Genomic DNA, 56,079 nt, shown 5'->3' on the forward strand with positions numbered 1-56,079 from the left:
CGCGCCCGCCGCACCGGCCGGGGCGCCCGCGGCGGGTGCCGGCGTACCCGCCCCGGCCACGCCCGCCGCGCCCGAGGTGGTCGACGCCGGGCGCGGGCTCATCGTCATCCCCTCGCGCGACGTCGCGCTGCTCGGGGGTGCGCCGCTGCCGCTGACCGGCGTCGAGGTCACCATCCTCGCCACGCTGGCCCGCGAGCCCGGCCGGGCGTGGGGCAGGCGCGAGCTCGTGCACGCGGTGTGGACGGAGGAGTTCGGCGAGTCGCACTTCCTGCTCGACGTCCACGTCGGCAACCTGCGCCGCAAGCTGCGCAAGGCGAGCGGTTCCGGCGGCGAGTGGATCCGCAGCGTGGAGGGCCAGGCGTACGCGCTCATCCCGGCCGAGGGGGACCACCCGCGCGCGGACTGACCCGCGGGTAACGTTCGGCCCGGTGCCCCCGCCCCGGGCGGCCCGACCGAGCCGAGAGGTGCGTGGATGCGCGTCGCACTGCTGTCCTACCGCAGCAAGCCGCACTGCGGCGGGCAGGGCGTCTACGTCCGCCACCTCAGCCGCGAGCTCGTCGCGCTGGGCCACCAGGTCGAGGTGTTCTCCGGCCAGCCCTACCCCGAGCTCGACCCCGGGGTGCGGCTCACGCCCGTGCCGAGCCTCGACCTCTACCGCGAGCCCGACCCGTTCCGCACCCCCGGCCTCGGCGAGATCCGCGACCTGACCGACGTGCGCGAGGTGCTGACGATGTGGACGGCGGGGTTCCCCGAGCCCCGCACGTTCGCCGAGCGGGTACGGCGCATCCTGCGCGAGCGCGCGGGCGAGTTCGACGTCGTGCACGACAACCAGGTGCTGGGCTACGGGATCCTCGACCTCGCCGCCGACGGGATGCCGGTCGTCACCACGCTGCACCACCCCATCACCTTCGACCGGCGCATCGACCTGGCCGCCGCCACGACCTGGCGCAAGAGGCTGTCGCTGCGCCGCTGGTACGGCTTCCTGCGGATGCAGGGGCGGGTGGCGCGGAGGGCGACGCTCGTGCTGACGCCCTCGGAGTCCTCCAAGCGCGACATCATCACCGACTTCGGTGTCGACCCCGAGCGCCTGCGCGTCATCCTGCTGGGCGTCGACGACGTCTTCGTGCCGCCCACCGAGCCGCGCGTGCCGGGCCGCATCGTCGCCATGGCCAGCGCCGACGCGCCGCTCAAGGGCATCGGCACGCTGCTCGAGGCCTTCGCGAAGCTGCGCACAGAGCGCGACCTGGAGCTCGTGCTCGTCACGAAGCCGCAGCCGGGCGGGCGCACCGAGCAGCTGGTCGACGAGCTGGGCATCGCCGACGCGGTGACCTTCGTGCACGGCGTCAGCGACGAGGAGCTGGTGCGGGTCATGGGCTCCGCCGAGCTGGCGTGCGTGCCGTCGCTCTACGAGGGCTTCTCGCTGCCGACCGCCGAGCTGATGGCCTGCGCGACGCCGTTGGTGGCCTCGCGGGCCGGCGCGATCCCCGAGGTGACCGGCCCGGACGGGCTGTGCGCCGACCTGGTCGACCCGGGCGACGTCGGGCAGCTCGAGCACGCCATCGCGGCGCTGCTCGACGACCCGGAGCGGCGCGAGCGCATGGGCCGGGCGGGCCGCGAGCGGGTGCTCGCCGAGTTCAGCTGGCGGGCGGTGGCCCGGGCCACCGCGCAGGCGTACGAGGACGTCATCGAGGTGACGCGCGCGCAGGCCGCGTCCCGGCGTCGTGGGAACGAGTGAGGGAGCGGACATGCTGACCGTCGACTTCGACCGGCTGGGCCTCCAGCCCGGCGAGCGGGTGCTGGACATGGGCTGCGGCGCCGGGCGCCACGCCTTCGAGATGTACCGGCGCGGCGCCGACGTCGTGGCGTTCGACCAGGACGCCGACGAGCTCGCCGGTGTGCGGGACCTGTTCGGCGCGATGAAGGAGGCCGGCGAGGTGCCGGCCGGCGCCGAGGCCGACACGAAGGAGGGCGACGCGCTCGCCCTGCCCTTCGGCGACGGCGAGTTCGACCGCGTCGTGGCCGCGGAGGTGCTCGAGCACATCCCCGCCGACATCCAGGCGATCGAGGAGCTGGTGCGCGTCCTGCGTCCCGGCGGCACCCTCGCGGTCTCGGTGCCGCGCTGGTTCCCGGAGGTCGTGAACTGGAAGCTCTCGGAGGAGTACCACGACGTCCCCGGCGGCCACATCCGGATCTACACGGACAAGGAGCTCGCGACCAAGGTGACCAACGCCGGTCTCGAGCTCGTCGGCAAGGACCACGCGCACGGGCTGCACACGCCGTACTGGTGGATCAAGTGCGCCGTCGGCGTGCGCAACGACGACCACCCGCTCGCGAGGGCGTACCACCGGCTGCTGGTGTGGGAGATCATGAAGCAGCCGCTCGCGCTGCGCCTGGCCGGCCGGGTGCTCGACCCGCTGGTGGGCAAGAGCCTGGTGCTCTACTTCCGCAAGCCGGCCTGATGACCCTGGGTCGACCCGCCCCGCTCCTCGAGCCGCGGGCGGGGGTCGTGCCTGCCGTGGCGGGGGTGCTGAGCGCCGAGCAGGTCGCCCGGACCGCGGCGTCGATCGCCGGGATGCAGCACCCCGACGGCGCGATCCCGTGGACGACCGGTGACAAGACCGACGCGTGGAACCACGTGGAGGCCGCGATGGCGCTCCTCGTGGGCGGCGAGGTCGAGGCGGCCGAGCGGGCGTACGCGTGGTGCCGCGAGAACCAGCGCGCCGACGGCAGCTGGCCGGTCAAGGTCGTCGGCGACCGGGTCGAGGACGACGGCGGCGAGACGAACATGTCGGCGTACGTCGCGGTCGGCGTGTGGCACCACTGGCTGGTACGGCGCGAGCGCGGGTTCGTGGACCGCTGCTGGCCGATGGTGCGCGCCGCCCTCGACTTCGTCGTGCGCCTCCAGCTGCCCTCCGGCGGCGTCGCCTGGCTGCAGGAGTGGGTCGACGGCGCCCCGGGGCCCGTGCGCGAGGAGGCCCTGCTGACGGGGTCCGCGAGCACCTACCACTCCCTGCGGGCGGGCCTGGCGCTCGCGGGCCTGGTGGGGGAGCCGCAGCCCGCGTGGGAGCGCGCGGCGGCCCGGCTGCGCCACGCGGTGCGTCGCCACCCCGAGGCGTTCCTCGACAAGGCGACCTTCTCGATGGACTGGTACTACCCCGTGCTCGGCGGCGCGGTCCGCGGCGAGGAGGCGCACGCGCTGCTGGCGCGGCGCTGGGACGACTTCGTCGTGCCGGGCCTCGGGATCCGCTGCGTCGACACCAACCCGTGGGTGACGGGCGCGGAGACCTGCGAGCTGGTCATGGCGCTCGACGCGGTGGGCGACGAGCGCGCCGCAGGGCTGTTCACCGACGTGCAGTTCCTGCGCGACGAGGCGTCGGGGGGCTACTTCACCGGCTACGTGTGGCCCGACGAGGTGCTCTGGCCGCGCGAGCTGACGACCTACACGGCGGCCGCGGTGGTGCTCGCCGCCGACCAGCTGAGCGGCACGACCCCGGGCGCCGACATCATGGTCGGGGTGACCTTCGGGCCCGAGCCGGACGAGGTCGCGGGCGGCTGCGGCTGCTGACCTGGCGCCTTGCGTCGTTCGAACAAATGTTCGATCATCGACGTCATGACCGCCCTCCCCGTCCCCGCTCCCGACGGGGTGGACCTGGGCGTGGTCGCCCAGCTCCGCGACCGGGTGACGGCGATGCAGGGCGGGCCCCCGCGGCTCCCGCTGCCCACCCACCCGGCGCTCGCCGAGCTGCTCCAGCTGCGGGCCGGGGGCGCCTACGGGGTGGACTCGGCGCGGCTCGCGCTCGCCCTCGTCGCGGGGGCCTCGGCCGCCGGTGAGTGGGTCGCCGTCGTCGGCTGGCCCGACCTCGGGGTCGAGGCGGCCCTCGACCTCGGGCTCGACCCGGCGCGCACGGTGCTCGTGCCCGACCCGGGCGACCTGTGGCTCGAGGCCACGGCGGCGCTCGTCGACGTCGTGCGGCTCGTGGTGCTGCGTCCCCGGGGCGTCGTCGACCCGAAGTCGGCGAGCGTCCTGGAGGCCCGGCTGCGCAAGCGCTCCGCGGCGCTCGTGGTGTGGGGCGACTGGCCGCGCTGCGAGGCCCGCCTGAGCGTCGAGCGCGTGCGCTGGACGGGGGCCGAGCGGGGCGAGGGCCGGCTGCGGGAGCGGTGGGTGCGCGTCGCCGTACGACGGGGGGCGGCGCCGCCGCGCCACGCCGACCTCCGCTTCCCGGCCGAGCAGGGCGGGGCCGCCCGCCTGGAACGTGCCGGGGGTGCCGGGCGTGCCGAGGGTGCCGAGGGCGCCGGGCGCGTCGTGGGGAGGGTCGGCTAGTGGCCGGCCGCGTGCTCGTCGTCTGGTGCCCGGACTGGTCGGTGGTCGCGGCGCTCGCGGAGGAGGAGCTCTCCCTCGGCGCGCCGGCGGCGGTGCTGTCGCGCAACGTGGTGGAGGTCTGCAACGGCCCGGCGCGCGACGAGGGCGTGCGGCGGGGGATGCGGCGCCGCGACGCGCAGTCGCGCTGCCCCGAGCTCGTGCTCCTCGACGCGAACCCCGAGCGCGACGCCCGGGCGTTCGAGACCGTGCTCGGGGTCGTCGAGGAGGTGCGCCCCGGGGTCGCGCCGCTGCGGCCCGGGCTGCTGGCCCTGCGGGCGCCGGGGCGGTACGGCGGGGGCGAGCCGCACGCGGCGGCCCTGCTCGCCGAGACCCTCGTGGGCGCCGGGGTGTGGGACGTGCGGATCGGCGTCGCCGACGACCTCTTCACCGCCGAGCAGGCCGCGCGCCGTGCCGGGGTGCAGGAGCACGTCGTCGTCGGCCCGGGGGAGTCGGCCGTGTTCCTGCGGAGCCTGCCGGTCGACGCGCTGCTGGCAGACCCGGCGGCGGAGGAGCTGGTCTCGTTGCTGCGGCGGCTGGGGCTGCGCACCCTCGGTGACCTCGGGGCGCTGCCGGCGGCCGACGTCGGTCGCCGCTTCGGCACCTACGGGGCGGAGGTCCACCGGCGGGTGCGGGGCGAGGGCGAGGTGGCGCTGGCGGCGCGCACGCCGCCGCCCGAGCTGGCCCGCGAGGTGCCCTTCGAGCCGCCGCTGGAGTCGGTGGAGGCGATCTGCTTCAGCGTGCGCACCACCGCGGAGCGGTTCGTGGCCGGTCTCGCGGAGCGCCAGCTCGTCGCCACCGCCGTGCGGGTCGAGGCGTCGTGCGCGGGCGCGCACGGGGAGGACGTCGTGGTCTCCGCGCGCAGCTGGCTGCACCCCCGGCACTTCTCGGCCCGCGACCTGGTGGACCGGGTGCACTGGCAGCTCCAGGGCCAGTCGCAGGGGTCGGTGCGCAGCCGCCGGGCGGCGGGGCCGGTGCTGGAGCCGGTGACACGGGTGCGGTTCGTGCCGGAGACGGCCGAGCCGGCGGCGGCCCACGCGGAGGCGTTGTGGGGCGGAGGGGCGGACGAGCTGGTGGGGAGAGGGATGGCACGGGTGCAGGCGATGCTGGGGTACGACGCGGTGCTGGTGCCGGTCGCGCAGGGGGGCCGGGGGCCGGCGGCGCGCCAGGCCGCGGTGCCGTGGGGGGAGCGGCCCGTCGGGCTGCGGGCCGTCGACCGGCCGTGGCCGGGCCGCATCCCGGGGCCGGCGCCCGCCCGGGTCTTCGCCGAGCCGCTGCCCGGCGAGGTCCACGACGCCTCCGGGGTGCCGGTGCGCGTGGACGATCGCGGCTGGGTGACGGGGGAGCCGACCACGGTGCGGGTGCCCGACGCGGGCTGGCTGCCGGTCGACGCCTGGGCCGGCCCGTGGCCGGTCGACGAGGCGTGGTGGGAGGAGACGGGCTCGCCCGTGCGGCGCGCGGCCCGCTTCCAGGTGGTCGGCGTCGACGGTCGCGCCTGGCTGATGGCGTGCGTCGACGGCGCCTGGTGGGTCGAGGCCGGCTACGACTGAGCGACGCGGGCGCGGGTGGCATGCTCGCCGGGAGGGCCACCGCCGGTGGCGGACGGACGGAGGTCGACCGTGCGGGTCGCGGTGCTCGACGGCTTCGACGCCGTCGTCCTGCTGCAGCAGCGCACCGCGCTGCCACGGGCGGTGGTCGAGCGGCTGGGCACGGTGCGCCTCGTCAGCCAGACGGGCCGGCACACCGACCACCTGGACCTCGACGCCTGCCGGGAGCGGGGGATCGTCGTGTGCGCCGGCGGCGCGGGTGACCCGGCCGCGACGGTCGAGCTGACGTGGGCGCTCGTGCTGGCGGCGAGCCGCCGGGTCCCCGAGGAGGCCGCGCGGCTGCGCTCCGGCGGGTGGCAGGGATCGGTCGGCACCCTGTTGCGGGGCCGCACCCTCGGCGTGCTCGGGCTGGGACGCATCGGCACGCGGGTGGCCGACGTCGGGCGCGCGTTCGGCATGCGGGTCCTCGTCGACGGGCGGGAGGGCTCCCGGGCGCGGGCGCTCGCGGCCGGGCACGAGGTCGCCGCGGACCGGGCCGAGCTGTTCGCGACCAGCGACGTCCTCACGGTGCACCTGCCGCTGGTGCCGGCCACGCGGGGCGTCGTCACCGCCGACCTGCTGGGCCGGATGCGACCCGACGCCCTCTTCGTCAACACGTCGCGGGCGGGGCTCGTCGCGCCGGGGGCGCTCGCCGCGGCCGTCGCCGCCGGACGGCCGGGACGAGCGGCCGTCGACGTGTTCGACGTCGAGCCCGCCGAGGGCGACCCGCTCCTGCGGCTGCCGGGCGTCACCGCCACCCCGCACCTGGGCTACGTCGTCACCGAGGTGCTGGAGAGCCTGTACGGCGCGGCGGTCGAGCAGGTGCTGGCGTTCGCCGCGGGCCGGCCGGTGCGGGTCGTCGTACCCGCCCCGGGGGCCTGGTGGTCCGACGGGCGCAGGCCGGGAGGATGGGGGCGTGCGCACCCTGATCGTCACCGCCCACCCGGACACCGGCTCGCTCACCCACCACGCGGCCCGGCGGCTGCAGGAGGAGCTCGGGGCCGACCGGACGACGCTGGCCCACCTGGCCCAGGAGGGGTTCGACCCGCGGTTCGCGGCGGGCGACCGGCGGGACTACCTCGAGCGGACGCTGACCGACCCCGCCGTCGCGGCGGAACAGGCCAGGATCGACGCGGCCGACCACCTCGTGCTCGTCTTCCCGGTCTACTGGTGGTCGCTGCCGGCGCTGCTCAAGGGCTGGATCGACCGCGTGTTCGTGGGCGGGTGGGCGTTCGGCTTCGACGACGAGGACCGCGTCGTCCCGTGGCTCGACCGGCTCACGCTCCACCTGCTGCCGCTCTCGGGGACCTCCGCGGCGTCCTTCGCCCGCCACGGCTACGACCGGGCGTTCACCACGCAGGTCGAGGAGGGCATCGTCGACTTCTGCGGCATGCGCCGCGGGGCCCGCGCCTTCGTCCACGACTCCGAGTCCACCGACCGGGAGGCCGTCGGCGCCGCCGTCGAGACCGCCGTCGCCTCCGTGGTCGCCGCGATCACCGGCGCCGGCAGGACGACGACGATCGCGGGGTAGCCCGATCCTGCCGGCCCCGCCCGACGTCCGGGGACCGGGGAACGCCGCTCGCACATCGAACAGGTGTTCGATACGGTGGGTGCGTGGGATGGAACAACCCGGCGGTGCCGTGGAGCGAGCTGGAGCGCCGCCTGTCGGGGCGCCCCGGCGCCGACGACGCGCCGGTGTCGCGCCGCAAGCGGGCGCCCGTCGTCATCCCGCCGGCGCCCGGGTCCGCGGGGGGCGTGCCCTACGCGGAGCTGCACTGCCACAGCCACTACAGCTTCCTCGACGGGGCGAGCGCGCCCGACGCGCTGGTCGCCGAGGCGGTGCGCCTCGGGCTGCACGGGCTGGCGCTCACCGACCACGACGGCTTCCACGGCGCGCCGATGCTCGCGGAGGCGGCCCAGGGCCAGCCGCTGCGCACGGTCTACGGCGCCGAGCTCTCCCTCGGCCTGTCCGGCCCGCAGAACGGCGTGCCCGACCCGGAGGGCCACCACCTGCTCGTGCTGGCGCGCGGGGTCGAGGGCTACCACCGGCTCGCGGGCGCGATGACGGAGGCGCACCTGCGCGGTGACGAGAAGGGCCGGCCGGTCCACGACGTCGACGAGCTCGTCGACCGTGGCCGGGGCCACTGGCTGGTGCTGACCGGCTGCCGCAAGGGCGCCGTCCGGGCGGCGCTCGCCCACGGCGGCCCGGCCGCCGCGGCGGCGGCGCTCGACGACCTGGTCGACCGGTTCGGGGCGGAGCACGTCGTCGTGGAGCTCACCCACCACCGCCGCCCGGGCGACACCGAGGCCAACGACGTGCTCGCCGGCATCGCCGCCGACCGCGGGCTGCCGGTGGTCGCGACGGGCAACGTCCACCACGCGACGCCGTCCGAGCACCGGCTGGCCACGGCCATGGCCGCCGTGCGCGCCCGCCGCAGCCTCACGGACATGGACGGGTGGCTGCCGCCCGGCCCGTCGGCGTACCTGCGCAGCGGGGTGGAGATGACCCGCCTCCTGGGCCGGTACGACGGAGCGGTCGCCCGCAGCGTGCAGCTCGCCGACGAGCTGGCCTTCGACCTGCGCAAGGCCTCGCCCGAGCTGCCGACGCGCAACATCCCGCCCGGGCACACGGCGACGAGCTGGCTGCGCGAGCTGGTGCGCCGCGGGTTCGCGGAGCGCTACGCCGGCACCGAGAACGAGGCCGAGGCCGCCCCGCGGATCGAGGCCGAGCTGGCCGTCATCGAGCGCAAGAACTTCGCGGGCTACTTCGTGATCGTGCACGACATCGTCGCCTTCGCCCGCAGCCAGGACATCCTCTGCCAGGGCCGCGGGTCGGCGGCGAGCTCCGCGGTCTGCTACGCCCTGGGCATCACTGCCGTGGACGCCGTCTACTACCGCCTGCCGTTCGAGCGGTTCATCTCCGAGCACCGCGACGAGGAGCCCGACATCGACGTCGACATCGACTCCGACCGGCGCGAGGAGGTGATCCAGTGGGTCTACGACACCTACGGGCGGCGCAACGCCGCCCAGGTCGCCAACGTCATCACCTACCGCCCGCGGATGGCGGTGCGCGACGCCGCGAAGGCGCTCGGCCACTCGACGGGCCAGCAGGACGCGTGGAGCAAGCAGGTCGACGGCTGGGGCCGCGAGATCGACCGCAGCCTCGACATCCCCGGCCCGGTGCTCGACCTCGCCGAGCAGCTGGTCGGGGCGCCGCGGCACCTGGGCATCCACTCGGGCGGCATGGTGCTCACCGAGCGGCCCATCGGGGAGGTCGTGCCCATCGAGCGGGCCCGGATGGACCGGCGCACGGTGCTGCAGTGGGACAAGGACGCCTGCGAGACGATGGGCCTGGTCAAGTTCGACCTGCTGGGCCTCGGCATGCTCGGCGCGCTCGACCACATGATGCGGCTGGTCGAGCAGCACCTCGGGGTGCGCTGGCGGATGGACACGGTGCCGCGCGAGGAGCCGTGCGTCTACGACATGCTCTGCCGCGCCGACTCGATCGGCGTCTTCCAGGTCGAGAGCCGCGCGCAGATCGGCACGCTCCCGCGGCTGCAGCCGCGCTGCTTCTACGACCTGGCCATCGAGATCGCCCTCATCCGCCCCGGACCCATCCAGGGCGGCGCCGTGCACCCCTACGTGCGCCGGGCCACGGGCAAGGAGCCGATCCGCTACGAGCACCCCGACCTCGAGCCCGTGCTCGAGCGCACCCTCGGGGTGCCGCTGTTCCAGGAGCAGCTCATGGCGATGGCGGTCGCGATCGGTGACTGCACCCGCGACGACGCCGACCTGCTGCGCCGCGCCATGGGCTCCAAGCGGGGCGTGGAGCGCATCGAGTCGGTGAAGGAGAAGCTCTTCGCCGGCATGGAGCGCCGCGGCATCACCGGGGAGCGGGCCGAGGGGATCTACCTGCAGATCCTGTCGTTCGCGAACTTCGGGTTCGCCGAGTCCCACGCGCTCAGCTTCGCGCTGCTCGTCTACCACTCGTCGTGGTTCAAGCTGCACTACCCGGCGGCCTTCCTCGCCGGCCTGCTGCGCAACCAGCCGATGGGGTTCTACTCGCCGCAGTCGCTCGTCGGCGACGCCCGGCGCCACGGGGTGCGGGTGCTGCGGCCCGACGTGGCCCGATCCTCGGCCCAGGCCGACCTCGAGCCGCTCGAGGCGGGCACCGCGCCGCCCACCCGGTTCCCCGAGCAGGTCCAGCACCGGTACGACGGGGAGCTCGCCGTCCGCCTCGGGCTCGACGGCGTGCAGGGCATCGGGCTGGACGTGGCCCGGCGCATCGTCGCCGAGCGGGAGCGCGCGCCGTACGCGAGCGTCACCGACCTGTCGCGGCGCGCGGCCCTGACGACGCCGCAGCTCGAGGCGCTCGCCACGGCCGGGGCGCTGGGTTGCTTCGGGCTCGAGCGGCGCGAGGCGCTGTGGAGCGCGGGGTACGCCGAGAGCGCCGAGCACCTGCCCGGCACGACACCGGCTCCCGCGCCGCCGACGCTGCCGGCGATGGCGGAGGTCGAGGAGACGCTGGCGGACCTGTGGGCGACCCGCATCTCCCCGGAGCACCACCCCGTCGAGCACCTGCGGGGGCTGCTGCGGGAGGCGGGGGTGCGCTCGGTGGCCGATCTCGAGCACACGGAGGCCAACCGGCGGGTGCACGTCGCCGGCCTCGTGACCCACCGGCAGCGGCCCGGCACGGCGCAGGGCACGACGTTCCTCAACCTCGAGGACGAGACGGGGATGCTCAACGTCGTCTGCTCGGTGGGGGTGTTCGCCCGCCACCGGCACGTGGCGCGCAACCGGGTGGCCGTCGTGGTCCGGGGGATCCTCGAGCGCAGCGACGGGGTGACGAACCTCGTGGCCGACCGGCTCGAGGCCATCGACACGGTGGTGCCGGGCGCGGGGGAGGTGCTCCAGTCCCGCGCCCGGTCCCGCGACTTCCGCTGAGCCGTCCTGCGGGTGGGACGGTCGCAGCGGACGGGCCTGCTGCCGCCTCAGTCGCTGGTGCGGACGACCATCTTGCCGACGTTGCCGCCCCGCATCATGGTCAGCAGCGCCTCGACCGCGTTCTCGACCCCGTCGACGACGGTCTCGTCGTACGCGATCCGCCCGTCGGCGAACCAGCCGGCCATCCGCTCGCCGAACTCGCCCGCGAGGTCGCGGTGGTCGCCGAGCGTGAAGCCGCGCAGGGTGAGGCCCTGGGTGATGATCCGGAACATGTTGCGCGGGCCCGGCACGGGGGCGTCGGCGTTGTACGCCGCGATCGCGCCGCACAGCGCCATCCGCCCGCCGCGGTTCATGGCGCCCAACGCGGCCTCGAGGTGCTCGCCACCCACGTTGTCGAAGTAGAGGTCGACCCCGTCGGGCGCCGCCTCCGCGAGCTGGTCGCGCACCGGCCCGGCCTTGTAGTCGAAGGCGGCGTCGTAGCCGTACTTGTCGCTCAGCAGGGCGACCTTCTCCGGGGAGCCCGCCGACCCGACGACGCGCCCCGCGCCGAGCAGCCGCGCGATCTGGCCCACGGCGGTGCCCACGGCGCCGGCGGCGCCGGAGACGAAGACGGTGTCGCCCTCGCGCAGCCCGGCGATGCGGGTCAGCCCGACGTACGCCGTCAGCCCCGTCATCCCGAGGATGCCGAGGTGCAGCGAGAGCGGCGCCCCCGGGACCTCCCGCACCGGGCGGAACGCCCGCGCCGGGCCCTGGGCGACGTCGCGCCACCCGAGGTCGTGGAGCACCGGCGTACCGACCGCCAGGGCGTCGTCGCGGGACGCGACCACGCGGCCGACCGCGCCACCCGTCATCGTCTCGCCGAGCGCGAAGGGCGGGATGTAGCTCTTGCCCTCGTTCATGCGCCCGCGCATGTAGGGGTCGACGGAGACGAACGCGTTGGCGACACGCACCTCGCCGGGCTCGAGGTCGGGCAGCTCGACCTCCACCGTGCGGAAGTCGTCGGGCTCCGGCCACCCCGTGGGGCGGCGGACGAGCTGGACCTGGGTGCTGGTGGTGGGGACCACGGTGCTCCTCTCGAGCGGTTCGGGCGCTTGTTGGACCGTTCGATCCAGAATAGGATCGAACGGAGGGACCGCAAGTCGTCGAGGAGGTGCGTCGTGGCCCGGACCCAGGCGTTCGACACCGGGGCCGCCGTGCGCGCCGCCCGCGAGGTGTTCTGGCGCGACGGCTTCGAGAGCGCCGCCCTGCCGGCGCTGGAACGGGCGACCGGCCTGTCGCGCTCCAGCATCTACAACACGTTCGGCAGCAAGCAGGGCCTCTTCGAACGGGCGGTGGCCAGCTACCTCGACGAGGTCGTCCGCCCCCGGCTCGCGCCGCTGCTCGCCGACGAGGTCGACCCCGGCGCGCTCGCGGCGTACCTCACCGGCCTGCGCGCCGTGCTGGCCGACGAGCGCACGACCTCCGCGCGTCACGGGTGCCTGCTCATGAGCGCCGCCGGCGCCCCCATCGGGCGCGACGACGTGGTCCGCGCGGCCGTCGCCGACTACCGCGCCGAGCTGCGCCGGGCGGTCGGCCGGGGCGTCGACGCCCGCGACCCCGCCCCCCTGACCTCGGTCGGCGGTCGGTCGGCGGCCTGGCGCGGCGCCGTCGCCGATGCCGTCAGCGCCCTCGTCCTCGCCGCGCTGGCCCTCGTGCGGATCGACCGGGGCGAGGCGCTGCGCTCCCTCGACGCGGCCCTCGTGCTCGTCGACGGTCCCGTGGGGACCTGACCCGCACACTGGAGCCCATGATCCGCAACGTGGTGCTCGGCGTCCTCAAGCCCGGAGTGACGACCGAGCGCCTCGACGCGGCCCTCGCGGCGGTGCGGGGACTGGCGGTCACCGGGCTCGACGCGCGCGTGGTCGCCGGGCGCGACCTCGGCCTGCGGGAGGGCAACGCGTCGTACGCGATCACCGTCGACGTGGCGAGCGAGGCCGACCTCGTGCGCTTCGACCGCGACCCCGAGCACGACCGCGTCCGGCGCGAGCTCCTCGTGCCCATCTCGCGCAGCATGCAGCAGGTGCAGTTCCGGCTCCCCGGCTGAGGAGCGCCGTTGCGGCCGGTGGCTAGCGTGTCGAGGTGACCGGGACGACGCAGGAGACCGAGGAGACCGCGTCGTACGAGCCGGACCCGCGGCGCTGGCGGATCCTCGGCGTGAGCCTCGTGGTCGGGTTCATGGTGCTGCTCGACGTGACGATCGTGAACGTCGCGATCCCGTCGATGAGCGCCGGCCTCGACACCGGGCCGGGCACCATCCAGTGGGTCGTGTCGGGCTACGCGCTCGCGTTCGGCCTCACCCTCGTCACCGGCGGGCGCCTGGGCGACGCGTTCGGCCGGCGCCGCCTCATGGTGGTCGGCCTGCTGGGCTTCATCGCCTCCAGCGCGGCGGCCGGGCTCGCCCCCGACGCGACGTGGCTGATCGTGGCCCGCCTGGTGCAGGGCGCCTCCGCCGGCCTGCTGACGCCCCAGAACTCCGGGCTCATCCAGACGCTGTTCCGGGGCCACGAGCGCGGCGTCGCGTTCGGCACCTTCGGTCTCGTCGTCTCCGTCTCCTCGGCGCTCGGCCCGGTCCTCGGCGGCCTCCTCATCGCGCTCGCGGGGGAGCAGGACGGGTGGCGCTGGATCTTCCTCGTCAACGTGCCCATCGGGCTGCTGCTCGTCGTGCCGATCCTGCGGATGGTGCCGGGCCGCGACCCGGCCGCCGCGGGGGAGAGCGTGCACCTCGACCTCGTCGGCGCCCTGCTGCTGGGCGCCACCGTCCTGGCCGTCCTCGTCCCCGTGATCAGCCTCGAGGGCGGGGCGCTGCTGCCGCTCGTGCTCCTCGTGCTGGTGCCCGGGCTCGCCGTCGCCTTCGTGCGCTGGGAGCGGCGGGTCGTGGCGCGGGGCGGGGCGCCGCTGCTCGACGTGAGCCTGCTCGTGCGCACGCCCGGCTACGCGAGCGGCGTGACCATCGGGACGCTGTACTTCACCGGCTTCACCGGCGTCTTCCTCGTGCTGAGCGTCTTCCTCCAGGAGGGCCGTGACCTCTCCGCCCTCGAGGCCGGTCTGCTGCTGTGCCCCTTCGCCGTCGGCTCGGCCGTCGCCTCGCCGCTCGCCGGGCGGGTCGTGGACCGCGTCGGGCGGGTGCTGACCGTCGTGGCGCTCGTCGTGCTGATGACGGGCCTCGTCGTGCTCGCGCTCGCCGTACCGCTGCAGGGCGCGCCGCTGTGGCTCGTGCTGTCGGTGCCGCTGCTCGTCGCGGGGGCCGGCGGTGGCGCGGTCGTCTCGCCCAACATGACCCTCTCGCTCGCCGACGTGCCCACCCGCATGGGCGGCGCCGCCGGCGGCGCGCTGCAGACCGGGCAGCGCATCGGCGCGGCCATCGGCGCGGCGGTCGTCATGACGGCCTACCAGCTGGCGGTCGACGCCCTGGGCGACCCCGACGCCGCCCTGCGGTGGGGCATCGGGGTGTCGGTCGTGCTGCTGGCCGCGGCCCTCGCGGCCGCGACGTGGTCGTGGCGGCGCGAGCCGCAGCCGCTCGTCCGCGGCTGACCGCGCCCGGGAGCCTCAGACCGGCGGGGGTACGGCGTCGCGCCTGCCCCACTTGTCGGTCCAGGTCGGCGGCGAGGCGAGCGTGGCGAGCAGCCGGTCGAGGTCGTCGTCGAAGGTCACGATCCCGCCCTGCTCGGGACGCACGAAACCGCGCTCGACCATCCGGTCGCGCATGTCCCGCAGCGGGGCCCAGAAACCGTCGACGTCGAGGAACCCGCTGCGCTTGTGGTGGATGGACAGCTGCGCCCACGTCCACTGCTCCGCGACCTCCTCCAGCGTGCCCGCCCCGCCGGGCAGGGTGAGGAAGGCGTCGGCGCGCTCGGCCATCAGCGCCTTGCGCTCGTGCATCGACTCGACCACCACCAGCTCGGTGCACCCGGTGTGGGTGAGCTCGCGCTCGTCGAGCGCGCGGGGGATCACGCCCACCACCTCGCCGCCGGCCGCGAGCGCAGCGTCGGCGACCGTGCCCATGAGCCCGACGCGGCCCCCGCCGTACACGAGGGTGGTGCCGCGCTCCGCGAGCGTGCGCCCGGCGAGGCGGGCCGCGTCGGCGAAGGCGGGGGAGTCCCCGTAGGACGAGCCGCAGAACACGGCGACGGCCGAGAGCGGGCGGGGTGCGGCGGCAGGCTGGACGGTCACGCGAGGACGGTATCCGCCCGTCCCAGCGGCCCGTCGCAGGGCTCAGCCGCGACTGATGGCGAAGGCGCTGATGAAGCCGAGCACGCACAGCGCGCCGTTGTAGAGGCCGGTCTCCTCGAACGCCTCGGGCACCATCGTGTCGACCACCATGGCGAGGATGGCGCCCGCCGCGAGCGCGGTGATGACGGCGACCGTGCCGCCCGGGGCGCCGGCGAACACGACGTACCCCAGCAGGCCGGCGATCCCGCTGGCGACCGCGATGGCCGACCACACGCCGAAGACGAAGGCGGCGCTGCGCCCGCTGCGCTTCATGCCGGCGGCGCTCGAGAGACCCTCGGGCAGGTTGGAGAGCAGGATGGCGGCGAGCACCGCGAGCCCGACCCCCTCGCCCCCGGTGAGCGACAGGCCGAGGACCGTGGACTCCGGGACACCGTCGAGCAGGGCGCCGATCGCGATGGCGGCGCCGCTGCCGCTCACCTGCCCCTCGCTGGGCTGCTGGTCCCCCGACCGCTTCCGGTGCCGCGCGCCCCGGCGGGCCAGGGCGACGTTGGCCGCGACGTAGGCGCCCGCGCCCACCAGCAGGCCCACGACCGTGGCGCCGAGCCCGCCCGTCCGCTCCGCCTCGTCCACGAGCTCGAACGACAGCGCCGAGACGAGCACGCCGGCGCCGAACGCCATGATCGCAGCGATGACGAGGCGCGGGACGCGCACGAACCAGGCGATCGCGGCGCCCACGACGAGCGCCCCGCCGGACACCAGCCCCCACAGGCCGGCCTGCATCCACTCGGGCACACGCCCATCATGGCCCCGCGCCCCAGGGCCGGGGACACAGGGACACGGGGACACAGGGACACGGGGCACCGCTGTGCGCATGCTGCCCTCCGGCCCCGGGTACCCGGCTCCACGTGGGCGACGACGCGGGACGACTGAAGCGCGCGGGGCTGCGGGTCACGGGCCCGCGGCTCGCGGTGCTCGCCGCCCTCGACCGCGCCACGGACGCCGGGCGTCACCTCGCCGTGGCCGAGCTGGCCGAGGAGGCGCGGGCGCTACGCCCGCGCACGTCGACGCAGACCGTCTACGACTGCGTCGACGCGCTCGCCGGGGGCGGGCTGGTCCGCCGGGTCGAGATCCCCGGCTTCCCGGCGCGCTACGAGGCCCGCGTCGACGACAACCACCACCACCTGGTCTGCCGCTCGTGCGGCCGGACCATCGACGTCGACTGCCCGGTCGGCTCGGCGCCCTGCCTGACGCCGGCCGGTGGTCACGACTTCACGGTGGACGAGGCCGAGATCGTGTTCTGGGGCCGCTGCGGCTCCTGCACGGACGAGGCAGGCGCCGTGGACCACGCCGTACCCGAGGAGAGGACAACGCGATGACCGCACCCGACCGTCACCTGACGACCCGGCAGGGCCACCCGGTCTACGACAACCAGAACACCCGCACGGTGGGCCCCCGCGGCCCGGCGACGCTGGAGAACTACCACTTCCTCGAGAAGGTGAGCCACTTCGACCGCGAGCGCATCCCCGAGCGGGTCGTGCACGCGCGGGGCGCCGTGGCCTACGGCACGTTCGAGGCGACGGGGCAGTGGGGCGACGAGCCCATCGCGACCTACACCCGGGCGAAGCTGTTCGCCGAGGCGGGCAAGAAGACCGACGTGGCCGTGCGGTTCTCGACCGTCATCGGGGGACGCGACTCCTCCGAGGCCGCGCGCGACCCGCGCGGGTTCGCCGTGAAGTTCTACACCGAGGACGGCAACTGGGACCTCGTCGGCAACAACCTGGGCGTCTTCTTCATCCGTGACGCCATCAAGTTCCCGGACGTCATCCACTCGCTGAAGCCGGACCCGGTCACGTTCCGCCAGGAGCCGGCGCGGATCTTCGACTTCATGAGCCAGACGCCCGAGTCGATGCACATGCTCGTCAACCTGTTCAGCCCGCGGGGCATCCCGGCGGACTACCGCCACCAGCAGGGCTTCGGGGTCAACACCTACCGCTGGGTCAACGCCGAGGGCGTGTCCCACCTGGTCAAGTACCACTGGCTGCCGCGTCAGGGTGTGAAGTCGCTGACCGAGGCCGACGCCGCCGCGATCCAGGCAACCGAGCTCGGTCACGCGTCGAAGGACCTGTACGAGGCCATCGAGCGCGGCGAGTTCCCCCAGTGGGACCTCTACGTGCAGCTCATGGAGGACCACGACCACCCGGAGCTGGACTTCGACCCGCTCGACGACACCAAGGTGTGGCCGGAGGAGGTCTTCGAGCCGAGGCTGGTCGGCACGATGACCCTGGACCGCAACGTGGCGGACTTCCACAACGAGAACGAGCAGATCGCCTTCGGCACCGGCGTGCTCGTCGACGGGCTGGAGTTCTCCGACGACAAGATGCTCGTGGGGCGCACGTTCTCCTACAGCGACACGCAGCGCTACCGGGTCGGTCCGAACTACCTGCAGCTGCCCGTGAACCAGGCCAAGAACGCCTCCGTCGCGACGAACCAGCGCGGCGGGCAGATGTCGTACGGCGTGGACCTCGCGGAGGGCCAGAACCCGCACGTCAACTACGAGCCGTCGACGACCGGCGGCGTGCAGGAGGCCCCGCGGCCCGGCCCCGCCGAGGTCGGGCCCGAGCTGGGTGGCCGGCTGACCGGTGCCCGGATCCCGCGGACGAACGACTACGCGCAGGCGGGCGAGCGGTTCCGGCTGCTGGAGGACTGGGAGCGCGACGACCTCGTCGCCAACCTGGTGGCCAACATCGGGGAGGCGACCCGTGAGGTGCAGGAGCGCATGGTCTGGCACTTCTTCCTCTGCGAGGACGAGCTCGGCCAGCGCGTCGGCGAGGGCCTCGGCATGACGGCCGACGACGTCCGCCACCTCGAGCCGCTGGCGACGCAGACGTTGTCCGAGGAGGAGCAGCAGCGCGCCGCGAACCTCGGGAAGAACGGCCCCCGCGACGTCGAGGGCCACACGATGACGCACTGCGTCCCGAACGAGCGGGTGGTCCTCGCGGGCTGAGGGCCCGGACCATCCCTCGGGGTACGGCGACGCCCCGGCCTGCTCGGCAGGCCGGGGCGTCGCTGCGTCGTACGGCGGGTCTCAGCCGGCGGCGGGCGCGAGCTCGTTCGGCGTGACCTCGAGCTCCGTGCTGGCCAGCACCTCGCCGGTCGTGAGGTCGACGGCGTGCACCTCGTTCGTGGCCGGCTCGGTGACGTAGCCGGTGTCACCCGACACGACGATCGCGGGGTGCGGGTCCTGCCAGTCGGCCGGGCCCTCCCAGGCCTCGATCACGGGGAAGGACTCGGTGAGCTCGCCGGTGGCCGGGTCGAGCACGTGGATCGAGCCGTCCGTGGCCAGGACGTAGGCCAGGTCGTCCGGGCCGCGGGCCACGTCGCGGAAGGTGTACTCCACGCCCTCGGGCAGGTCGACCACCTCGAGGGTGCCCGCCTCGGTGTCGATGAGGGTCACGGCACCGAGCAGGTAGCCCTCGGCGTCGGGGTCGGTCTTGTAGTCGCCCACGACGAGCGGGCTGGTCTCGCTCACGTACGCGTTGCCCATGCGGCCGTAGGGCTGGTCCGGCGCGGCCAGCTTCGTGAGCTCGCCGTCGACGTACAGCAGCGCGCCGTCCTCGCAGCCGAAGACCACGGCCTCGCCCTGCGCGGTGCCCTCGCCGTGCACGCCCGGGCACTGGTCGCTCTGCGCGACGACCGCGCCGGAGGCGTCCTTCACCACGACGCCGTTGCGGCCGTCCGCGTTGCCGACGGTCGTGAGGAAGGTGCCGTCCTCGAGCACGACCGAGACGCCGTGGTGGGCCTCGACGCCCTCGACGGTCTCGTGCTCCGGCAGGTCCTCGGTCGCCGCCAGGTCCGCGGTGTCGAAGATGGTGGTGTCGCTGGTGCCGTCGGCGTACAGGATCGTCTTGCCGGCGTGGCGCACGACGTGGCCGGGGGTGTCGGCCGCGAAGAGGCGGTCGGTGAGCTCCGGCTCCTCGGTGGTGCCGGCGCCGGTGTCGAGCACCTGGAAGCCGTCGCTCACCGTGACCATCACGTTCCGGTCGTCACCGGCCTGGTTGAGCCGGGTGAACTCCTCCGAGGGCAGGTCGGCGAGCGTGTCGAGCGAGGTGCCGTCGAGCACGAGGATGCCGCCCTCGTAGGAGACGGCGAGCCGGGGACCGGCCGCCGGTCCGGACGAGGACGAGCCGGCGGCGTCGCTGCCGGAGTCGTCGGCGGCGTCGCCGGAGGAGCAGGCCGCGAGGCTCGCGACCGCGCCGAGGGCGAGGGCCGCCGTGCCGAGGCGGAACGGGCGGGGAGTGCGCATCGTCATCTCTCTCTTTCCAGGGTGGGGGTGGGCGCTCACGCGGAGAGCCCGGTGGCGATGCGCTCGGTGTTGACGCGCATCATGGTGAGGTAGTCGGGGGCGCCGCCGTCGGGCCCGGTGAGCGACTCGGTGAACAGCTCGACGACGTCGACGTGCACGTCGGCCTCGCTGGCGAGGGCCTGCACGAGCCGGTCCGGGGACGACGACTCCGCGAAGATGGTGGGCACGCCGGTCTCCTCCACCGCCTCGACGAGGTCGGCGAGGTCGGAGGCCGAGGGCGCCGCCAGCGTGGTGCCGCCGGGGATGACCGCGCCGACGACCTCGAAGTCGAAGCGGTCCGCGAGGTAGCCGAAGACGTGGTGGTTGGTGACGAGCGCGCGCCGCTCCTCGGGGATGGCCGCGAACGCATCCGTCATCTCGGCGTCGACCTGCTCGACCTCGGTGCGGTAGTCCTCGGCGCGCTCCGCGAGGGCGTCGGGGTCGATACCGTCGAGGTCCGCGAGCACGGGGCCGAGGGCGTCGACGACGTCGAGCACCCGGGCGGGGTCGGTCCAGAAGTGCGAGTCGGGCGTGCCCGCGGCGTCGCCCTCGGCGTACTCGAGCACCTCGACGACGTCCCCCGCCACGAACGTGGGGACGTCCTCGTCGGCGGCCGCGTCGAGGTGCTGCTGCAGCCCCTCCTCGAGACCGAGACCGTTCGACACGACGAGGTCGGCCGAACGGAGGCGGGCCGCCTCCTGCGCCGAGATCTCGAACGAGTGGGGGTCGGCGTCGGGCTTCATGAGGGTCATGACCTCGACCTGGTCACCGACGAGGTTGTCGACGACGTCGCCCAGGATGTTCGTCGAGACCACCACCAGCGGACGGTCGTCGCCCGTGGCCGAGCACGCCGACAGGGCGCCGGCCGCCAGGGCGGTGGTCACGGCGGTCGCCAGGGCCCCGGCCAGGGGCCGGCGGGTGCGGGGTGCGGGGGTACGGCGCACGGTCAGCGTCCCGTCTCGGCGGTGAACGCCGGCTCGGTGGTGGTCTCGAAGGTCCGCGCGACGCGGGCGGCGTCGGCGAAGTCGATCTCGTGCAGGCGCTGCTCGAGGGGGGCGCTGAGATAGGCCCGCTGCTGGTCGGCGACGAGCGTCGGCCGGACGCCCGCGGCGAGGGACGCGGCGGCGAGCGGCTCGGTCGCGGCGAGCACGGCCCCGTCCTCGCCGGACAGCACGAGCACGCGCCCGGTCGCGGTGAGCGCGAGGACGTGCTGGTCCGCGTCGTCGACCGCGCTCACCACCACGAGGGGCTCGGGGGCGGGCAGCAGCGTCCACGCCCGCTCGCGGGTGTCGAGCAGCCAGATGCCCGCCTCGCCCGCGTCGCCCGCCAGGGCCGCCACGGTCGGCCGGCCCTCGCGGTTGGCGAAGGAGGTGGCCGGGGGAGCGGTGGTGCCGGCCGGGTAGGGGATCCGCTCGACGACCAGCTCCTCGTCCTCCACGTGGGCGAGGAGGGCGCCGTCGGCGCAGCCGATGACGGCTCCCACGCGGGTGGTGATCGTGCCGGAGGCACGAACGCACGGCTCCTCGAGACCGGTGGGCTCGCCGTCCGCGCCGCGGGCGACGACGGACGTCGCGACGCCGTCGGTGGCCTCGGTGACGAGCGCGAACGAGCCGACCGGCACGACCAGGCCGGCGTGCGGGTCCACCTCGACGCGGAACTGCTCGGAGATCTCGCCCTCCGACAGCGCCTCGGTGTCGAGGAGCACGGCCTCGCCGGAGTCGGGGAAGAACAGGCCGGTGCCGCCCGTGGTGGACAGGTTGGTCGTCGCCACGGTCGCGTCCCCGTCGCCCTCGACGGTGCCGAGCAGGGCCGGGTCGGCGCGGTAGTAGTGGAAGTGGTCGACGTGGTCCCACGTCCAGACCCCGCTGTCGACGACCTCGACGCCGGCGTCGGTCTGCGCGAAGAGGTAGCGGCCGTCGGTGGTCAGGGCGCTCGGCGCGCCGACGCTGCCCAGGTCGCTGACGCTCTCGTCGAGGAGGTCGAGGTGCGTGACGGCGCCGGCCGGGTCGATCGTGGTGAGGCCGAGCTGCGGCTCGGAGACCTCGGCGGCGCCGGCGACGGCGCCGTGGCCGTCACCGGTCGCGTCACCGGCGGCCGCGTCGGTCGCGTCGGCGCCGGACGACCCGGCCGGGTCGCCGGAGCAGGCGACCAGGGCGAGGCCGAGGACGCCCCCGAGGGCGAGGGAGGAGATGCGTGGACGCACGGGGTCCTTCCGTGGGGTGGGCGCAGCGCCGCGCGCCGGGACGGCGGACGGTGGTGCGTCGGGTGGGTGCGGTGGGTGCCGCGGGTGAGGTGGGCCGGGGTGGATCAGGTGGTCGCGGGTGTGGTCGCGGGTCTGGCGGTGGTGCGGGCGCGGACGGCGTCGAGCGCCGCGCGGGTGGCCCAGGACAGGACGGCGAGCGCGATGGCCGCCGCGGCGACGGAGGCGCCCGCCGCGGTCGCGGCGTGCCACGACACGAGGAGCCCGACGAGCACGGCCACGACGCCGAGCACGGCGGCCAGCGCCATCCGCGTCGGGATCCGGGTGGTCCAGTGCTCGGCCGCCACCGCGGGGGCGAGCAGCAGCCCGACCACGAGGAGCGAGCCGACGGCCTGGTACGACGCGACCACCGCCAGCGTGACGAGGCCGACGAGCGCAGCCTGCGCGAGCCGGGGCCCGAGGCCGAGCACGGCCGCGATCCGCGGGTCGAGGGCCAGTGCGACGAGCGAGCGGTGGGCGACGACCGCGACGACGAGCCCGACCGCCGCGGCGATCGCCAGGAGCACGAGGTCGACGGGCGCGATGGCGAGGATGTCGCCGAAGAGGATCGACGTGGCGTCGGTGGCGAAGCTGCCCGAGTGGGACACGATGATCACGCCGAGCGCCAGCATGGCGACGAACAGCAGGCCGATGCTGGTGTCGTACGACAGCCGGCCGCGGCGCTGCAGGCCCCCGATGCCCAGGCTCATCGCGATCGCGCTGACCGCGCCGCCGGCCATCGCCGGCCACCCGAGCACCGTGGCGAGCGCCACGCCGGGGAGCATGCCGTGCGCCAGCGCCTCCCCGAGGAACGCCATGCCGCGGATGACCACCCAGGTCCCGACGACGCCGCAGAGCACGGCGACGAGCGCACCTCCGAGCAGGGCACGTCGCAGGAAGTCGAGGGCGAAGGGCTCGAGCAGCCCCTCGGTCAGGGTGGTCACGAGGAGGGACCCTAGACCGAGATAGGAATGATTATCAAAAGCGGTAGGGTGTGCGGGTGAGCACGTTCCCCGCCCCCGGCGATCTCGTCCCCCTGGCCGCCCGCCTCCGCGGGGTCCGCGTCGACTTCGGCGCCCACCCCGCCGTGCGCGGCGTCGACCTCGACGTGCCGTCCGCCTGCGTGACGGTGGTGGCCGGCCCCAACGGCGCGGGGAAGTCGACCCTGCTGGAGGTCGTCGCGGGCACCCGCCCCCCGAGCGCGGGCACGCGCTGGGCCGTCGACGCCGTGGCGTTCGTGCCGCAGCGGGCCGCCGTGCCCGACCGGCTGCCCCTCACCGTGCGCGACGTGGTGAGCGTCGGGGCCTGGGGACGCCGCGGTCCGTGGCGGCGGCTCAACGCCGCGGCGCGCGCGGCCGTCGACGAGGCCATGGAGCGGATGGAGGTGGCCGTGCTCGCCCGCCAGCCCTACTCCGCGCTGTCGGGTGGCCAGCGCCAGCGGGCCCTGCTCGCCCAGGGACTCGCCCGCGGGGCCGAGCTGCTCCTCCTCGACGAGCCGACGACCGGCCTCGACGCCGACAGCGGGGACCGGATCCGCGCCATCGTGCGGGCGGAGGCGGAGCGCGGCGCCGCCGTGGTCTGCGTCTCCCACGACCCCGCGGTGCTTGCCGTCGCCGACCGGCTCGTGCGCCTCGTCGACGGGCGCGTGGCGGACGACACCTCGCCGGGTCAGCGCCCGGCCGCCTCCCTCGCGGCGAGGTAGGCCGTCACCTCCTCCGGCGACCACGCGGGGCGGACGTCCGCGGGGTCGTCGCCGACCCACCCCACGCCCGGATCCAGCCGGCGGACGACGCGGGCGGGCACACCGGCGACGACGCAGTGGTCGGGCACCTCGCCCCGTACGACGGAGCCCGCCGCCACCACGACGTTGCGCCCCAGGACGGTGCCGGGCAGCAGGATCGCGTGGTGCCCGACCCAGGTGCCGGAGCCGACCCGCACGGGCTGGTGGCGGCCGAGCTGGCGCCCGACGGGGGTGGCGGGGTCCTGGTAGCCGTGGCTGGCGTCGGAGACGAAGACCCCCTGGCCGAACCAGACGTCGTCGCCGATCTCGATGGACTCGTGGGCGGTCAGGGTGCTCCGCGCGCCGATGACGCAACGCTCGCCGAGGACGAGCCCCCGCTGCGGCAGCGGCCGCCCGTCGCCGTACCCCACCGTGAGGGTGGCCGAGCGGCCGACCAGCGTGTCCGCGCCGACGTGGATCGCCGCGGTGCCGGCCAGCGTGGCGGGCGGGAAGGCGATGCAGCTGCCGGGCCCCATGCTGCCGAAGGAGTCGGCCGCCCGGGTACCGGGGGCCACGGCGCCGTACCACTCGACGGCACGTCGCCCCGCGTGGACGACCGACCCGAGCGCGCGGCGCACCAACGGGGCGTCGCGGAGCCGGCGGGGGGACGGCAGGGTCGGGAGGGCCGGCAGGGACGGGAGGGCGGGCACCCGCGCAGGCTAGCGACTGCGGTGCGACAGTGGCCCGAGGGGCGGGGGGCGCACCAGCCCGCACCAGCCCGCACCAGCAGGGCATCAGACGGAGGAGGAGCGGTGGGCGAGGAGCAGGAGACGGGGGAGCCCCGGCCGGCGGGCGGCGGCGAGTCGCTGCTGACCGTCGTCGTCGCGCTGGTGGCCAACGCCCTCATCGCGGTGGCGAAGTCCGTGGCCGCGGCACTGACGGGCTCGGCGTCGATGGTCGCCGAGGCGGCCCACTCGTGGGCCGACACGGGCAACGAGGTCGCGCTCCTGGTCGCCGAGCGCCGGGGGAGCCGACCGCGCGACGCGGCCCGGCCGCGGGGCTACGGCCGCTCCGCCTACCTGTGGTCCCTCGTCGCGGCGTTCGGGCTGTTCACCGCGGGGTCGGTGGTCTCCCTGTGGCACGGCGGCACGGTGCTGTGGGCCGACCTGCAGGGCGAGGCGGAGAGCGAGGCGCCGGCGTACACGCTGAACTACGTCGTGCTCGCCGTGGCCTTCCTGCTCGAGGGGGCCTCGTTCCTGCAGGCGCTGCGGCAGGTGCGGCGGGAGTCGCGCCGCTGGCACCTGCGCCCGCTCGCGTTCGTCTACCGCACCTCGGACCCGACGCTGCGGGCCGTCTTCCTCGAGGACTCCTCGGCGCTCCTCGGCCTCCTGCTCGCCGGGGCGGGGGTCGCGGCCCACCAGGCCACCGGCGACCCGGTGTGGGACGCGCTGGGCTCGATCGCGGTGGGTCTCCTGCTGGGTGTGGTCGCGCTCTTCCTCATCCGCCGCAACATGGACTACCTGCTCGGCGAGGCGGTCCCGCCGGTGCTGCGCGGGCGGCTGCTGGACCTCGTCGCGGGCCACCGCACCGTCGCGCGGGTCACCTACCTGCACGTGGAGTACGTCGGTCCTCGCCGCGTGTTCCTCGTGGCGGCCGTCGACCTGGTCGGCGACGAGCCAGAGCCGGTCGTCGCCCGACGGCTCCGCGCGCTCGAGGCCGAGCTCGAGCGCGACGCGATGATCGAGGACGCGGTGCTGACCCTGGCCGCGCCCGAGGAGACGTCGCTGTCCCGGGGCTGAGGCCGGCGGGCTCAGGTCACGACGACCACGAGGGCGACGGCCGCGAGCAGCACCACCCCGGCCGCCAGCGCCGGCACCGGGGGCCCGCCGGGCCCGCCGGGCCCGCGGGGTCGGCTGCGGGTACGGCGGCGTCCCAGCAGGACCGTGCCGGCCAGCACCGCCACCGCGCCGGTCGTCGCCGGTCCGGGCTCGAGCCGCACCAGCGCCGCCGCGGTGCCGAGCACCAGGGCCCAGGTGCGGGTCCGCGCGAGCGCCGTCCGCTCGACGGCGAGCCCGGGGTCGCGCTCCGCGCTCACCCGCCGAGCACGAGGCTCGCGGCGGCGCCCACCGCGGCCACCACCAGGTACACGACCAACCACACCGGCGCGGCCCGGGGGAGCGGACGGCCCGACCGCAGGGCGGCCTCCACGGCCCGCCAGTGCACGCAGCCCTGCACGGCGACCGTCGCCGCCACGCCCAGCGTCGCGACGACCAGCACGCGCCCGGCGGTGCCCGGCAGCACCAGCTCGCGGGCGGCCTCGAGGGCGAGCGCAGCGACGACGAGCGCGAGCGCGGTGCGCGTCCAGGCCAGGAACGTGCGCTCGTTGGCCAGCGTGAAGCGCGCGTCGGGCTCCTCGCCCTCGACCAGCGGTCGTCGCCAGGCGGCCCGGGGACCCGGTCTCACGCCTCCGGACCGTCGGGCACGTCGGCGACCCGGCGGGACTCGGCGGCCGCCCAGGTGTAGACGCCCCGGGCCATCAGCGACTCCTCGACCTCGGCGCGTGCCGCGTACACGGCGGCGCGCACGGCGTGCAGGCGGGCGTCCTGGGGATCGGCCTGGACCGCCATCTCGGCGAGGTGGGCGGCGAGGCGGTGGTCGGCCGCGTCCCGGGCCCGCTCGGCGGCGTCGGCGAGCCGCCCGGCGCCGCCGGCGAGGTCCGCGACGGCCCGCGCGAGCTCGGCGTCGGGGGCCGGCTTCAGCCGCGCCGGGTTGCCGTCGTACCACCCGCCGTAGCGGCGCCACAGGTTGCGGACGATGAACTCGGGCTCGTCGTAGCGGGCGCGGAGGTAGGACCGCTGCGCGAGGGCCGCGGGTGGCCGCACCCGCTGCACGACGTCGTCCAGACGCAGCCCCTCGTTCATCATCGTGAGGGTCTGCTCGACGATCGACTCCAGCCACTCCGCGGTCTCGAGCAGCGCCTGCTCGATGCGGTCGGCGCCGAAGATCGGCGCGCCGTGGGAGGGCAGCATGGTCTCCGCCCCCAGCGCCGCCATCCGTCGCAGGGCGTGCGCCCACTCCCGCGGGTAGCGCTGGGCCTTCTGGGGGTTGCCGCAGTTCGGCACCAGCCAGATGAACAGGTCGCCCGGCAGGAGCAGGCGGTGCTCGGGCACGTAGGCGACGGTGGCGTCGTCGGTCTCGCCCTCGGCGTGGAAGAGCTCGAACGTCAGCCCGGCCCGGGTCACCGTCAGGGCGTCGCGGTAGGTCACGTCGGGCAGGCGGTACTGCGTCGGCCAGCGCAGGTCGGGGATCTGGAACTGCCGCTGGTTGACGACCGCGTTGTAGCCGGCGGTCAGCGCGTAGCGGTCGAACCGGTCCCGGACCCGCTCCTGCGCGACGACCTGCGTGCGGGCGCCCGGCTCCGCGTCGAACGGCGCGAGGCCGGCGACGTGGTCGACGTGCCCGTGCGAGTAGAAGGCGGCGGTGAGCGGCGCGGTCGACCAGCGGCGCAGGTGCGCGTGCGAGCGCTCCGCCGTCAGTGCGTTGCCCGTGTCGAACAGCAGCAGCTCGTCGGCGGCCTCGAAGGCGATGACGTTGCCGAAGCCCGGCAGCCAGCCGAGGCCGTCGGCGACGTGCACGACCTCGCCGCCGCCCCGGGCGCTGTGCGCGATGTCGTCGTCGAGCCGACCCGCCCAGACGTCGTCGGCGTACCGGCGCAGGTCCGCGGCGGCGCTCACAGCACCGCTCCGACGAGGTCGCGGACGATGCCGTTGCGCTGGATCTCCGAGGGACCGGTCAGCACGCGGAACATCCGCAGCGCGTGCCACAGGTGCTCGATCTCGGTGCCCTGCACCATCCCGGCCTTGCCCAGCAGCTGCAGGGAGCGGTCGGCGATGGCGAACGCCGTCTCCCCGACGTAGAGCTTGCACATGAAGGACTCCATCCGTGGTCGGGCGCCGGCGTCGAGGTCGGCCAGCGCCGCGTAGGTCATGGAACGGGCGGCGAACAGCTCGGTGGCCATGTCGGCCAGGGTGTGCTGGACGGCCTGCTTCTCCAGCAGCAGCCCACCCGAGACGGGTCGGGCGGCGGCGTGGCGCAGGGCGATCTCGAGCGCCCGGCGGGCGCCACCCAGCGCCGTCGGGCAGTGCAGGAGCCGGTTGGCGGTGATGCGCCCCAGGGCGATGCGCAGGCCCTCGCCCTCGGCGCCGAGGAGGTTGCGGGCGGGGACGAAGCAGTCGTCGAGGACGACGTCGCTCTCCACGTTCTGGCCGGTCAGCGGCAGCCGCCCCGGCACCACCCGCACTCCCGGAGCGTCGAGGTCGACGAGGAACGCGGAGTACGCCTCCTGCTCGCCGGCCATCCGGGCGACGACGACGGCGAAGTCGGCGAAGGTGCCCCCGGTGCTGAACACCTTGCGGCCCGTCAGGCGGTAGCCGCCCGGCGCGGGGGTGGCGGTGGTGGTCATGCGACGCACGTCGGAGCCGGCGTCGTCCTCGGTGATGGAGAAGCAGCACGCCCGGTGCCCGTGGACCACGGGCAGGAGGAACTCCTCCACCTGCTCGGGCGTCGCCACGTCGAAGAGGGAGCCGACCCGCAGCGGTCCGCCCATGTCGCCGAGCACGCTGGTCGCCAGCACCCGGCCCGACGCGCCGATCTCCTCCTTCAGCGCGGCCAGGGCCGTCCAGCTCAACCCCTCGCCACCCAGCTCGGGCGGGAGGTGGATGCCGTAGAAGCCCAGCTCGCGGCTGCGCAGCCACACCTCCTGCAGCGTCGCGCGGTCCAGCGTGCTCGTGTGCTCGAGGCCCAGCTCGCGCTCGTGGTCGGCGAGCTCGCCCTCGAGGTAGTCACGCAGCCGCTCGACGAGCGCCTGCACCGCAGGGTCGTCGTACGTGGGTCGCAGGGAGAACGTCATGGCCCCCGCCCCTCAGCCGACCCGGCGCGCGGCGCCGGCCCAGTCGCGCTCGCGCAGCGCGCGGCGGTCGATCTTGCCCGTGCGGTTGCGCGGGAGGGCGTCGAGCACCTCGACCACGCGCGGGACCTTCACGCGCGAGACCTGGCGGGCGCAGGCCTCGACCAGCTCCTCGGCCGTCACCGCGGCGCCGGGCGCGAGCACCACGCTCGCCTTCACCGTCTCGCCCCAGCGCTCGTCGGGTACGCCGTACACGCAGGCCTCGAGGACCGCGGGGTGGGAGTAGAGGGCGGCCTCCACCTCGGAGCAGTACACGTTGTATCCGCCGCTGACGATCATGTCCTTCACCCGGTCCACGAGGAACAGGTAGCCGTCGGCGCGGAAGCGGCCGAGGTCGCCGGTGTGCACCCAGCCGTCGCGGAAGGTCTCGGCGGACGGTCCCGGCGCGTGGTGGTACTCCCGGACGCAGTCCGGTCCGCGGGCCACCACCTCTCCGACCTCGCCGGGCGGCAGGGGGCGTCCCGCGTCGTCGACGACGCGCACCTCGGTGTCGAAGACGGGCCGGCCGCAGGACAGGAGCAGCTCCGGGTCGTCGGTGATGCCGCGCACGACCTCCTCGGCGGACAGGTAGGTGATGGCGCTGGTCGTCTCGCCCTGGCCGTAGCCCTGGTTGACGACCGGGCCGAACAGCTCGACGGCCTGGCGCAGACGGGTGGGGGAGACGGGGGCGCCGCCGATCGTGACCGAGCGCAGGCTCGACAGGTCGCGCGTGGGGGCGCTCGGGCTGGCCAGCACCAGGTTGAGCATCGCGGGCACGAGGAAGGTCGAGGTGACGCGCTCGCGCTCGAGCGTCGCCAGGTAGTCCTCGACGTCGAACGCGGGCAGCACCACCACCGTCGATCCGCGGAAGAAGCAGGCCAGGATGCCCATGCCGCTGGCGTGCGTGATGGGGCCCGGGGCCAGGTACACCTCGTTCGCCGAGCGGTCCCCGTTCATCACCACCTTGCGCAGGTTGGCGAGGCGGTTGCCGACCGTCTGCACGGCGGCCTTCAGCGTCCCGGTCGAGCCGGAGGTGAAGTTGAGGACCGCCGGGTCGTCGAGGGAGCGGTCGACGGCCACCGCCGCGGGGTCGCCGGCGGCGACGAGGGCGTCGTACGACGTGGGGCGGGGCCCGCTCGCGGCGCCGCCCGTGGTGTTGCCCGCGGCGTCCAGCGTCACCACGAGCAGCGGCGGGGTCGCCGCGGCAGCGACGTCGAGGACGGTGTCGAGGTGGGTGCGGTCGGCCAGGACGACGCGGGCGTCGGCGTCGAGGAGCACGTGCCGGACCTCGGCCGGGGCGAGCCGGGTGCTGACCGGCACGCGCAGGTGCCCGGCCTTCGCCATCGCCATCTCGGCCACGACGAGCTCCCCGCGGTTGCCGGCGACGGTCGCCACGGCGGTGCCCGGGCCGTGGCCGGCGGCCAGCAGGGCCGAGGCCAGCCGGTTCGACTCCTCCTCGAGCTGGGCGTAGGTCCACCGCCGCTCCCCGCACACCAGGGCGGTGGCGTCGGGGCGGTGGGTGGCGGTGCGGGTCAGGTAGTGACCGAGGTTCACGGGTGCTCCTTGTGACGACGTTCCGACCAGTTATAGACACGCTGTCCAGGAAAGTCCAGGGCCATCAGTGCTAGAACCTCGTCCATGGCCACCGAGGACCGCCGCAGTCGTCGCACCCGTTCCGCGCTCCGCCGCGCCCTGGTGGACCTCGTCCTCGAACGGGGGTACGCCGCCGTCACCGTCGAGCAGGTCGTCGAGCGTGCCGACGTGGGCCGCGCGACCTTCTACACGCACTTCAGCGACAAGCAGTCGTTGTACGACGACCTGGTCGCCGCCCTGCTCGCGGACCTCGCCGCCCGGCTCGAGCCGGGGGACACGGCCGGGCCCGGGTTCACCGGCCGGCCGGTGCACGCGCTCTTCGAGCACGCCGAGGCGGAGGAGGCGACGTACCGCATGGTGCTGCGGGGCGACGGCGACGGCCGGGCCCTGCGCTCGCTGACCGACGCCCTGGCCGGCGCCGCCCTGCGCGTCTTCGAGGACCGCGTGGCCGACCAGGGGCTGGCGCCGCGCGTCGACCTCCGGGTGCTGGCCCGGGCGTGGGTCGGCGAACAGCTCGCCGTGCTGACCTGGTGGCTGGCCGAGGCCGGGCGTCCCCTGCCCCGCGCCGACGTCGTCGGCATGCTCGCCGATCTCGCCCGGCACGGCCGGTGGTGGGCGACGGGGTTCGGCGACGACGCGCCCGACGCGCCCGCTGGGACGGATTCGTCGGCGCCTCTTGTGTGACGGGGGCCACGCGGCTTAGTTTCTGGACACGGCAGCCAGAACTGGCCGTCCTGTCCCGCTTAGGAGAACCCCGTGCTCCCTCATCGCCGCGAGCTCCAGACCTACCCGACCGGCGCCCGACGGCGGCGGCTGCTCGCCGTCGTCATCCTCGCCCTCTTCATCTCGGCCTACGAGGGTCAGCTGGCGCCCGTGCTGCCGCTGCTGCTCGACGACCTGGGCATGTCCCTGCGCCTCTACGGGCTCCTCACCGCGGCCTCGCTGCTGTTCGGCGCCTTCGCCGGGTTCGTCGGCGGCTCGCTGGCCGACCGGTTCGGGCGGGTGCGGCTGCTCGTGCCGTTCATGTTCCTGTCGGGCCTGGCCTGCCTGTTCATGGCGACGTCGCAGAGCATCACGCAGTTCGCCCTCGCCCGGATCCTGCTGGCGTTCGTCGAGGGCGTGGCCGTGGCGGGGACCGCGCCGCTGGTCCGCGACTTCACCCCCCGGCTGGGCCGCGCACAGGCCTACGCGTTCTGGTCGTGGGGGCCGGTCGGCGCCAACTTCTTCGCGGCCGGGGTCGCCGCCGCCACCCTCGACCTGCTCGGCGGCACCTGGCAGTCGCAGCTGTACCTCATGGCCGCCGTCTCGCTCGCCGGCTCGGTCGTCATCGCCCTGACCCTGCAGGACCTGGCCCCGCACCTGCGCCGCGAGGTGCGGTTCTCCGACGACAGCGCCCGGGCGGCGCGGGCCCCGCTGGCCCGACCCGGCGCCCGGCACCTCGTGGGCCACGCCGTGGTCTGGCAGCACGTGATCGCGATGTCGTCGCTCTTCGTGCTGCTCGGCACCATGAACGCCTACGGGCAGGTGCTGGTCGTGGACACGTTCGGCGTCAGCGTCCGCACGGCCTCCGTGGTCGTCGTGTTCTTCTGGGCGGCGAACCTCGTGACGAGCCTGGCGGTCGCCCGGTGGTCCGACACGGTGCAGCGGCGCTCCCCGTTCCTCCTCGGCGGCGGCGTCGGCATCCTCCTCGCCCTCTCCGCGCTGCTGGTCCTCATGGGCCGTGGCGACGCGGCGTCGCCGGGCGCCGTCGTCGCCGTGCTGGTCGTGCTCGGCGCGGCCATGGGTGGGGTGTTCGGCCCGTGGATGGCGAGCTTCTCGGCCCACGCCGAGGAGATCCACCCCGATCTCCAGGGGAGTGCGTTCGGCCTGCAGCACCTGGTGAGCCGGCTGCTCGTGCTGGCCTCGGTGGTGCTGGCGCCGCGGGTGGCCGAGGCCGCGGGGTGGCGCACCTGGCTCCTGGTGGCGCTCGTGCTCGCCGGGGTGTTCACCGTGCTCGCCGGCTGGCTGCACCGCGCGGAGCGGCGGCTGCTGCGCCGACCGACGCAGGCGGCCGGCGCCGACGTGATCGCGCGGACCGGTGGGGCGGGCGCCACGGCCGCCGGCTGACCCGCCGGCTGACCCGCTGGTCGTCCGCGGTCCTCAGAGGTGGTCGGGGACGATCAGCGCGTCCGGGTCCTGCCGCACCGGCATCGCCTCGACCGCGATCCGGAGCAGTGCGGCGGCACCCGCCACGGTCCTGCGCCAGCGGCGGGAGCCGTCGTCCGTGCCCTCGGGCGAGCGGGAGCGCAGCACACCGGCGACGGCGGCCTCGTACTCCTCGTCGGTGAAGGCGGGGGTGGCGCCGACCGTCGGACGCTCGGGCAGGTCGGTGAGGGCGGGGAGGACGAGCTCCCCGGCGGCCGCGAGGTGCGGGTAGCGCGCACCGCGGGACAGCTCGTCCCACGACGCCGCCCCGGCCCGGCTGCGCACCAGGCGCGGCAGCGCCGCGAAGGACCGGACGGCCACCGCCTCGACCGCGACCGTCATCTCCCGTTCGGTGAACTTCACGGATCTCCCTCCTCGTGCCGCGCGCCGTCCGGACCCGCGCGCCGTGGGGGCCACCGTACGGCGCGGCTCGACACCCGACGGGCCGGGTACCGGCGCGACATGACCACCACCGGACACGACGGCGCCGTACCCGACCCCGACCACGACCAGGACGCCGAGCCCTCGACCCCGACGGGGGAGGAGCCCGACACCGACCAGCTCGAGCCGGGCTCCGAGCCGGCCAGCCATCCCGACCCCGAGCCGGGGAACGCCTGACGATGACGGCGCCCGAGCGCGGGCGGGTGCGCGTCGGCATCTCGGGCTGGCGCTACCCGCGCTGGCGCGGCGACTTCTACCCGAAGGGCCTCGCGCAGCGCCGCGAGCTGGAGTACGTCGGGCAGCGGATGTCGACGGTCGAGCTGAACGGCTCGTTCTACTCGCTGCAGCGGCCCAGCAGCTACCAGCGGTGGCGCACCGAGGTGCCGCCGGACCTGGTGTTCGCGGTGAAGGGGTCGCGCTACATCACGCACATGCTGCGGCTGACCGACGTGTCGCAGGCGCTCGCGAACTTCTTCGCGTCGGGCGTGCTGGCGCTCGACGACCAGCTCGGTCCGGTGCTGTGGCAGCTGCCCGAGCGCCACGAGTTCGAGCCCGCGGCCCTCGAGACGTTCCTGCGCCAGCTGCCGCGCAGCACGGGGGAGGCGCTCGACCTGGCCCGGAACCACGACGCCCGGCTCGACGACCGCACGTGGCTGGAGATCGACGAGGACCGCCCGCTGCGCCACGCCTTCGAGCCCCGGGCGCGCAGCTTCACGGACCCGGCCGCGGCGGACCTGCTGCGCCGGTACGACGTCGCCCTCACCGTCGCCGACAACGCCGGGCTGTGGCCCGGCTTCGGCGAGGTCACGGCGGAGCGGATCGTCTACGTGCGCCTCCACGGCGCGCACGACCTCTACGCCAGCGGCTACACCCCCGACGAGCTCGACGGCTGGGCCGCGCGCATCGACGGGTGGGCCACCGGCGCCGCGACCCCGGACGGCCGCCCGCGCGACGTCTACGTCTACTTCGACAACGACGCCCGCGGCTTCGCCCCGCACGACGCCATCGCCCTCGCCGGGCGCGTCGGCGACGTGTGGGAGCCGGCGGGCGCCGCCGGGTCGTCGCCTGCGGCGAGCGCCGAGACGTCGAGTCGTCGCTGACCGCACGCGCGGGGGCGTCGAGTCGTCGCGAGCCGCACGCACGGGGGCGCCGAGTCGTCGTGAGCTGCGCGATGCGCGACCGGTACGGCGGCGCGCGGGCCCGCCGTACTGCTGCGGCGTCTGGTGCGGTGCTGGTGTCCGGTGCGGTGCTGCGGTGTCTGGTGCGGTGGTCGGCGGCGTGTGGAGTAGCCCGGACACCGCGTTGCACCGCCCCGCGCCATCTCCGCCCCACCCGATTCGAACCGCGCGGAGGTGCTGCGGTAGTGTTCCGACCGCCTCGCCCGGTGATCCCGGGCGGGCTTCGGGCTGTGGCGCAGCTTGGTAGCGCACTTGACTGGGGGTCAAGGGGTCGCAGGTTCAAATCCTGTCAGCCCGACCGGAGAAGCAGCAGGTCAGAGGCCGTTCCCGCAAGACGCGGGGACGGCCTCTGCTGCGTCCCGGGCCTGCCGGACCTCGTGCCCGCCGGACCGGAGCCCGTTGCGCCTCACGCCCCGAGCCACCACCCGAGCGCGGCGAGACCCACGCCGGCGACGAGCATGCCCGGGCCGTGGACGGCGGCGTACCCCCAGCGACGCTCCTCGACCAGGCGCACCACCTCGACGGCCGCGGTGCTGAACGTGGTGTAGCCGCCGAGCAGCCCCGTGCCCAGCACCGCGACGAGGTCGCCCCCGCCCGACCCGTCCCCGAGCGACCCGCGACCGGCCAGCCCGACGACGAGGCCCAGCGCGAACGCGCCCGTCAGGTTCACCACGAGCGTGCCGAGCGGGCGCGCTCCGCCGGTGCGGCGCCGTACCGCGTCGTCCACCAGGAAGCGCAGCGCGGCGCCCACCCCGCCGGCCACCGCCACGAGGACGAACAGGGCGGGACTCATGCGAGGCCTCGGCGGGCCGCATGCGCCCGCCGGCCACCCAGGAGCAGACCGACCGCGGCCGCCACGAGCCCGAGGAGCAGGCTGCCGACCGCGTACGCCGCCCCGGTGGCCGACCGGTCGCCCAGCAGGCCGGCGGTGTCGACCGCGAGCGCGCTGTACGTCGTGAACCCGCCCAGCACCCCGGTGCCGAGCAGCAGGCGCGCGCGACGCCGGCCCCCGGTGTCCGGGCGCCCGCCGAGCACCCCCAGCAACAACCCCAGGAGCAGCGCCCCGCCGACGTTCACGACGCCCACGGTCCACGGCACCGCGCCCTCCGCCGTCGGCACCAGCAGCACGGCGGCCGCCCGCGCCGCCGTACCGAGCGTGCCGCCCACGGCCACGACGAGAACGTCCGCCGGACGGGGGCGGGCGGGGGGCGCGGTGGTGGGTACGGACACGGGCGCGGGCACGGGGAGACCGTAGGTCAGGCCGGGTGCCCGGTCCCGCTAGGCTCCCGACCGTGCGCTCGGGCGCAGCTGGGGGAAGTCGTTGTCGGATCGACCTCGAAGGCGGTAGGCGCAGTGAGCGACGAGGGCGGACGCCCCAGGCGGAAGTACGTGTCCCCGGTCCGCGAGGCCGCGCTGGCGGCCACGCACCGACGCATCGTCGACGCGGCCGCGGAGCTGTTCGGCCGCGACGGCTACCGGGCGACGACGCTGGCGGCCATCGCCGGCGCGGCCGGCGTCTCGGTGCCCCGCGTCAACCTCTCCGGCTCCAAGCCCGCCCTGCTCGTCGAGGCCTACGAGCTGCGGGCCGGTGGCTCGTCCGAGCTGCGCCCCATCAGCCGGGAGCCGGAGATGGCGGCCATCATGGCGCTGCCCACCGAGGAGGCGTTCGCCGCGTACGCCGCGTGGCTGCCGCGCACGCACGCCCGCTCGGCGGGCCTGTGGTTCGCGCTGCGCGAGGCCGCCTCGACCGACCCCGAGGCGCGCACGGCCTTCGAGGAGACCGAGGCGCGCAACCTGACCTCGTGCCGCGACGCGGTCGCCTTCGCCCGGTCCCGCGACCTGCTGACCGGCGACACCCCTGACGAGGACCGGGCGCGGATCTGGAACCTGCTGACCCGGGCCGACACCTTCCAGCTGCTCGTCGGCGACGCCGGCTGGTCGCACGAGCGCTTCGCCGCCTGGGTGCTGCGGGCGCTGCGGGCCCAGGTGTTCGACCTGGCCGACGCCGACGGGGCCACGCCGCCCCACTCCTAGGTTAGGGTCCCCTTAGTCCGGGCGGTGGTACGCCGGACGCGCGGTCCGGCGTCCCCGGCCCGCGCCCGAGGGGACGAGGAGCACATGGCCAGGACGAACGCGCAGGCGACCCGCACGAAGCCCGCCGACACCGAGCTGATCCTGCTGGAGGTGCTGCGCAGCGAGCGCGTCACGCCACACATGACGCGCGTGACCCTCGGGGGCCGCGACGCCGCGCGGTTCGTGCCGCGGGGCTTCGACCAGTGGTTCCGGCTCTTCATCCCGGTGGGGGAGGCGTCGGTGCGGCGCATGCCGAGCAAGCTGACGACGGTGAGCTACCTGCGCCTGCTCGCGGTCTCCCGCACCGAGCGCCCGGTGCTGCGCAACTACACCGTGCGCGCCCACCGCGCCGACGGCCCGCACGGGCCCGAGCTCGACGTCGACCTCGTCGTGCACGGCTCGGCGGAGGACGGCACGTCCGGGCCCGCCGCCACGTGGGCGCAGACCTGCGCGGTCGGCGACGTGGTCGGCATCATCGACGAGGGCTGCCTCTACGCCGCGCCCGACGACACCGACCAGGTACTGCTCGTGGCCGACGAGTCGGGCCTGCCCGCAGTGGCGGGCGTGCTCGCGTCCCTGCCGCGCGACGCCCGCGGCAGCGCGCTCGTGGAGGTCCCGAGCGCCGAGGACGCCCAGGAGGTCGACGCCCCCGACGGGGTCGAGGTGCGGTACGTCGTGCGCACCGACCCGCACGCCGTCCCCGGCCGGGCCGTGCTGGCCGCCGCCCGCGAGGTCGCGGTGACGGGCGCGGCGCCGTACGCCTGGGTCGCGGGCGAGCAGGGCCTCGTCAGCGAGCTGCGCCGCCACTGGGTGCAGGTCGGCGTCGACAAGAGCCGCATCTGCTTCACCGGCTACTGGAAGGTCGGCAAGGCCCACTGAGCCCGCGGATCGCCTGGCTGGCAGTCAGGTAGTCAGGCGGTCAGGCCGGCCAGTCCGCCGGGAACTCGTCGGCCGCCTTGTCGTGGGCCTTGGCCAGCCGCTTGCGGGCCTTGGTGCCGAGCCGGTCGCCGAACACGACGCCGCGGGTGTGGTCGGTCTCGTGCTGGAAGCAGCGGGCGAGCAGCCCGTCCCCGGTGAGCCGGACGGGGGAGCCGTCGAGCCCCTGGCCCTCCACGGTCGCCTCGTCCGGTCGCGCGCACTCGACGAACGCGCCGGGGTAGCTCAGGCAGCCCTCCTCCGCCTCGTCCAGGCGGCGGCCGGTGCCCTCCGGGGTGGTGACGACCGGGTTGCACACCACGCCCGCGACCCGGCGCCCCTCGGCGTCCGGGCAGTCGAAGACGAAGACGGCCCGGTCGACCCCGATCTGGCAGGCGGCGAGCCCGACGCCGTCCGCGGCGTACATCGTCGCCACCATGTCGGCCACCAGTGCCCGCAGCTCGTCGTCGAACGCGGTGACCGCGGCCTGCGGCGCGTGCATCACCGGCGTGCCCCAGCGCGTGATCGGCCGGACGGTCCCCCCGGTCGGCAGCGGACCGTACGGCGTCAGGTCGGGCCCGTCGTCGGCTGCGGCGTGGTCGCTCATGGGGGCGATCGTAGGAGGGGTGGCGCACGGGCCGTGCGGGGTGTCGGGAGAACGGGTCGGCCGAACCTGTGGCGCACTGTGTAACTCCCCGTTACATTAGGCCCTATGTCCCTCCCCAACAGCCTCAGGCCGGGCGGCAGGAACGGGCTCGCCCGCAAGGAGTCCCGCGACCCGATCGGGTACGCCGTCGCCGCCCTCAACGTCGTCGCCCAGAGCGACCTCATCGACCGACTCGGGCTGCGCAAGCGCGCCGAGCAGGCCGTCTTCACCTCGACGCGCGGCGGGTTCAGCGCCCTGGGGGCGGCCAGCCGCACGTTCGCCCGACGGGGGAAGAAGGGGGAGCCGGGAGTGCGCGTGCCCGCCGCCACCCCGAAGGGCCTCTTCGACCTCACCCCGACCGAGGACGAGCAGATGCTCGTCGACGTCGTGGGGGAGTTCGCGACCGAGGTCGTCCGCCCGGCGGCCGCCGAGGCCGACGAGGCGTGCCGGGCCCCCGAGGCGCTGCTGAAGGGCAGCCTCGAGATCGGCCTGCCGATCCTCGGCGTGCCCGAGCAGCTCGGCGGTATCTCCGAGGAGCGCTCCGCCATGGCCGCCACGCTGGTGGCCGAGGCGTTGGCGAAGGGCGACATGGGCCTCGCGGTCGCCGCGCTCGCGCCCGGCGCGGTCGCCACCGCGCTCTCGCTGTGGGGCACCGACGCGCAGCAGGCGACGTACCTGCCCGCCTTCACCGGTGACGACGTGCCCGCCGCGGCGCTCGCCCTGGCCGAGCCGGCCGTGCTCTTCGACGTGCTGCGCCCCTCGACCACCGCGGTGCGCGACGGCGACGGGTTCGTGCTGACGGGCACGAAGTCGGCCGTGCCCCGCGGCGACGACGCCGAGCTCTTCGTGATCGGTGCCGCGCTCGACGGGAAGCCCGCGCTGTTCCTCGTGGAGTCGAGCACCACCGGCCTCCGTGTCGAGGCGGACCCCTCGATGGGCGTGCGGGCGGCGACCCTCTCGCAGCTCCACCTCGACGAGGTCCGCGTGCCGGCCGACGCGCTGCTCGGCGCCGCGGACGGTACGACGTACACCGAGGCCGTGCGGCTGTCCCGGCTCGCCTGGTGCGCGCTCGCGATCGGTACGGCCCAGGCGGTGCTCGACTACGTGACGCCGTACGTGAAGGAGCGGGAGGCGTTCGGCGAGCCGATCGCCCACCGGCAGTCGGTGGCCTTCATGGTCGCCAACATCGCCATCGAGCTGCAGTCGATGCGCCTCGTGACCTACAAGGCGGCCTCGCGAGCGGCGCAGGGCGAGGACTTCACCCGCGAGGTCGCGCTGGCCCGCAACCTGTGCGCTGCGAAGGGCATGCAGATCGGCCTCGACGGCGTGCAGCTGCTCGGCGGCCACGGCTTCGTCAAGGAGCACCCGGTGGAGCGGTGGTACCGCGACCTGCGGGCGCTCGGCGTCATGGAGGGAGGGGTCCTGGTCTGAGTCGTCCCGTCCCGACGGAACCGCCCCCCCAGGAGAGAAGCCATGATCAACCTCGAGACCCCCAAGAAGCACCGCGCCCTCATCGACCAGGCCCACCAGGTCGCGATGAACATGTTGCGCCCCATCTCCCGCAAGTACGACCGCGCCGAGCACTCCTACCCCAAGGAGCTCGACATGCTGGCCGCGATGATCGACGGGCTGTCCGAGTCCGGCGCCTCCGAGGGCGCGGGCGCCACCGGCGTGCGCCGCGACGAGAAGAAGGACGACGGCAGCGTCAAGAACGGCTCCAACCTCGCCTCCGTCATGTCCGTGGCCGAGATGTGCTGGGGCGACGTCGGCCTCCTGCTGTCGATGCCGCGCCAGGGCCTGGGCAACTCGGCCATCGCGTCGGTCGCGAACGACGAGCAGCTCGAGCGCTTCAAGGGCACGTGGGCCGCCATGGCGATCACCGAGCCGGGCGTCGGCTCCGACTCGGCGAACATCACGACCACCGCCACCCTCGACGGCGACCACTACGTCATCAACGGCGAGAAGATCTACGTCACCTCGGGGGAGCGCGCCGACTCGGTCGTCGTGTGGGCCACGCTCGACCGGTCGCTGGGCCGCGCCGCCATCAAGTCGTTCGTCGTCGAGAAGGGCACGCCCGGCATGCGGGTGGAGCGGCTCGAGCACAAGCTCGGCATCCGTGCCTCCGACACGGCGGTCATCATCTTCGAGGACTGCCGCGTGCCCGCCGAGAACCTCCTCGGCTCGCCCGAGGTGGACGTCAAGCAGGGCTTCGCCGGCGCGATGGCGACCTTCGACAACACCCGGCCGCTCGTCGCCGCCATGGCCGTGGGCTGCGCCCGCGCGTCGCTCGACCTCACCCGCGACCTGCTCGCGCAGGCCGGCGTGGAGGTCGACTACGACCGCCCCGGCGTCCTGCAGTCCGCGGCCGCGGCCCGTTTCCTGCAGCTGGAGGCGGACTGGGAGGCGGCCCAGCTGCTGACCATGCAGGCCGCGTGGATGGCCGACAACCGCAAGCCCAACTCGCTCGAGGCGTCGATGGCGAAGGCCAAGGCCGGACGCGTGGGCTCCGACGTGACGCTCGGCTGCGTCGAGCTGTGCGGCACGCTCGGCTACAGCGAGAACGAGCTGCTCGAGAAGTGGGCGCGGGACTCGAAGATCCTCGACATCTTCGAGGGCACCCAGCAGATCCAGCAGCTCATCGTGGCCCGGCGCCTGCTGGGGCTCACCAGCACGCAGCTGCGCTGAGGACGGCGCCGCCGTCGCGTGGGACGGCCCCCGGCACCGAGTGGTGCCGGGGGCCGTGCTGCGTCGGGAGGGGTACGGCGGTGCGTCAGGCGACCGCGCGGAAGGGGTCGTGCTCGGCGAGGATGCGCTCGATGCGGGCCTGGTCGATGCGGCTGACGACCGACGAGCTCTCCTGGGCGTCGCGCACGCACTTGGCGAGCGTGAACGACGACGTGACGAGGAAGAGGCTGCCGAGCGCCAGGAAGGCGCGGATCCAGGGGTCGACGGGCACGTAGATGATCGCGACGATCATCGTGGTCAGCGCGACGGCGAAGGCGATACCGGCCTGCGCGTAGAAGGCGCTCGTGTTCTTGGCGGGCTGCTCGGGCAAGGAGGAGGTCATGCGGAACAGCCTCGTGGGGGGCGGGGGACCGGCGCACCCGTCGCCGTACTCAGGTGGGCCTGAGTCGATGGGCGCGCCGGCGCTGGTCGCGCGCCTCCGGGCCGCCGGCTGCGTGTACCCCGAGGACGAGGCGGCCGCGCTCCTGGCGGCCGCCGCCGGGCCCGGTCGTGGGGCGCCGTGGCTGGAGCACGTGGTGGCGCGCCGGGTCGCCGGTGCGCCGCTGGAGCACCTGCTCGAGGAGGTCGAGCTGGCGGGGGAGCGGATGGCCGTCGCCGCCGGGGTGTTCGTCCCCCGGGCGCGCACCCGGGTGCTCGTCGACGTCGCCCGTGCTCGGCTGCCGCTCGGCGGCGTGCTGCTCGAGCTGTGCTGCGGCGCGGCGCCCGTCGCCACCCTCGTCGGTCGCGCCCGCCCCGACGTCACCGTGCTCGCCGCCGACGTCGACACGGCGGCCGTCGCAGTCGCGCGCCGCAACCTCGCGGGGATCGTCGGTCTCGCCGGCCCCGCCGAGGCCCACGCCGGGGACCTGTACGACGCGCTGCCGCCCCGCTGGCGCGGCCGGGTCGACGTGCTGGTGGCGAACGCGCCGTACGTGCCGAGCGCGGCCGTGGCGACGATGCCGCGGGAGGCCCGCGAGCACGAGCCCCGCGTCGCCCTCGACGGCGGGCCGGACGGCACAGCGGTGCAGCAGCGCGTGGTCGCGGGGGCCGCGGCGTGGCTGCGCCCGGGCGGGTTCCTGGCGGTCGAGACGTCCCGGGCCGGAGTGCCCGCGCTCGCCGCCCGCTTCCGCGCGCACGGCCTCGTGCCCGAGGTCCACGTCGACGACGACGTGGACGGGACCGCCGTCGTGGGGCGCCTCGCCGGGGCCCGCGCCGGTCAGTACGGTGACGGGGCGTCGTCCGACCCCGCACCACCCGGGCGGGGACGTGACCACGGTGGACCCGAGCGCAGGGGAGGACACGCATGACGACGGACCGGGAGGGCTCGGGGCGCTACGTCGGCGCGATCGACCAGGGCACGACCAGCACGCGCTTCATGATCTTCGACCACGACGGCGTCGAGGTCGCGCGCCACCAGCTCGAGCACCAGCAGCTGCTGCCGCGTGCCGGCTGGGTCGAGCACAACCCCGTCGAGATCTGGGAGCGGACCAGCGCGGTCGTGCAGACCGCGCTCGGCAAGGCCCGGCTGTGCGCCGACGACCTCGTCGCCCTCGGCATCACGAACCAGCGGGAGACCACCGTGGTGTGGGACCGCCGTACGGGCCGGCCGCTGCACAACGCGATCGTGTGGCAGGACACCCGCACCGACCGGATCGCCACCGCGCTCGACCGCGACGGACGCGGCGACGTGATCCGGCACCGCGCGGGGCTGCCGCCCGCGACGTACTTCGCCGGCGGCAAGATCCAGTGGATCCTCGAGAACGTCGACGGTGTCCGCGCCGCGGCCGAGCGGGGCGACGCGCTCTTCGGCACCACCGACACGTGGCTGCTGTGGAACCTCACGGGTGGGCGCGACGGCGGGGTGCACGTCACCGACGTGACGAACGCCAGCCGCACCATGCTGATGGACCTCGAGACCCTGGACTGGGACGACGAGCTGCTCGGCTTCTTCGACATCCCGCGGGCGATGCTGCCCGAGATCCGGCCCTCGTCGGTCGCCGACGGGTACGGCGTCACGCGCGCGAGCGGGCCCTTCGCGGGCGAGGTGCCCATCACCGGCATCCTCGGCGACCAGCAGGCCGCCACGGTCGGGCAGGTGTGCTTCGCGCCCGGCGAGGCCAAGAACACCTACGGCACGGGCAACTTCATGCTGCTCAACACCGGCACCGAGATCGTGCGGTCGAAGGCCGGCCTCGTCACCACCCCGGCGTACCAGCTCGGCGACGCCCCGTGCGTCTACGCCCTCGAGGGCTCGATCGCGGTGACCGGCTCGGCGGTGCAGTGGCTGCGCGACCAGCTCGGGATCATCTCGGGCGCGGCCCAGTCGGAGTCGCTGGCCCGCCAGGTCGAGGACAACGGCGGGGTCTACTTCGTGCCGGCCTTCTCCGGCCTGTTCGCGCCGCACTGGCGCAGCGACGCGCGCGGCGCCATCGTCGGGCTGTCCCGCTACAACACGAACGCGCACCTGGCGCGCGCCACCCTCGAGGCGATCTGCTACCAGAGCCGCGACGTCGTCGACGCCATGGAGGCCGACTCCGGGGTGCGCCTCGAGGTGCTCAAGGTCGACGGCGGCGTCACCGCCAACGAGCTGTGCATGCAGATCCAGGCCGACGTTCTCGGCGTGCCCGTCAGCCGGCCCGTGGTCGCCGAGACCACGGCGCTGGGCGCGGCGTACGCCGCCGGCCTCGCGGTCGGCTTCTGGCGCGACACCGACGAGCTGCGGGAGAACTGGCACGAGGCGCAGCGCTGGCAGCCGACGTGGAGCGAGGAGCAGCGCGAGGACGGGCACCGCGGCTGGCGCAAGGCCGTCGAGCGGACGCTGGGCTGGGTGGACGTCGACTGACAGGCCCCCGGGAGGGTCGTTCGGGCCCTCGGAATCGAGATCGGTGGGTGCCCTGACGTAGCGTGGACCCACGTGCGTTTCCTCCACGACCGGGCCCCGGCCCACGACCTCACCTACGACGACGTCTTCATGGTGCCGCGGCACTCGACGGTGACGAGCCGGTACGACGTCGACCTGGCCACCACGGACGGCACGGGCGCGACCCTGCCGATCGTCGTGGCGAACATGACGGCCGTCGCCGGCCGCCGCATGGCCGAGACGGTCGCCCGCCGCGGGGGCATCACGGTGCTCCCGCAGGACATCCCCACCGACGTGGTGCGCGACGTCGTCGCCGACGTGAAGTCGCGCCACCTGGTCTTCGACACGGCCATCGAGCTGCGGGGCGACCAGACGGTGGGCGAGGCGCTGGCCCTCATCCCCAAGCGCTCCCACCGCGCGGCGGTCGTCGTCGAGGACGGCCGGCCCGTCGGGGTCGTGACCACCGACGACTGCGTCGACGTCGACCGGTTCACCCAGGTGCGCGACGTGATGTCGTCGTCGCTGGTGACCGTGCCGGCCGACGCGGACCCGCGGGAGGCCTTCGACGTGCTCGACCGGGCCCGCGTGCGGATGGCCCCCGCCGTCGACGCCGACGGTCGGCTCATCGGCGTGCTCACCCGGGTGGGCGCCCTGCGCGCCACGCTCTACACGCCCGCCACCGACGACGCCGGGCGGCTGCGGGTCGCGGCGGCCGTGGGCGTCAACGGTGACGTCGCCGGCAAGGCGGCGGCGCTCCTCGACGCCGGGGTCGACACCCTCGTCGTCGACACCGCGCACGGCGACCAGGGCCGCATGGTCGAGGCGCTCAAGGCGGTCCGGGCGCTCGACCCGGGCGTGCCGGTCGCGGCCGGCAACATCGTGTCCGCCGAGGGCACCCGCGAGCTCCTCGCCGCCGGTGCGGACATCGTCAAGGTCGGCGTCGGCCCCGGCGCCATGTGCACCACGAGGATGATGACCGGCGTCGGCCGGCCGCAGTTCTCCGCCGTGCTCGAGTGCGCCGAGGCGGCGCGCGCCGAGGGCGGTCACGTGTGGGCCGACGGCGGCGTGCGGCACCCCCGCGACGTCGCGCTCGCCCTCGCGGCCGGGGCGTCGTCGGTCATGGTCGGCTCCTGGTTCGCCGGCACCCACGAGTCGCCGGGCGACCTCCAGCTCGACGCCGACGGCCGGGCCTACAAGGTGTCGTTCGGCATGGCGTCCGCCCGCGCGGTGGCGCACCGCACCGCCACGGAGTCGGCGTACGACCGCGCCCGCAAGGGCCTCTACGAGGAGGGCATCTCCTCGTCCCGCATGTACGTCGACCCGCAGCGCCCCGGGGTCGAGGACCTCGTCGACCAGATCTGCGCCGGCGTGCGCTCGGCGTGCACCTACGCCGGTGCCCGCTCGATCGCCGAGCTGCACGAGCGCGCCGTCGTCGGCGTGCAGTCGGCGGCCGGCTTCCAGGAGGGACGCCCGCTGCCCGCCGGCTGGTGACGACACGGGTACGGCGTGCGGTCGACCGGGGGAGCGCCGGCGATCCCGGTGCTGCCCGGGGCGGCCGTGACCGCGTCGGGCTCGGCCGTGACGCTCGCGGGGTGGCCGTTGGCCATGTAGTCGCCCAGACCCTCGCCGGGCTCGGTGCCCTCGTAGGAGAGCACGAAGTCGTCGCCGTGCTCGGTGACGCCGGCGAGGACGGCCTGCTCGACGGCCTGCGCGGCGTACTGGCGGCGCACCACGACGGGGTCGGTGCGCAGGTCCTTCACCAGGGCGAAGCACAGGCCGATCATCACCAGCACGAACGGCACCGAGGCCGCGATGGTGATGTTCTGCAGGCCCTGCAGGGCGTCGGAGCCACCGACGAGCAGCATCACGGCGGCGACCGCGCCGGTCGAGCAGCCCCAGAACACGACGGTCCAGCGTCGCGGCTCGCTGGCGCCGCGCTCGGAGAGCTGGCCCATGACGATGGAGGCGGCGTCGGCGCCGGAGATGAAGAAGATGCCGACGAGCACCATGACGACGAAGCCCGTGAGCCACGCCAGCGGGTAGGCGTCGAGGACGGTGAAGAGCTGGTCCTCCAGGCCGGCGGCGCCGGCGATGTCGCGGCCCATCTCCTGCAGGTGGATCGCCGCGCCGCCGAAGATCGCGAACCACACCAGGCTCACGGCGGTGGGGACGAGCAGCACACCGGCGACGAACTGGCGGATGGTGCGTCCGCGCGAGATGCGCGCGATGAAGAGGCCGACGAAGGGCGTCCAGGACAGCCACCACGCCCAGTAGAAGATCGTCCAGCCCGAGAGCCAGGACGCGGCGGTCGAGCCGTCTGAGGCCGTCTCGGTGTCGGAGGGCACGCGGCCAGCCATCTCGGCGAGGTCCCCGCCGTACGACGCGAGGGCGCTGGGGACCATGTCGAGGATGAAGACCGTGGGGCCGACGACGAAGACGAACAGCGCGAGGGCGAGCGCCAGCACCATGTTGATGTTCGAGAGCCACTGGATGCCGCGGGCGACGCCCGAGACGGCCGAGACGACGAACGCGGCGGTCAGGCCGGCGATGATCGCGACGAGCACGACGTTGCCGACCTCGCCGACGCCGGCCACGATCTCCAGGCCGCTGCTGATCTGCAGGGCGCCGAGGCCGAGGGAGGCGGCGGAGCCGAAGAGGGTGGCGAAGATCGCGAGGATGTCGATGACCTTGCCGATCGGCCCGTGGGCGCGGCGGCCGAGGATCGCCTCGAAGGCGGCGCTGACGAGCTGCACGCGGCCCTTGCGGTAGACGCCGTACGCGACCGCGAGGCCGAGGACGGCGTAGATGGCCCAGGGGTGCAGGCCCCAGTGGAAGAGGGTGGTGGCGAGGGCCGTCTTCTGGTCGCCGGCCTCACCGGTGCCGGGCGGCCCGGTGGTGAAGTGGGAGACGGGCTCGCTGACGCCGTAGAACATCAGGCCGATGCCCATGCCGGCGCTGAACATCATGGCGATCCACGAGACGGTGCGGAACTCCGGCTCCTCGTCGTCGCGACCCAGCGGGATGGAGCCGTAACGGCTCAGCGCCAGCCACAGGACGAACACGACGAAGCCCGACGAGGCGAGCACGAAGAGCCAGCCGAGGTGCTCGACGATCCAGGTGAGGGCCTGCGACGAGGCACTCGAGAGCGAGTCGGTGCCGAGGAACCCCCAGAGGAGGAAGGCGACCGCGAAGACCGCGGTGACGCCGAACACCCACGGGTCGAGCGCGGCGGTCGCGGGTCGGCGCTCCACGGGCGGGGAGACGTCGAGCGCGGGGTGGGCACCCGTCTCGGTGGACGGCTCCGCGGTCGGCTCGTGCTGCTCCTCCGCGTCGTCGGCAGGGGACTTCGGGTCGAGAACGGTCACGCGTTCCTCTCGGGCTCACGGTGCGACGACCCGTTGCTCGGGCCGCTGCCGGACCTCGCGACACTGCCTCAGATCGTTGCGGCGTGCAACTTCATCCCCGGCTGCTGCGTGCCGTGCGGCCCTTCGTGATGCCGACCATCTCCTGGGTGCGGTCGTCGTCGCGCTCGACGCGCCAGGCGAGGGCGACGGTGGTCGGGGGCAGGTCCGTCACGGGGCGGTGGACGACGTCCTTGCGGTGGTGCAGCCGGGCGAGCGCCAGGGGGAGCACCGCCACCCCCGAACCGCTGGCCGCGACCTCGACCGCCTCGCGGTCGCTCATCGCCGGCCAGGGCAGGCGCTCCACGCGGGCGACCTCGCTCCAGCCGGGCACCCGGGCGGGGTCGGTGACGAGCTGCTCGTCGGCGAGGTCGGCGAGCTCGACCTCCTCCACCGCGCCGACGACGTGGTCGAGACCCGCGACGACGACCTGCTGCTCGTCGTACAGGCGCACGACGTGGAGCCCGTCGGTGGCGACGGGCAGGCGGACGAGGCACATGTCGACCTCGTCGTCGCGCAGCACCTGCTCCTGGTCGCTCGCGGACACCGGCACCAGCTCGAGGCGCTCGCGGGGGTGGCGCTCGCGCCAGCGGGCGGCCCACTTGTCGGGGGTGGCGCCGTCGACGAAGCCGAGGCGGAAGGTCGTGGTCACGGGGCCAGCACATCACGCGCGACCTCGCAGGGCCGCACGGCGGACTTAAGCGTATGCCTTCATTCTCGCGAAGTTAAGGAATATGCTTAACCCCATGGTCGTCTACGCCGTCATCGGCGACATCGTGGGCTCGCGCCGGGCCGCCTCCCGCGCCGCGGTGCAGGACGCCCTCGGGCCCGCCCTCGCCCGCGTCGACGCCGTCGTGCCGTCCCTCGACGGGCTCCTGCCCACGGTGGGCGACGAGTTCCAGGGCGTCTACGCGACCCTGGAGGACGCCGTCTCCGCCACCCTCCTCGCGCGCCTGCACCTGCTGCCGCACGCCGACACACGGTACGGCGTGGGGGCCGGCGAGCGCGAGGTCCTCGACGCCACGCGCACCCCGCCGGTGCAGGACGGCTCGGCCTGGTGGACGGCCCGCGCCGCCATCGACGAGCTGGGCCGCCCGTCCGCCCGGGCCCGCCGCGGCTGGTACGACGCCACCCACGCCCCGGGGGGACCCGGCGGGGCCGGCCTCGTCAACGCCTACCTCCTGTGCCGCGACGCCCTCGTCGACCGGCTGGGGGAGCGCGGGCAGCGCATCCTGGCGGCCTCGCTCGCCGGCGCGAGCCAGCGCGAGATCGCGGCGGCCGAGGGCATCTCGGAGCCGGCGGTCTCCCAGCACCTGCGGCGCGGCGTCGGCGCGGTGCGCGACGCCCACGCCGAGCTGCGGCGGTTCGCCGCCGCGACCGGCGCCGCCCACGCCGACGGGACGGGTGGACGCCCGACCCCGATGTGAGGATCGGGCGAAGATCCTGCTAACGTCTCCTCCGCACTCGTCCGGGTGGCGGAATTGGCAGACGCGCTAGCTTGAGGTGCTAGTGCCCTTATTGGGCATGGGGGTTCAAGTCCCCCCTCGGACACCGGAACCGGCCTCGGATCTCCTCGGAGATCCGGGGCCGGTCGCATTCTCGGGGGCGCGTTCCCGGGGACTGCACTTCTGGAGCGCGGCCGCCCGCGCTCTGGTACGACGTGGGGTGTGAGCGACCACGAGCCTGAGCAGGCCCTCCACGTCAGCCCGTCCGCGCGGGGGCAGCTCCCGGTGGTGGCAGCCCTCGTCGCGGTCTGGTGCTTCTACCCCGTGCTCGGCCTCACCGGTGTCATCGGCCCCTGGCTCGTCGTGATCGGCATGGTGGTGTTCGGGTGGGTGGTGCTCCTGGGGGTGCGGTCCGTGCTGCGCACCCGCCGGTCGTCGTGGGAGCTCCGTCTCGACCACGACGGGGTGACGGTGCGGGACCACCCGACGGTGCCGTGGTCCGGCCTGCGGCAGGTGCGGGTCACCGGGCTCCGCCCCCGGTGGATGTTCTGGGCGTCGTTCGGCTACCGGGTCGTCGCATTCGTCGGACGGCCGGGGATCGACCTGCCGTCGCTCCCGTCGTCGCGGCTCACGGGCCCGGTGACCGTGGCGGGCACGCTCGGTGTCCGGCTGCGGCAGTGCTGGTACGGCACGCAGCTGCTCGTCATGCCCTACGCCGTGGACGCCTCCGCCGCCACCATCGCCGACGCGGTGCAACGGTTCAGCGACGTCCCCGTGCGCCGCGGCTGAGCGGCGCCCGCGGCCGGGGCCCAGCCGGGCCCCGGATCCTCAGCGCCGCGGCAGCGGGAGCGCGCCGGCCAGGCCCCGGACGAGCGCGAGCACCTCGGCGTCGGCCGCGGCGACCAGCCCGAACGGCGGGTCCTGCTGGGGGCGGTACGCCGTACCGTCGAAGTGGCCCACCGCGCCGCCGGCCTCGGTCAGCAGCAGGGAGCCGGGGGCGTGGTCCCACGGCTTGGTCGAGCCGAACACGGCGTAGTCGGCGGCACCCTCGACCAGCTTCGGGTAGTCGACGCCGCAGCACACCCAGGTCAGCTCGAGGGCGCGGAGCGTGCCGAGCGCGCGCCCGACCCAGGAGCGGCGACCGGTCACGCCGTGCAGGTCCGCCGCCACGGGCGGTCGCTGCAGCCGCTCGCCGTCGCGCCAGGCCCCGGCGCCGCGCTCCGCGACGTACGCCGCCTCGTGCTGCGGCTGCCAGATCCAGCTGCGGACGACCTCGCCCGCCCGCAGCTCCGCGACCATCACGGCGTGGTCGGGGGAGCCGTGCACGAAGTTCCGCGTCCCGTCCACGGGGTCGAGGGTGAAGGCGTGGTCGGCGGTGCGGAACGCGTCCAGCAGGCCCGCGTCGTCGGCGACGGCCTCCTCGCCCAGCACGAGGGCGGACGGGTAGGCCCGGCGCAGGGCCTCGCCGATGCGCGCCTCGGCCTCGCGGTCGGCGGCGGTCACGAGGTCACCGGGGCCCTTCTCGCCCACCTCGTCGTCGGTCAGGTGACCGAACCGTGGCGTCACCACCTCGGCGGCGACCTCCTGGATGAGCCTGAGCACGTCGTCGGTGTCCACGGGAGGCAACGTAGCGCCCGCCCCCGGGCCGGCGGCCCGCAGAGCGACGTATCCCACCCGGGGGCCCGGGTACCAGACGGCATGGCCCATCCCCTCCGCCCGTCCGTCGTGATCGAGCAGGTCGCGCCGGGGCTGCACCGCCTCGGTCACGGTCCCGTCAACCTGTACGTCGTCCAGGACGGTGACCGCGTCGGCCTCGTCGACGCGGGCCTCCCCGCCACGCGGCCGGCCGTCGTCGAGCTGCTCGATCGGCTCGGTCACGCGCCGGGCGACGTCGAGGCGATCGCCGTCACCCACGCCCACTTCGACCACCTCGGGTTCGCCCGCTGGATGCAGGAGGAGCACGGCGTCCCCGTGCTCGTGCACCCCGACGACGGCCACCTCGCGGCCCACCCCTACAGCTACCGCCCGCGGCACAACCGGTTCGCGTTCGCGGGCCGCCACCCCGGCGGGTGGCCCCACCTGGCGGCCATGACGTCCCTGGGGGCGTTGCGCGTGCGGCCACCGCTGCGCACCACGCCGATGCTGCCGGGCGCGCTGGCCTCGTTCCCCCAGGGCCCCCGCGTCATCGCGACGCCGGGCCACACCGACGGCCACACGGTGCTGCACTTCCCGGGGGCCTCGGCGGTGGTGACCGGCGACGCGCTCGTCACCCTCGACCCCTACACCGGACGACGCGGCCCGCGCGTGGTCGCGTCGGGGGCCACGAAGGACCCGGAGGTGGCGGTCCGCTCGCTCGAGGCCATCGCAGCCACGGGCGCCGAGGTGGTGCTGCCGGGCCACGGCCTGCCCTGGTACGACGGAGCCGCGGCCGCCGCCGACCGCGCGGCCGAGGCGGGGGTGGCGTGATGGCCCGCTCGATCGCCGACCAGACGGACGCCGAGCTGGGCGGCACCTGGAGCATCCTCGTCCGCCAGAAGCGGGACCACGTCCACCTCGACCGGCTGCTGCACCAGCTGGGTGAGACCAGGCCCAGCAGCACCGAGCGGCGCGACGTGCTCCACCGGGTCGCCCGGCTCGTCTTCCCGCACGCCTTCGCGGAGGAGTCCGTCGTCTGGCCCGCCGCCCGTCGCGTGCTGCCCGACGGGGAGGCGCTGACGCTGCAGGTGGAGCAGGAGCACCAGGAGGTCAACGAGCTCTGGACCGAGCTCGAGTCCGACGGTCTCCCGCTCGAGCGGCACCAGGCCCTCGTCGACCGTCTCGTCGAGGTGCTCCGCGAGGACGTCCGCGACGAGGAGGACGCGTTGCTGCCGCGCCTGCAGGACGCGCTGTCGACCGCCCGCCTGCGCGCCCTCGGGGTGGCCTGGGAGGCGGTGCGGCGCACCGCCCCGACCCGTCCGCACCCGCTGGTGGCCCGGCGCCCGCCGGGCAACGCCCTCGCGGCGCTGCCGCTGACGGTCATCGACCGCAGCCGCGACCTGCTGGACGTCGGGGCCCGGCACGGGTCAGCCGCGATGGCCCCCGCGCTGCACCGGGGCAGCACCGCCCTGGCCGGCGTCGCCGGCCGCGTGGAGCAGGCCGGCGTGCTGCGGCACGGCGACCGCCCCAGCACCCACCGGGGCCGCGATCGCTGAGGCGGTCGCGACCACCACCGACCGGACCGACAGGCCCGGAGCCACCGCGGCGCGCGCCCACCGGCGCGCGCCGCGGCGCGCGGCGAGGAAGACGGCACCCAGCACGGCCAGGTAGAGCGTGGCCAGCGCCGGGGCGGCCGGGGTCGAGGCGAGCTGGGACAGCAGGGCGACGGTCATGGCGGCCTCCGGAGTCGGTGGGCGGGTCAGGTGGGCGGGTCAGGTGAGCAGGAGCAGCAGGGTGCCGACGAGCAGCGCCGGCACGGTGGTCACCGCCGCGGCGACGACGGCCGAGCGGGGCTGCAGGGCGAGCATGGGGATGAGCGCGTCGCCGTCCTGGCTGAGGGCGTTGGCGACGAAGGTCGAGACGGGCATGCCGCCGGCGGCGAACAACCCGCAGAACACGATCTGGAGCGCGCAGCCGGGCACCAGCCCGACGAGCGCGGCCACCAGCACGCCGACGAACCCGACGAGCGGCAGGTCGGCGGGGGAGAAGCCGGTGGTGGCGGAGAGCAGGGACCAGCCGACGAACGCGAGCGCCACCCAGCTGGTGACCACCGCGACGTCGTGCGCGCCGGCCCGCAGCACGCCGGCCATGTCGCTGGGGTCCGCGGGGCACTGCTTCCCACGGCCTGCGAGCAGGTAGCAGAGCGCGGCCAGGGTGCCGGCGCACCCGACGACCAGCGACGGGTCGACTCCGCCGAGGGCGGGACCGAGCGCCGCGGGGTCGAGCAGCCGGAACGTGGCGGGAATGCTGAGCGCTGCGCCCACCACCAGCAGCAGCCACAAGACCGCCACGGGCGCCCGGGAGGCGTCGGCGAGGGAGACGGCGGGGACCGCCGTACCCGGCACGGGGCCCGGGAGCGGACCCGGCCGGCCCGTCGGAGCTGCCGGGCCGGTCGGGGGAGCGACGGCGGCGGCGCCGACGAGCACGGGTACGCCGGGTGCGGCCGCCCGGGGGGCGTCGGCCCGGGGGTCGAGGCCGAGAGCGTCGACGACGTACCCGGTCACCGCCCCGACCACGAGCATCAGCGCCTTGATCTGCACCATCAGCAGGGGGTCGGCCGCGAGGAGGACCCAGGAGGCGTCCCCCATCGTGGCGACGAGGGCGGCGACCGCGGTGCCGTAGGACACCGCGCCGCGGCCGTGGAGGCTGACCACCAGGATCGCGCCGCCGCAGCCCGGGGGCATGGTGAGGGCGGCCCCCGCCAGTGGGGCCAGCCGGCGGCGACGACGCAGGACGTCGTCGATCCGGTGGCCCCACCGCAGGCGCGCCCAGCCGAAGGGGGCGACCAGGAGGGCGACGAAGACGCCGACCCCGAGGAACGCGTCCGCCATCGGGCGCCAGAGGAGCTCGGTCATGGGTGGTCAGCTCACTCGCCGGTGAGCTTCTCCTTCGCCTTGTGCAGGAGGTTCTCGGCACCCTGCGCGTAGGCGCCGGCCGCGTTGCCCGGCTTGCCGGGGCCCTTGCTCCCGTCGTACGTCGCGAAGAGCAGCGGGTCGGGGGCGGGCACCTCCTGGATGTCGTCCCCGAGCGGGCGGCCCTCCTCGAAGGCGATCGTGTGACCCCCGATGATCGTCGTGCCCTGCGCCCAGCGGCCCTCGTGGGCGGTGCTGCCCTCGTGGAAGCTGTAGAACGTGCGTCCGGGCTCCGTCTTCTCCTCGGCGGCGAGGGAGTCCTCGATGCCGTCGGTGAAGCCGTCCTCGATGAGCTGCTCGATGCCGAGCAGCCACTGCTGCTGGTGGAACGTGTCGCGGGCCAGGTTGAACTGCAGCGTCTCCTTGACCCCCGGGTCGTCCGTCATCTGGTAGACGCGGGCGGTCTGCAGCCGGCTCTGCGCCTCGGCCGCGACGTTGCTGCGGAAGTCGGTGAGCAGGCTGCCGCTGGCCACGATGTAGCCGCCGTTCCACGGCACGCCCTGGCTGTTGGTGGGGGTCGCGGCGCCGCCGGTGACGATGGCGTGCTGCACGTTCTGGCCCCCGAGGACCGCGGCGAGCGCCGGGTTGGCGGCGGCGGCCTCGGCCTGGGTCTCGGACGGGGCGCCCTCGAGGAGGCGGGCCATCATCGTCACGAGCATCTCGACGTGGCCGATCTCCTCCGTCCCGATGTCCATGATCATGTCCTTGTACTTGCCGGGCATCCGGCAGTTCCAGCCCTGCCAGAGGTACTGCATCATCACGGTCATCTCGCCGAACTGACCGCCGACGAGCTCCTGCAGCTTCGCTGCGAAGAGGGCGTCGGGGCGCTCCGGCTTGACGTCGAACTGGAGCTCCTTGCTGTGGCGGAACACGGTGTCTCCTCTCGGCGGCGGCGACGGTCGCTGCCTCCCGACGACGACACTCACAGCCGGCCGTGACGCCGGCGTGGGCGCGACCGTGCGCGGTCGCGTCGAACTCCCGTCGTCACCCCGTGGCCCTACTCGTGGCCCTACTCGTGGCCCTACTCGTGGCCCGTCTCGTAGCGCGTCTCGTGGCCCGCCCCGTGTCGCGCCCGCGCCGCCCCCGTGGCCCGTCGCGTCCGTGGTCCGTCGACCCGGCGTGGGGGCCGGCGCGACCCGGGCGTCACCCCCGCGTCACCGGGGCGTCACGACGGCCGCGAGGGCCCGCCGTACCGGGCAGCAGGGGACCCGCATGAAGGCGACCGGCGCGGGCACCTGTAGGAGGGAGCAGGGGGAGGTACGAGGATGACCACAGCGCGGCTCACGCTGCTGGGCGGCTTCGCGGTGACGTTCGAGGACGAGCCGCTGCGCGTCTCCCGCGCGGGTCAGCGGCTCCTGGCGCTGCTGTGCCTCGAGCGTCGTCGCGGTCGCGCGCCACGCTCTGCCGCGGCCGAGCGGCTCTGGCCGGACCTGCCTCCCGGACGCGCGGCGTCGAACCTGCGCTCCGTGCTGTGGCGCCTGCCCCGACCGCGCGGCCGGGTGCTCGTGCGCTCCGACTCGGCCTGCGTCTGGCTCGACCCCGACGTCGACGTCGACCTCGTGCGGGCCGAGGGTCTCGCGCAGGCCCTCTGCGCCGAGCCGCCGCCGGAGTCGGTCGACGAGGACCTCGGGCTCCTCGACCTCGACCTGCTGCCCGACTGGGACGAGCCGTGGCTCCACGTCGAGCAGGAGAGCTACCGCCAGAAGCGGCTGCACGCCCTGGAGCGGGGCGCGGTGGGCCTGCGGGGCGTCGGGCGCTACAGCGCGGCGCTCGCTGCCGGGCTCGCCGCGGTCCGGGCGGAGCCGCTGCGCGAGACCGCCCACCGCCAGGTCATCGAGGTGCACCTCGCCGAGGGCAACCACGCCGAGGCCCTGCGGCAGTACGACGGCTACCGCCGCCTGCTCGCCACCGAGCTCGGCCTGCCCCCGTCGCCCGCGATCCGGGCCCTCGTCGGCCCGCTGCTCGGCCGCCCGCTCGACCACCGCTGAGGCGCCCCGGCTGGCATGCTCGGACCCATGAGCACCGACACCGCTGCCGCCGCCACCGCCCTCCTGCGCCTGCACACCGACCCGGCGATCCTCACCGTCGTCAACGTGTGGGACTCCATCTCGGCGAAGGTCGTCACCGACCTGCCGGGCACGACCGCCCTGGCCACCGCGAGCCACTCCATCGCCGCCTCCCGCGGCTACGAGGACGGCGAGAACATCCCCGTCGACGAGATGGTCGAGGAGGTCCGCCGCATCGTCGCCGCCACCCACCTGCCCGTCACGGCCGACCTCGAGGGCGGGTACGGCGACGCCGCCGCCACCGTGCGGGCCGCCATCGCCGCCGGGGCCGTCGGGGCCAACCTCGAGGACCAGCTGAAGCCCCTCGACGAGGCCGTCGCCCAGGTCGAGGCCGTCATGGCCGCGGCGGCCGACGCGGGCGTGCCCGACTTCGTGCTGAACGCGCGCACCGACGCGTTCGTCAAGGGCGCCGCCGACCCGCTGGCCGAGGCCGTCACCCGGGGCCGCGCCTACCTCGAGGCCGGCGCGCCCGTCGTCTTCGTGCCGGGCCCGCTCGACGAGGAGCAGATCGGCACGCTCGTCGACGCCTTCGGCCCGCAGCGCCTGACGGTCATCGGCCTGCCCGGGGTGCCGTCGCCGTCGCGCCTGCAGGAGCTGGGCGTCGCCCGGGTGTCCTACGGCCCGCTCTCGCAGCGGGTGGCGCTGACCGCGCTGGCGGAGCTCGTCGAGGCGGTGCACGCCGACGGTGGTGTCCCGGAGGGGACGCGCCCGCTCAACTGAGGGTCCGCCGCTCAGCGCACCACCGCGACGAGCGCGACGCCCGCGAAGGCGAACAACCAGCTCGCCAGGCTGCCGACCAGGAAGTACTCCGTCACGTCGCTCGGCCCGCCCGGCGGCGGCGTCCCCGGCGTCGGCGCGCGCAGCTCGGGGAACCGCAGCAGGGCCTTGGCGGCGATGACGAGCGAGGCCCCGGTCAGGTTGCCGGCGAGGCCGAGGCCGACGACGACCACCCGCTCCATCGGGCCCAGCACCCGGCCGCCCTTCAGCTGCTTCTCGTTGTCGTGGGCGGGGACGCCCACGAGGTCGAGCAGGAGGCGCACGACGACGTTCGCGGTCGACACCTGCACCAGCAGCACCCCGGCGACGAGCAGCAGCAGGTCGGCGTCCGTGTCGGCCGCCACGCTCCGGTCCACCAGCCGCTCGAGCGCGGCGACCTCGCCCATGGCCGGGCCGCACAGCACGACCGCGACGAGCCCGGCCAGCAGCGCGACGTACGCCGTCGTGAACAGCCAGCGGCCCCGCACCAGCGGGACCCCCGCCGGCAGGGCGCGGGCGCGGCCCAGCGCGGCGGCCGAGGCGAGCACCCACAGCGCGGCGGACGCCCCGACCCCGGCCCAGCCCCACCAGCCCCGGCCCGACGGGTCGGCCGCGAGCGCGGCGACGACGGTGCCGGCCAGCGTCGCCCCGGCGAGGGTGAGCCGCCGGCGCAGGCTGGTGAGGTCGCGGTGGGCGCGGAACAGGTCGCAGGCGCCCAGCAGCAGGAGCCAGGTCGCGACGCCGGTCACCGCGGGCCCCCGCCCGCCGGGACCCCCGAGGTCGACGTGTGCATGGCAGCAGCCTGCCCCACGCCACCGACGCTGTCGGTGCGAGGTCCGTCCCCGGAG

General features: G+C 75.1%; 56 protein-coding genes, 2 tRNA genes and 1 pseudogene. 35 read left to right on the top strand and 24 right to left on the bottom strand.

Going from position 1 to position 56,079, the window contains the following annotated elements; genetic code table 11:
• From INN71_RS12175 to INN71_RS12210, 9 genes and pseudogenes are all read left to right on the top strand, one after another.
• On the top strand, window positions 1-406 hold a 406-nt coding region (locus tag INN71_RS12175; protein WP_301800566.1), incomplete at its 5' end, for a helix-turn-helix domain-containing protein.
• A gap of 66 nt (window positions 407-472) precedes the next feature.
• Window positions 473-1,735: a glycosyltransferase family 4 protein gene (locus INN71_RS12180; protein ID WP_301800567.1), complete on the top strand. Its 1,263-nt coding sequence runs from the start codon at window positions 473-475 to the stop codon at window positions 1,733-1,735.
• Between the two features lie 10 nt (window positions 1,736-1,745).
• Entirely contained in the window at window positions 1,746-2,459 is a 714-nt protein-coding gene (locus INN71_RS12185; protein ID WP_301800568.1) for a class I SAM-dependent methyltransferase, read from the top strand.
• Window positions 2,459-3,565 (top strand): prenyltransferase, encoded by a 1,107-nt coding sequence (locus INN71_RS12190; RefSeq protein ID WP_301800569.1) that lies wholly within the window; start codon window positions 2,459-2,461, stop codon window positions 3,563-3,565. The genes INN71_RS12185 and INN71_RS12190 overlap by 1 nt, the downstream gene beginning before the upstream one ends.
• A 45-nt stretch (window positions 3,566-3,610) precedes the next feature.
• Window positions 3,611-4,321, top strand: coding sequence for a hypothetical protein (locus INN71_RS12195; RefSeq protein ID WP_301800571.1), 711 nt, complete (start codon window positions 3,611-3,613; stop codon window positions 4,319-4,321).
• On the top strand, window positions 4,321-5,907 hold the full coding sequence (locus tag INN71_RS12200) for a DNA polymerase Y family protein (protein WP_301800573.1): 1,587 nt from the start codon (window positions 4,321-4,323) through the stop codon (window positions 5,905-5,907). The genes INN71_RS12195 and INN71_RS12200 overlap by 1 nt, the downstream gene beginning before the upstream one ends.
• A gap of 81 nt (window positions 5,908-5,988) precedes the next feature.
• A pseudogene (locus tag INN71_RS18120) lies at window positions 5,989-6,795 on the top strand (NAD(P)-dependent oxidoreductase); the annotation flags it as partial.
• 64 nt (window positions 6,796-6,859) lie between these two features.
• Window positions 6,860-7,474, top strand: coding sequence for an NAD(P)H-dependent oxidoreductase (locus INN71_RS12205; protein WP_301800575.1), 615 nt, complete (start codon window positions 6,860-6,862; stop codon window positions 7,472-7,474).
• An 83-nt stretch (window positions 7,475-7,557) separates the two neighbouring features.
• Window positions 7,558-10,887: an error-prone DNA polymerase gene (locus INN71_RS12210; protein WP_301800576.1), complete on the top strand. Its 3,330-nt coding sequence runs from the start codon at window positions 7,558-7,560 to the stop codon at window positions 10,885-10,887.
• 47 nt (window positions 10,888-10,934) lie between these two features.
• On the opposite strand, the gene INN71_RS12215 is transcribed toward INN71_RS12210, so the two are convergent.
• Window positions 10,935-11,951 carry an NADP-dependent oxidoreductase gene (locus INN71_RS12215; protein ID WP_301800577.1) on the bottom strand — a complete coding sequence of 339 codons (1,017 nt, stop codon included), beginning with the start codon at window positions 11,949-11,951 and terminating at the stop codon, window positions 10,935-10,937.
• Window positions 11,952-12,044: 93 nt separating this feature from the next.
• Here INN71_RS12215 and INN71_RS12220 point away from each other — a divergent pair, with 93 nt between their 5' ends.
• The 3 genes from INN71_RS12220 to INN71_RS12230 are packed head-to-tail and all read left to right on the top strand — an operon-like array spanning window position 12,045 to window position 14,457.
• Window positions 12,045-12,656 (top strand): TetR/AcrR family transcriptional regulator, encoded by a 612-nt coding sequence (locus tag INN71_RS12220; RefSeq protein WP_301800579.1) that lies wholly within the window; start codon window positions 12,045-12,047, stop codon window positions 12,654-12,656.
• A gap of 17 nt (window positions 12,657-12,673) precedes the next feature.
• Entirely contained in the window at window positions 12,674-12,970 is a 297-nt protein-coding gene (locus tag INN71_RS12225) for a Dabb family protein (protein ID WP_301800581.1), read from the top strand.
• Window positions 12,971-13,005: 35 nt separating this feature from the next.
• On the top strand, window positions 13,006-14,457 hold the full coding sequence (locus INN71_RS12230) for an MFS transporter (protein ID WP_301800583.1): 1,452 nt from the start codon (window positions 13,006-13,008) through the stop codon (window positions 14,455-14,457).
• Window positions 14,458-14,472: 15 nt separating this feature from the next.
• Here INN71_RS12230 and INN71_RS12235 read toward each other — a convergent pair whose 3' ends face one another.
• Both INN71_RS12235 and INN71_RS12240 read right to left on the bottom strand, forming a co-directional pair.
• Window positions 14,473-15,096, bottom strand: a complete 624-nt coding sequence (locus INN71_RS12235; RefSeq protein WP_301800585.1) for a TIGR00730 family Rossman fold protein — start codon at window positions 15,094-15,096, stop codon at window positions 14,473-14,475.
• Between the two features lie 42 nt (window positions 15,097-15,138).
• Window positions 15,139-15,888, bottom strand: coding sequence for a ZIP family metal transporter (locus INN71_RS12240; protein ID WP_277499423.1), 750 nt, complete (start codon window positions 15,886-15,888; stop codon window positions 15,139-15,141).
• 113 nt (window positions 15,889-16,001) lie between these two features.
• Here INN71_RS12240 and INN71_RS12245 point away from each other — a divergent pair, with 113 nt between their 5' ends.
• Together INN71_RS12245 and INN71_RS12250 are read left to right on the top strand one after the other, a co-directional pair.
• A complete protein-coding gene (locus INN71_RS12245) occupies window positions 16,002-16,472 on the top strand; it encodes a Fur family transcriptional regulator (protein ID WP_301800589.1) in 471 nt (156 codons plus the stop codon).
• Window positions 16,469-18,100, top strand: a complete 1,632-nt coding sequence (locus INN71_RS12250) for a catalase (protein WP_301800591.1) — start codon at window positions 16,469-16,471, stop codon at window positions 18,098-18,100. The genes INN71_RS12245 and INN71_RS12250 overlap by 4 nt, the downstream gene beginning before the upstream one ends.
• Window positions 18,101-18,181: 81 nt before the next feature.
• Here INN71_RS12250 and aztD read toward each other — a convergent pair whose 3' ends face one another.
• The 4 genes from aztD to aztB all read right to left on the bottom strand — a co-directional run bounded on the left by aztD (window position 18,182) and on the right by aztB (window position 22,621).
• Window positions 18,182-19,399: a zinc metallochaperone AztD gene (aztD, locus tag INN71_RS12255; protein ID WP_301800593.1), complete on the bottom strand. Its 1,218-nt coding sequence runs from the start codon at window positions 19,397-19,399 to the stop codon at window positions 18,182-18,184.
• A gap of 35 nt (window positions 19,400-19,434) precedes the next feature.
• Window positions 19,435-20,322: a zinc ABC transporter substrate-binding protein AztC gene (aztC, locus tag INN71_RS12260; RefSeq protein WP_301800595.1), complete on the bottom strand. Its 888-nt coding sequence runs from the start codon at window positions 20,320-20,322 to the stop codon at window positions 19,435-19,437.
• 62 nt (window positions 20,323-20,384) lie between these two features.
• Window positions 20,385-21,641: an ABC transporter gene (locus INN71_RS12265; RefSeq protein ID WP_301800596.1), complete on the bottom strand. Its 1,257-nt coding sequence runs from the start codon at window positions 21,639-21,641 to the stop codon at window positions 20,385-20,387.
• Window positions 21,642-21,745: 104 nt separating this feature from the next.
• Window positions 21,746-22,621: a zinc ABC transporter permease AztB gene (gene aztB / locus INN71_RS12270; RefSeq protein ID WP_277499416.1), complete on the bottom strand. Its 876-nt coding sequence runs from the start codon at window positions 22,619-22,621 to the stop codon at window positions 21,746-21,748.
• A gap of 56 nt (window positions 22,622-22,677) precedes the next feature.
• Between aztB and aztA the strand changes: the two genes are divergently transcribed.
• Window positions 22,678-23,379: a zinc ABC transporter ATP-binding protein AztA gene (gene aztA, locus INN71_RS12275; protein ID WP_301800599.1), complete on the top strand. Its 702-nt coding sequence runs from the start codon at window positions 22,678-22,680 to the stop codon at window positions 23,377-23,379.
• On the opposite strand, the gene INN71_RS12280 is transcribed toward aztA, so the two are convergent.
• Window positions 23,346-24,107 carry a DapH/DapD/GlmU-related protein gene (locus INN71_RS12280; protein WP_301800601.1) on the bottom strand — a complete coding sequence of 254 codons (762 nt, stop codon included), beginning with the start codon at window positions 24,105-24,107 and terminating at the stop codon, window positions 23,346-23,348. The two genes, aztA and INN71_RS12280, sit on opposite strands and share 34 nt — an antisense overlap.
• A gap of 102 nt (window positions 24,108-24,209) precedes the next feature.
• Here INN71_RS12280 and INN71_RS12285 point away from each other — a divergent pair, with 102 nt between their 5' ends.
• Window positions 24,210-25,196: a cation diffusion facilitator family transporter gene (locus INN71_RS12285; RefSeq protein WP_301800603.1), complete on the top strand. Its 987-nt coding sequence runs from the start codon at window positions 24,210-24,212 to the stop codon at window positions 25,194-25,196.
• A gap of 11 nt (window positions 25,197-25,207) precedes the next feature.
• Here the strand turns inward: INN71_RS12285 and INN71_RS12290 are convergent, their stop codons facing one another.
• Genes INN71_RS12290 through INN71_RS12310 form a run of 5 tightly spaced genes read right to left on the bottom strand, consistent with a single transcriptional unit; the run spans window position 25,208 to window position 29,896 of the window.
• On the bottom strand, window positions 25,208-25,492 hold the full coding sequence (locus tag INN71_RS12290) for a hypothetical protein (protein WP_301800604.1): 285 nt from the start codon (window positions 25,490-25,492) through the stop codon (window positions 25,208-25,210).
• Window positions 25,489-25,860: a YidH family protein gene (locus tag INN71_RS12295; RefSeq protein ID WP_301800606.1), complete on the bottom strand. Its 372-nt coding sequence runs from the start codon at window positions 25,858-25,860 to the stop codon at window positions 25,489-25,491. Before INN71_RS12295 ends, INN71_RS12290 begins: the two co-directional genes overlap by 4 nt.
• The gene (locus tag INN71_RS12300; protein WP_301800609.1) at window positions 25,857-27,131 is read right to left on the bottom strand and encodes an alkyl sulfatase dimerization domain-containing protein; all 1,275 of its coding nucleotides are present in this window, start codon (window positions 27,129-27,131) and stop codon (window positions 25,857-25,859) included. Before INN71_RS12300 ends, INN71_RS12295 begins: the two co-directional genes overlap by 4 nt.
• Complete coding sequence (locus INN71_RS12305) at window positions 27,128-28,306, bottom strand: acyl-CoA dehydrogenase family protein (protein WP_301800610.1); 1,179 nt, start codon at window positions 28,304-28,306, stop codon at window positions 27,128-27,130. The genes INN71_RS12300 and INN71_RS12305 overlap by 4 nt, the downstream gene beginning before the upstream one ends.
• A gap of 12 nt (window positions 28,307-28,318) precedes the next feature.
• The gene (locus INN71_RS12310) at window positions 28,319-29,896 is read right to left on the bottom strand and encodes an AMP-binding protein (protein WP_301800612.1); all 1,578 of its coding nucleotides are present in this window, start codon (window positions 29,894-29,896) and stop codon (window positions 28,319-28,321) included.
• 84 nt (window positions 29,897-29,980) lie between these two features.
• Here INN71_RS12310 and INN71_RS12315 point away from each other — a divergent pair, with 84 nt between their 5' ends.
• Window positions 29,981-30,619, top strand: a complete 639-nt coding sequence (locus INN71_RS12315) for a TetR/AcrR family transcriptional regulator (protein WP_301800614.1) — start codon at window positions 29,981-29,983, stop codon at window positions 30,617-30,619.
• Between the two features lie 72 nt (window positions 30,620-30,691).
• Entirely contained in the window at window positions 30,692-32,041 is a 1,350-nt protein-coding gene (locus INN71_RS12320; protein WP_301800615.1) for an MFS transporter, read from the top strand.
• Between the two features lie 33 nt (window positions 32,042-32,074).
• Here the strand turns inward: INN71_RS12320 and INN71_RS12325 are convergent, their stop codons facing one another.
• On the bottom strand, window positions 32,075-32,482 hold the full coding sequence (locus INN71_RS12325; protein ID WP_301800617.1) for a hypothetical protein: 408 nt from the start codon (window positions 32,480-32,482) through the stop codon (window positions 32,075-32,077).
• 99 nt (window positions 32,483-32,581) lie between these two features.
• Here INN71_RS12325 and INN71_RS12330 point away from each other — a divergent pair, with 99 nt between their 5' ends.
• The 3 genes from INN71_RS12330 to INN71_RS12340 all read left to right on the top strand — a co-directional run bounded on the left by INN71_RS12330 (window position 32,582) and on the right by INN71_RS12340 (window position 34,036).
• Window positions 32,582-32,737 carry a hypothetical protein gene (locus tag INN71_RS12330; protein ID WP_301800619.1) on the top strand — a complete coding sequence of 52 codons (156 nt, stop codon included), beginning with the start codon at window positions 32,582-32,584 and terminating at the stop codon, window positions 32,735-32,737.
• 2 nt (window positions 32,738-32,739) lie between these two features.
• Window positions 32,740-33,660 (top strand): DUF72 domain-containing protein, encoded by a 921-nt coding sequence (locus INN71_RS12335; RefSeq protein WP_301800621.1) that lies wholly within the window; start codon window positions 32,740-32,742, stop codon window positions 33,658-33,660.
• A gap of 302 nt (window positions 33,661-33,962) precedes the next feature.
• Window positions 33,963-34,036 (top strand) — tRNA-Pro (locus INN71_RS12340).
• 108 nt (window positions 34,037-34,144) lie between these two features.
• Here the strand turns inward: INN71_RS12340 and INN71_RS12345 are convergent.
• Together INN71_RS12345 and INN71_RS12350 are read right to left on the bottom strand one after the other, a co-directional pair.
• On the bottom strand, window positions 34,145-34,531 hold the full coding sequence (locus INN71_RS12345; protein ID WP_301800622.1) for a CrcB family protein: 387 nt from the start codon (window positions 34,529-34,531) through the stop codon (window positions 34,145-34,147).
• Entirely contained in the window at window positions 34,528-34,980 is a 453-nt protein-coding gene (locus INN71_RS12350; protein WP_301800623.1) for a CrcB family protein, read from the bottom strand. The genes INN71_RS12345 and INN71_RS12350 overlap by 4 nt, the downstream gene beginning before the upstream one ends.
• A 147-nt stretch (window positions 34,981-35,127) precedes the next feature.
• Between INN71_RS12350 and INN71_RS12355 the strand changes: the two genes are divergently transcribed.
• Complete coding sequence (locus tag INN71_RS12355; protein WP_301800624.1) at window positions 35,128-35,772, top strand: TetR/AcrR family transcriptional regulator; 645 nt, start codon at window positions 35,128-35,130, stop codon at window positions 35,770-35,772.
• 84 nt (window positions 35,773-35,856) lie between these two features.
• A complete protein-coding gene (locus tag INN71_RS12360; RefSeq protein WP_301800626.1) occupies window positions 35,857-36,690 on the top strand; it encodes a siderophore-interacting protein in 834 nt (277 codons plus the stop codon).
• A gap of 40 nt (window positions 36,691-36,730) precedes the next feature.
• On the opposite strand, the gene def is transcribed toward INN71_RS12360, so the two are convergent.
• Complete coding sequence (gene def, locus INN71_RS12365) at window positions 36,731-37,333, bottom strand: peptide deformylase (RefSeq protein ID WP_277499394.1); 603 nt, start codon at window positions 37,331-37,333, stop codon at window positions 36,731-36,733.
• A 105-nt stretch (window positions 37,334-37,438) separates the two neighbouring features.
• On the opposite strand from def, the gene INN71_RS12370 reads away from it, so the two are divergent.
• Together INN71_RS12370 and INN71_RS12375 are read left to right on the top strand one after the other, a co-directional pair.
• Window positions 37,439-38,803, top strand: coding sequence for an acyl-CoA dehydrogenase family protein (locus tag INN71_RS12370; RefSeq protein ID WP_301800628.1), 1,365 nt, complete (start codon window positions 37,439-37,441; stop codon window positions 38,801-38,803).
• 42 nt (window positions 38,804-38,845) lie between these two features.
• On the top strand, window positions 38,846-40,057 hold the full coding sequence (locus INN71_RS12375; protein WP_277499392.1) for an acyl-CoA dehydrogenase family protein: 1,212 nt from the start codon (window positions 38,846-38,848) through the stop codon (window positions 40,055-40,057).
• Window positions 40,058-40,142: 85 nt separating this feature from the next.
• On the opposite strand, the gene INN71_RS12380 is transcribed toward INN71_RS12375, so the two are convergent.
• Window positions 40,143-40,439 (bottom strand): YiaA/YiaB family inner membrane protein, encoded by a 297-nt coding sequence (locus INN71_RS12380; RefSeq protein WP_277499391.1) that lies wholly within the window; start codon window positions 40,437-40,439, stop codon window positions 40,143-40,145.
• Between INN71_RS12380 and INN71_RS12385 the strand changes: the two genes are divergently transcribed.
• The 3 genes from INN71_RS12385 to INN71_RS12395 all read left to right on the top strand — a co-directional run bounded on the left by INN71_RS12385 (window position 40,438) and on the right by INN71_RS12395 (window position 44,447).
• Complete coding sequence (locus INN71_RS12385) at window positions 40,438-41,403, top strand: methyltransferase (protein ID WP_301800632.1); 966 nt, start codon at window positions 40,438-40,440, stop codon at window positions 41,401-41,403. The genes INN71_RS12380 and INN71_RS12385 overlap by 2 nt on opposite strands.
• Entirely contained in the window at window positions 41,400-42,938 is a 1,539-nt protein-coding gene (gene glpK, locus INN71_RS12390) for a glycerol kinase GlpK (RefSeq protein ID WP_277499389.1), read from the top strand. Before INN71_RS12385 ends, glpK begins: the two co-directional genes overlap by 4 nt.
• A 72-nt stretch (window positions 42,939-43,010) precedes the next feature.
• Window positions 43,011-44,447 (top strand): GuaB1 family IMP dehydrogenase-related protein, encoded by a 1,437-nt coding sequence (locus tag INN71_RS12395; RefSeq protein WP_277499387.1) that lies wholly within the window; start codon window positions 43,011-43,013, stop codon window positions 44,445-44,447.
• Here the strand turns inward: INN71_RS12395 and INN71_RS12400 are convergent.
• The gene (locus INN71_RS12400; protein WP_301800635.1) at window positions 44,342-46,321 is read right to left on the bottom strand and encodes a BCCT family transporter; all 1,980 of its coding nucleotides are present in this window, start codon (window positions 46,319-46,321) and stop codon (window positions 44,342-44,344) included. The genes INN71_RS12395 and INN71_RS12400 overlap by 106 nt on opposite strands.
• Window positions 46,322-46,412: 91 nt before the next feature.
• A complete protein-coding gene (locus tag INN71_RS12405) occupies window positions 46,413-47,009 on the bottom strand; it encodes a LysR family transcriptional regulator substrate-binding protein (protein ID WP_301800636.1) in 597 nt (198 codons plus the stop codon).
• A 94-nt stretch (window positions 47,010-47,103) separates the two neighbouring features.
• Here INN71_RS12405 and INN71_RS12410 point away from each other — a divergent pair, with 94 nt between their 5' ends.
• The 3 genes from INN71_RS12410 (at window position 47,104) to INN71_RS12420 (ending at window position 48,591) form a co-directional block, all read left to right on the top strand.
• Entirely contained in the window at window positions 47,104-47,784 is a 681-nt protein-coding gene (locus tag INN71_RS12410) for a SatD family protein (RefSeq protein WP_301800638.1), read from the top strand.
• Window positions 47,785-47,823: 39 nt separating this feature from the next.
• A tRNA-Leu gene (locus tag INN71_RS12415) sits at window positions 47,824-47,908 on the top strand.
• Between the two features lie 116 nt (window positions 47,909-48,024).
• Window positions 48,025-48,591 carry a hypothetical protein gene (locus tag INN71_RS12420; protein ID WP_301800639.1) on the top strand — a complete coding sequence of 189 codons (567 nt, stop codon included), beginning with the start codon at window positions 48,025-48,027 and terminating at the stop codon, window positions 48,589-48,591.
• A gap of 39 nt (window positions 48,592-48,630) precedes the next feature.
• On the opposite strand, the gene INN71_RS12425 is transcribed toward INN71_RS12420, so the two are convergent.
• The gene (locus INN71_RS12425) at window positions 48,631-49,419 is read right to left on the bottom strand and encodes an inositol monophosphatase (RefSeq protein WP_301800640.1); all 789 of its coding nucleotides are present in this window, start codon (window positions 49,417-49,419) and stop codon (window positions 48,631-48,633) included.
• Window positions 49,420-49,500: 81 nt separating this feature from the next.
• Here INN71_RS12425 and INN71_RS12430 point away from each other — a divergent pair, with 81 nt between their 5' ends.
• Window positions 49,501-50,268 (top strand): MBL fold metallo-hydrolase, encoded by a 768-nt coding sequence (locus INN71_RS12430; RefSeq protein WP_301800641.1) that lies wholly within the window; start codon window positions 49,501-49,503, stop codon window positions 50,266-50,268.
• On the top strand, window positions 50,268-50,993 hold the full coding sequence (locus INN71_RS12435; RefSeq protein ID WP_301800722.1) for a hemerythrin domain-containing protein: 726 nt from the start codon (window positions 50,268-50,270) through the stop codon (window positions 50,991-50,993). Before INN71_RS12430 ends, INN71_RS12435 begins: the two co-directional genes overlap by 1 nt.
• A 216-nt stretch (window positions 50,994-51,209) precedes the next feature.
• Here the strand turns inward: INN71_RS12435 and INN71_RS12440 are convergent, their stop codons facing one another.
• Together INN71_RS12440 and INN71_RS12445 are read right to left on the bottom strand one after the other, a co-directional pair.
• A complete protein-coding gene (locus tag INN71_RS12440) occupies window positions 51,210-52,352 on the bottom strand; it encodes a putative manganese transporter (RefSeq protein WP_301800642.1) in 1,143 nt (380 codons plus the stop codon).
• A gap of 11 nt (window positions 52,353-52,363) precedes the next feature.
• Window positions 52,364-53,281, bottom strand: coding sequence for a manganese catalase family protein (locus INN71_RS12445; protein ID WP_277499377.1), 918 nt, complete (start codon window positions 53,279-53,281; stop codon window positions 52,364-52,366).
• 393 nt (window positions 53,282-53,674) lie between these two features.
• Here INN71_RS12445 and INN71_RS12450 point away from each other — a divergent pair, with 393 nt between their 5' ends.
• Both INN71_RS12450 and INN71_RS12455 read left to right on the top strand, forming a co-directional pair.
• Window positions 53,675-54,397, top strand: coding sequence for a BTAD domain-containing putative transcriptional regulator (locus tag INN71_RS12450; RefSeq protein WP_277499376.1), 723 nt, complete (start codon window positions 53,675-53,677; stop codon window positions 54,395-54,397).
• Window positions 54,398-54,424: 27 nt separating this feature from the next.
• Window positions 54,425-55,195 (top strand): isocitrate lyase/phosphoenolpyruvate mutase family protein, encoded by a 771-nt coding sequence (locus INN71_RS12455; RefSeq protein ID WP_277499375.1) that lies wholly within the window; start codon window positions 54,425-54,427, stop codon window positions 55,193-55,195.
• A gap of 11 nt (window positions 55,196-55,206) precedes the next feature.
• Here the strand turns inward: INN71_RS12455 and INN71_RS12460 are convergent, their stop codons facing one another.
• Entirely contained in the window at window positions 55,207-55,980 is a 774-nt protein-coding gene (locus INN71_RS12460; RefSeq protein ID WP_277499374.1) for a hypothetical protein, read from the bottom strand.
• Window positions 55,981-56,079 lie beyond the last annotated feature (99 nt).

This window comes from Nocardioides sp. ChNu-153 (assembly GCF_030466625.1).
In the GTDB taxonomy this organism is placed as follows: domain Bacteria; phylum Actinomycetota; class Actinomycetes; order Propionibacteriales; family Nocardioidaceae; genus Nocardioides.

Bases quoted from the DNA above. Each gene is read 5' to 3' on its own strand.
- INN71_RS12180 (WP_301800567.1), top strand. From the start codon at position 473: ATGCGCGTCGCACTGCTGTCCTACCGCAGCAAGCCGCACTGCGGCGGG.
- INN71_RS12185 (WP_301800568.1), top strand. From the start codon at position 1,746: ATGCTGACCGTCGACTTCGACCGGCTGGGCCTCCAGCCCGGCGAGCGG.
- INN71_RS12190 (WP_301800569.1), top strand. From the start codon at position 2,459: ATGACCCTGGGTCGACCCGCCCCGCTCCTCGAGCCGCGGGCGGGGGTC.
- INN71_RS12195 (WP_301800571.1), top strand. From the start codon at position 3,611: ATGACCGCCCTCCCCGTCCCCGCTCCCGACGGGGTGGACCTGGGCGTG.
- INN71_RS12225 (WP_301800581.1), top strand. From the start codon at position 12,674: ATGATCCGCAACGTGGTGCTCGGCGTCCTCAAGCCCGGAGTGACGACC.
- INN71_RS12250 (WP_301800591.1), top strand. From the start codon at position 16,469: ATGACCGCACCCGACCGTCACCTGACGACCCGGCAGGGCCACCCGGTC.
- aztD (WP_301800593.1), bottom strand. From the start codon at position 19,399: ATGCGCACTCCCCGCCCGTTCCGCCTCGGCACGGCGGCCCTCGCCCTC.
- INN71_RS12305 (WP_301800610.1), bottom strand. From the start codon at position 28,306: ATGACGTTCTCCCTGCGACCCACGTACGACGACCCTGCGGTGCAGGCG.
- INN71_RS12315 (WP_301800614.1), top strand. From the start codon at position 29,981: ATGGCCACCGAGGACCGCCGCAGTCGTCGCACCCGTTCCGCGCTCCGC.
- INN71_RS12330 (WP_301800619.1), top strand. From the start codon at position 32,582: ATGACCACCACCGGACACGACGGCGCCGTACCCGACCCCGACCACGAC.
- INN71_RS12335 (WP_301800621.1), top strand. From the start codon at position 32,740: ATGACGGCGCCCGAGCGCGGGCGGGTGCGCGTCGGCATCTCGGGCTGG.
- INN71_RS12345 (WP_301800622.1), bottom strand. From the start codon at position 34,531: ATGAGTCCCGCCCTGTTCGTCCTCGTGGCGGTGGCCGGCGGGGTGGGC.
- INN71_RS12360 (WP_301800626.1), top strand. From the start codon at position 35,857: ATGGCCAGGACGAACGCGCAGGCGACCCGCACGAAGCCCGCCGACACC.
- def (WP_277499394.1), bottom strand. From the start codon at position 37,333: ATGAGCGACCACGCCGCAGCCGACGACGGGCCCGACCTGACGCCGTAC.
- INN71_RS12370 (WP_301800628.1), top strand. From the start codon at position 37,439: ATGTCCCTCCCCAACAGCCTCAGGCCGGGCGGCAGGAACGGGCTCGCC.
- INN71_RS12375 (WP_277499392.1), top strand. From the start codon at position 38,846: ATGATCAACCTCGAGACCCCCAAGAAGCACCGCGCCCTCATCGACCAG.
- INN71_RS12385 (WP_301800632.1), top strand. From the start codon at position 40,438: ATGCGGAACAGCCTCGTGGGGGGCGGGGGACCGGCGCACCCGTCGCCG.
- INN71_RS12380 (WP_277499391.1), bottom strand. From the start codon at position 40,439: ATGACCTCCTCCTTGCCCGAGCAGCCCGCCAAGAACACGAGCGCCTTC.
- glpK (WP_277499389.1), top strand. From the start codon at position 41,400: ATGACGACGGACCGGGAGGGCTCGGGGCGCTACGTCGGCGCGATCGAC.
- INN71_RS12410 (WP_301800638.1), top strand. From the start codon at position 47,104: ATGGTCGTCTACGCCGTCATCGGCGACATCGTGGGCTCGCGCCGGGCC.
- INN71_RS12430 (WP_301800641.1), top strand. From the start codon at position 49,501: ATGGCCCATCCCCTCCGCCCGTCCGTCGTGATCGAGCAGGTCGCGCCG.
- INN71_RS12435 (WP_301800722.1), top strand. From the start codon at position 50,268: ATGGCCCGCTCGATCGCCGACCAGACGGACGCCGAGCTGGGCGGCACC.
- INN71_RS12440 (WP_301800642.1), bottom strand. From the start codon at position 52,352: ATGACCGAGCTCCTCTGGCGCCCGATGGCGGACGCGTTCCTCGGGGTC.
- INN71_RS12450 (WP_277499376.1), top strand. From the start codon at position 53,675: ATGACCACAGCGCGGCTCACGCTGCTGGGCGGCTTCGCGGTGACGTTC.
- INN71_RS12455 (WP_277499375.1), top strand. From the start codon at position 54,425: ATGAGCACCGACACCGCTGCCGCCGCCACCGCCCTCCTGCGCCTGCAC.